Raw genomic sequence first — 56,154 nt, forward strand, 5'->3', positions numbered from 1 at the left:
GGTAACGTAGATGTAGCCAAGTTCATGAACGTGCTGATGCTCTCCGGCAAGAAGTCGGTTGCCGAGCGTATCGTGTACGGCGCTTTTGAACAGATCCAGACCAAGGGTGGCAAGGACCCGCTGGAAGTGTTCACGGTAGCGCTCAACAACGTGAAGCCGGTGGTCGAAGTGAAGAGCCGTCGCGTTGGTGGTGCGAACTATCAGGTTCCGGTCGAAGTGCGTCCGTCGCGTCGTATGGCATTGGCGATGCGTTGGTTGCGCGAAGCTGCGAAAAAGCGCAGCGAGAAGTCGATGGCCCTGCGTCTGGCAGGTGAGCTCTCCGAAGCGGCCGAAGGCCGTGGCGGCGCGATGAAGAAGCGCGACGAAGTTCACCGGATGGCAGAAGCCAACAAGGCGTTCTCGCACTTCCGTTTCTAAGCTTCCCGACCCCGGGTTAGCCGAAGAAATCGGGAAGAAATTCCGGGCGGGTGCGCTTATAAAGCGCCTCGCCCGTTTGTGTTACAGCGCGATGGGTACTTCTCGCATCGCGTTATCCCCATAGAGGATCAAAGTGGCTCGCAAGACACCTATCGAGCGCTACCGCAACATCGGTATTAGCGCTCACATCGACGCCGGCAAAACGACGACGACCGAGCGCATTCTGTTCTACACCGGCGTGAACCATAAGATTGGTGAAGTTCACGACGGCGCTGCCACCATGGACTGGATGGAGCAGGAACAGGAACGCGGCATTACTATCACGTCCGCTGCTACCACGGCCTTCTGGAAAGGCATGGCTGGCGACCGCGCTGAGCACCGCATCAACATCATCGACACCCCGGGCCACGTTGACTTCACGATTGAAGTCGAGCGCTCGATGCGCGTGCTCGACGGTGCGTGCATGGTTTACTGCGCAGTGGGCGGCGTGCAGCCGCAGTCGGAAACCGTGTGGCGCCAGGCTAACAAGTACAAGGTTCCCCGTCTCGCGTTCATCAACAAGATGGACCGTACCGGCGCGAACTTCTTCAAGGTCTACGACCAGCTCAAGCTGCGTCTGAAGGCCAACCCGGTTCCGGTCGTAGTGCCTATCGGCGCTGAAGAAACGTTCACGGGTGTGGTCGATCTGCTGAAGATGAAGGCGATCATTTGGGACGACGCGTCCCAGGGCACCAAGTTCTCGTACGAAGAAATCCCCGCAGAACTCGTCGATTCGTGCAACGAATGGCGCGAAAAGATGGTCGAAGCTGCGGCTGAGTCGAACGAAGAGCTGATGAACAAGTACCTCGAAGAGGGCGAGCTCACGGAAGAGGAAATCGTCAAGGGTCTGCGCGACCGTACGATCGCTTGCGAAATCCAGCCGATGCTCTGCGGTACCGCGTTCAAGAACAAGGGCGTGCAACGGATGCTGGACGCCGTGCTCGACTTCCTGCCGTCGCCGATCGACATCCCGCCGGTTACCGGTGAGCTGGAAAACGGTGAAAAGGGTGAGCGCCGCGCTGCCGACGACGAAAAGTTCTCGGCACTGGCATTCAAGATCATGACCGACCCGTTCGTCGGCCAGCTGATCTTCTTCCGCGTGTACTCGGGTGTGGTGAATTCCGGCGACACGGTGCTGAACGCGACGAAGGACAAGAAGGAACGTCTGGGTCGTATTCTGCAGATGCACGCAAACCAGCGCGAAGAAATCAAGGAAGTGCGCGCGGGCGACATCGCTGCGGCAGTCGGCCTGAAAGACGCAACGACCGGCGATACACTGTGCGATCCGCAAAGCCCGATCGTGCTCGAACGCATGATTTTCCCGGAGCCGGTGATTTCGCAGGCTGTTGAGCCGAAGACGAAGCCCGACCAGGAAAAGATGGGTCTGGCGCTGAACCGTCTGGCTCAGGAAGATCCGTCGTTCCGCGTGCAAACGGACGAAGAGTCGGGTCAAACCATCATTTCGGGCATGGGCGAGCTCCACCTCGAAATTCTGGTCGACCGGATGAAGCGTGAATTCGGCGTCGAAGCAACGGTTGGCAAGCCGCAGGTTGCCTACCGCGAAACGATCCGCGGCAAGGCGGAAGACGTCGACGGCAAGTTCGTCAAGCAGTCGGGTGGTCGCGGCCAGTATGGTCACGCGGTCATCACGCTCGAGCCGAACGAGCAAGGCAAGGGCTACGAGTTCCTGGACGAGATCAAGGGCGGTGTGATTCCGCGTGAATACATCCCGGCAGTCGACAAGGGTATCCAGGAAACGCTGAAGGCTGGCGTGCTGGCAGGCTTCCCGGTCGTTGACGTGAAGGTTCACCTGACGTTCGGTTCGTACCACGATGTTGACTCGAACGAAAACGCGTTCCGCATGGCCGGTTCGATGGCGTTCAAGGAAGCAATGCGCAAGGCAAGCCCGGTCATCCTCGAACCGATGATGGCTGTGGAAGTCGAAACGCCGGAAGACTACATGGGCAACGTGATGGGCGATCTGTCGGGCCGTCGCGGTATTGTTCAGGGCATGGAAGACATGATTGGCGGCGGCAAGATCGTTCGCGCCGAAGTGCCGCTGTCGGAAATGTTCGGCTATTCGACGTCGCTGCGTTCGCTGAGCCAAGGTCGTGCAACGTACACGATGGAGTTCAAGCATTACTCGGAAGCACCGCGCAACGTGTCGGAAGCGATCATCAACGCGAAGTCGAAGTAAGCGCGCGGCAAGTCATTCAACGATTAACTTTTTGAAAGAAGAGAAACATGGCTAAAGGTAAATTCGAACGGACCAAGCCGCACGTGAACGTCGGCACGATCGGTCACGTTGACCACGGCAAGACCACGCTGACGGCAGCGATCACGACGGTGCTGACCGCGAAGTTCGGCGGCGAAGCGAAGGCGTATGACCAGATCGACGCAGCGCCGGAAGAAAAGGCGCGCGGCATTACGATCAACACGGCGCACGTCGAGTACGAAACGGCTAACCGGCACTACGCGCACGTTGACTGCCCGGGCCACGCTGACTATGTGAAGAACATGATCACGGGCGCGGCACAGATGGACGGCGCAATTCTGGTGTGCTCGGCCGCTGACGGCCCGATGCCGCAAACGCGTGAGCACATTCTGCTGGCGCGTCAGGTTGGCGTTCCGTACATCATCGTGTTCCTGAACAAGTGCGACATGGTGGATGACGCTGAGCTGCTGGAGCTGGTCGAGATGGAAGTTCGCGAACTTCTGTCGAAGTACGACTTCCCGGGCGACGACACGCCGATCATCAAGGGTTCGGCCAAGCTGGCGCTGGAAGGCGACAAGGGCGAGCTGGGCGAAGTGGCGATCATGAACCTGGCCGACGCGCTGGACACGTACATCCCGACGCCGGAGCGCGCAGTTGACGGTGCGTTCCTGATGCCGGTGGAAGACGTGTTCTCGATCTCGGGTCGTGGCACGGTGGTGACGGGCCGGGTTGAGCGCGGTGTGGTGAAGGTCGGCGAAGAAATCGAAATCGTCGGTATCAAGCCGACGGTGAAGACGACCTGCACGGGCGTGGAAATGTTCCGCAAGCTGCTGGATCAAGGTCAGGCAGGCGACAACGTGGGTATCCTGCTGCGCGGCACGAAGCGTGAAGACGTGGAGCGTGGCCAGGTTCTGGCGAAGCCGGGTTCGATCAACCCGCACACGCACTTCACGGCAGAAGTGTACGTGCTGAGCAAGGACGAGGGCGGCCGTCACACGCCGTTCTTCAACAACTACCGTCCGCAGTTCTACTTCCGTACGACGGACGTGACGGGCTCGATCGAGCTGCCGAAGGACAAGGAAATGGTCATGCCGGGCGACAACGTGTCGATCACGGTGAAGCTGATCAACCCGATCGCGATGGAAGAAGGTCTGCGCTTCGCCATCCGTGAAGGTGGCCGTACCGTCGGCGCAGGTGTCGTTGCCAAGATCCTCGAGTAAAATCGAGGGTTCGCGGTTGCAGTAATTTGCAGTAAATGGTGCCCGGGGTCGGGCACCCGCCCTCAGCGGGCGTCCGGCCCTACGTTCTTTTTATATTTGGCGGTGCAACATCGCCTCGCTCTTTCCAAGGAATTGTCATGCAGAACCAGAAAATCCGCATTCGCCTGAAGGCTTTCGACTATCGCCTGATCGATCAATCGGCAGCTGAGATCGTCGACACGGCAAAGCGGACTGGCGCAATCGTTCGTGGTCCGGTGCCCCTGCCGACCCGCATTCAACGTTTCGACATCCTGCGCTCGCCGCACGTCAACAAGACGTCGCGCGACCAGCTCGAAATCCGTACCCACCAACGCCTGATGGACATCGTTGACCCGACGGACAAGACCGTCGACGCACTGATGAAGCTCGATCTGCCGGCTGGCGTGGACGTGGAAATCAAGCTGCAATAAGGCTCTCAGGCGGTGTCGGGTCCGCCGGACATCGCTAAGTCATTGATTGCTTGCGGAAAACGAAAAGCCTCGCTATAATGCAAGGCTTTTCGCGCATTTGCGCAAAAAAGTCGGTGTGCTGCGGCATGAATTCATGCCCGAAACGGCACCGGCATTTTGTAAATTAGCCCCGACCAATCGCAGTCGGGAATGGAGAAAACGATGAGCCTTGGACTCGTAGGTCGCAAGGTTGGCATGACCCGTATCTTCACGGCTGAAGGGGATTCGATTCCCGTTACCGTGCTGGACGTGTCCGACAACCGCGTGACGCAGATCAAGACTGTTGAAACCGACGGCTACACCGCCGTGCAGGTTGCATTCGGTACGCGCCGTGCATCGCGTGTGACGAAGCCGTTGGCCGGTCATCTCGCCAAAGCCGGTGTTCAAGCCGGTGAAATCCTCAAAGAATTCCAGATCGATGCCGCTAAGGCTGCCGAGTTGTCGAACGGCACCGTGGTTGGTCCCGAACTGTTCGAAGTAGGCCAGAAGGTCGACGTGCAGGGCGTGTCGATCGGTAAGGGCTACGCCGGTACCATCAAGCGTTACAACTTCGCATCCGGCCGTGCATCGCACGGTAACTCGCGCTCGCACAACGTGCCGGGTTCGATCGGTATGGCGCAGGATCCGGGTCGTGTTTTCCCGGGTAAGCGCATGACCGGTCACATGGGTGACGATACGGTAACCGTGCAAAACCTCGAAATCGCTCGTATCGACGCCGACCGCAAGCTGTTGCTGGTCAAGGGTGCCGTGCCGGGTGCTAAGGGCGGCAAGGTTTTCGTGACGCCGGCCGTGAAGACGCGCGCCGTGAAAGGAGCGAAATAATGGAACTTAAGCTCCTGAATGCCAATGGTCAGGAAGGCGCAGCTGTTAGCGCGTCGGACGTCGTGTTCGGCCGTGATTACAACGAAGCCCTGATTCACCAGGTTGTGGTGGCCTACCAGGCTAACGCACGCAGCGGTAACCGCGCGCAGAAGGACCGTGAGCAAGTCAAGCACACGACCAAGAAGCCGTGGCGTCAAAAGGGCACGGGTCGCGCCCGTGCCGGTATGTCGTCGAGCCCGTTGTGGCGCGGCGGTGGCCGTATCTTCCCGAATTCGCCGGAAGAAAACTTTTCGCACAAGGTTAACAAGAAGATGCATCGCGCAGGTCTCTGCTCGATCTTCTCGCAGCTGGCTCGCGAAGGCCGCATCTCGGTGGTTGACGAGCTGACGCTCGAAGCGCCGAAGACGAAGCTGCTGGCCGAAAAATTCAAGGCGATGGGTCTCGAATCTGTGCTGGTGATTACCGACACGGTTGACGAAAACCTGTACCTCGCGTCGCGCAACCTCGCCCATGTGGCAGTTGTCGAGCCGCGTTACGCCGACCCGCTGTCGCTGATCTACTTCAAGAAGATCCTGATCACGAAGGCTGCGGTCGCCCAGATCGAGGAGTTGCTGTCATGAGCGAGATTCGCAAGAACGATCATCGTTTGATGCAGGTCCTGCTCGCGCCGGTGATCTCCGAAAAGGCGACGCTGGTGGCCGACAAGAACGAGCAAGTCGTGTTCGAAGTCGCGCCGGATGCCACGAAGCAGGAAGTGAAGGCCGCTGTTGAGCTGATGTTCAAGGTGGAAGTCGATTCCGTCAACGTGCTGGTCTCGAAGGGCAAAGCCAAGCGCTTTGGCCGCTTCATGGGCAAGCGCAAGGACGTGAAGAAGGCCTACGTCTGCCTGAAGCCGGGTCAGGAAATCAACTTTGAAGCGGAGGCCAAGTAATCATGGCAATCGTTAAAGTTAAGCCGACTTCGCCGGGTCGCCGCGCGATGGTCAAGGTGGTCAACAAGGATCTGCATAAGGGCAAGCCGTACGCACCGCTGCTCGACTCGCAATCCTCGACCGCCGGCCGTAACAACAACGGCCACATCACCACGCGCCATAAGGGCGGTGGTCATAAGCATCACTACCGTGTCGTCGATTTCCGTCGCAACAAGGACGGCATTCCGGCAAAGGTCGAACGTCTTGAGTACGATCCGAACCGTAGCGCGAACATCGCGCTGGTTCTGTACGCAGACGGCGAGCGCAAGTACATCATCGCTCCGAAGGGTGTGACGGTTGGCCAGCAACTGATGTCGGGTTCGGAAGCTCCGATCCGCGCAGGCAACACGCTGCCGATTCGCAACATTCCGGTCGGTACGACGATTCACTGCATCGAAATGCTGCCGGGCAAGGGCGCGCAAATGGCGCGTTCGGCTGGTACGTCGGCGATGCTGCTGGCTCGTGAAGGTACCTACGCACAGGTCCGCCTGCGCTCGGGTGAAATCCGCCGCGTTCACGTTGAATGCCGCGCGACGATTGGTGAAGTTGGCAACGAAGAGCATAGCCTCCGTCAAATCGGCAAGGCTGGCGCAAACCGCTGGCGCGGTATCCGCCCGACGGTGCGCGGCGTTGCAATGAACCCGGTCGATCACCCGCACGGCGGTGGTGAAGGCAAGACGGCTGCAGGTCGCGACCCGGTGAGCCCGTGGGGCACGCCTACGAAGGGTTATCGTACCCGCAGCAACAAGCGCACGACGAGCATGATCGTCCAGCGCCGTCACAAGCGTTAAGGAGTAGGCAATGGCACGTTCTGTAAAAAAAGGTCCGTTCTGCGACGCCCATTTGCTGAAGAAAGTTGAGGCGGCTGCAGCTTCGCGTGATAAGAAGCCGATCAAAACCTGGTCGCGTCGTTCGACGATTCTGCCGGATTTCATCGGTCTGACGATTGCCGTGCACAACGGCCGTCAACACGTTCCGGTGTACATCTCGGAAAACATGGTCGGCCACAAGCTTGGCGAGTTCGCATTGACCCGGACGTTCAAGGGTCACGCGGCCGACAAGAAGGCTAAGAAATAAGGGGCTCATGATGGAAGTGAAAGCAATTCATCGCGGTGCCCGCATCTCGGCGCAGAAAACGCGCCTTGTGGCTGACCAGATCCGCGGTTTGCCGGTCGACAAGGCGCTGAACGTTCTGACGTTCTCGCCGAAGAAGGCTGCGGGAATCGTGAAAAAGGTCGTGCTGTCGGCGATCGCGAATGCGGAGCACAACGAAGGCGCCGATATCGATGAGCTCAAGATCACGAGCATCTACATCGACAAGGCTGCCTCTCTCAAGCGTTTCACCGCGCGCGCTAAAGGCCGCGGTAACCGCATCGAGAAGCAATCCTGTCACATCACTGTGACGGTCGGTAACTAAGGGGTCATACGATGGGACAGAAAATTCATCCGACTGGCTTCCGTTTGGCCGTCAGCCGCAATTGGGCGTCGCGTTGGTACGCGAACAACAACAATTTCGCGGCGATGTTGCAGGAAGACATCGGTGTTCGTGAATACCTGAAGAAGAAGCTGAAGAACGCTTCGGTTGGTCGCGTCGTTATCGAGCGTCCGGCGAAAAACGCGCGCATCACGATTTATAGCTCGCGTCCGGGTGTGGTCATCGGTAAGAAGGGCGAGGATATCGAGCTGCTGAAGTCGGAACTGCAACGCCGCATGGGCGTTCCGGTCCACGTCAACATCGAAGAAATCCGCAAGCCGGAAACCGATGCGCAACTGATCGCCGATTCGATCACGCAACAGCTCGAGCGCCGGATTATGTTCCGCCGCGCGATGAAGCGTGCAATGCAAAACGCCATGCGTCTGGGTGCCCAGGGCATCAAGATCATGAGCGCTGGCCGTCTGAACGGCATCGAAATCGCCCGTACGGAATGGTATCGCGAAGGTCGCGTGCCCCTTCATACGCTGCGCGCTGACATCGACTACGCAACTTCGGAAGCGAAGACGACGTACGGCATCATCGGCGTGAAGGTGTGGGTCTACAAGGGCGATACGCTCGGCCGCAACGACGCACCGGTGGTGGAAGAAGTCGCCGAAGAAAAGCGTCCGCGCCGTAACGCACGTCCGGGTGGCGATCGCCGTCCGCGTCGCGATGGTGAAGGTGGTGGTCCGGCAGGTGCACGCCGTGGCGCCCCCCGTCGTGCTGGCGGTGCCGGCGGTGACGGGAAGACTGGAGAATAACGATGCTGCAACCGAAACGCAGAAAGTATCGCAAAGAGCAGAAGGGTCGTAACACCGGTATCGCTACCCGCGGCAACGCGGTGTCGTTCGGTGAATACGGTCTGAAGGCTATCGGTCGTGGTCGTTTGACCGCGCGCCAGATTGAAGCGGCGCGTCGTGCAATGACCCGTCACATCAAGCGTGGTGGCCGTATCTGGATCCGCATCTTCCCGGACAAGCCGATCTCGCACAAGCCGGCTGAAGTACGTATGGGTAACGGTAAAGGTAACCCTGAGTACTACGTCGCAGAGATTCAACCGGGCAAGATGCTGTACGAAATGGACGGCGTAACCGAAGAACTGGCACGCGAAGCGTTCCGTCTGGCTGCAGCGAAGCTGCCGCTCAAGACGACCGTTATCGTTCGCCAGCTCGGCGCCTAAGGAGCAAATGATGAAGGCTTCCGAACTTCACCAGAAAGATCAGGCCGCGCTCAACAAGGAGCTGTCGGACCTGTTGAAGGCGCAATTCGGCCTGCGCATGCAACTCGCGACCCAGCAGCTCACCAATACGAGCCAGCTGAAGAAGGTTCGTCGCGACATCGCACGTGTGCGGACCGTCCTGACTGAGAAGGCGAACCAGAAATGAACGATAGCGTAAAAACCTCGCTCAAGCGGACGCTGGTCGGCAAGGTCGTCAGCAACAAGATGGACAAGACGGTCACCGTGCTGGTTGAGCACCGCGTGAAGCACCCGATCTACGGCAAGTACGTTGTGCGTTCGAAGAAGTACCACGCGCACGACGATGCGAACACGTACAACGAGGGCGACCTCGTTGAAATCCAGGAAACGCGTCCGATTTCTAAGACGAAAGCTTGGGTTGTGGCTCGCCTGGTTGAGGCTGCTCGCGTCATCTGACGCCGCAAGTTGTAGAAGTAGTTGAAATCGCAGTAAGTTTCGCTTGCAAGACCGAGATTATTTGTTATAATCTCGGTCTTCCCTCTTTGTGGGAGCCCCGTCGCGGGCGAAGTTGGTGGGGGAAGCGGTTCAGGCGCCAGTCTGTTCCGAAGGATTCACCGGATTGCGATGGCGGGTTTCGTTTGCCGTCGCTGCTGTTCTAACCCAAGCAGCCGATTGGCTGACGGGACCAAGACTGACCGGGTACGCCATGGTGGTGTGACCGGATTAAGTTGGGAATGATAAACCATGATCCAGACCGAAACTCGGCTTGAAGTGGCCGACAACACGGGTGCGCGTGAAGTCATGTGCATCAAGGTGCTCGGCGGCTCGAAGCGTCGTTATGCCAGCATTGGCGACATCATCAAGGTGACCGTCAAAGAAGCAACGCCGCGCGGGCGCGTGAAGAAAGGCGAAATTTATAACGCCGTGGTGGTCCGTACCGCCAAGGGCGTTCGTCGTCAAGACGGCTCGCTGATCAAGTTCGACGGCAACGCCGCTGTGTTGTTGAATGCCAAGCTCGAACCTATTGGCACCCGTATTTTCGGGCCTGTCACGCGCGAGTTGCGTAGCGAACGATTCATGAAGATCGTTTCGCTGGCACCGGAAGTGCTGTAAGGAGTCGCGATGAACAAGATTCGCAAAGGTGACGAAGTTATCGTCATCACCGGCAAGGACAAGGGCAAGCGCGGCATCGTGCTGTCCGTTGGCGAAGACAAAGTCATTGTCGAGGGCATCAACCTCGTCAAGAAGCATGTCAAGCCGAACCCGATGAAGGGTACGACGGGCGGCGTAGAAGCCAAGACGATGCCGCTGCAAATTTCGAACGTCGCATTGGTCGACGCGAATGGCAAGGCATCGCGTGTAGGCATCAAGGTCGAAGGAGACAAGAAAGTCCGTTTCCTTAAGACGACCGGTGCCGAGCTGAGCGCCTGACGCTGCGGAGTAAAAAAATGGCTCGTTTGCAAGAGTTTTACAAAGAAAAGGTTGTACCCGGCCTCATCGAGAAGTTCGGTTACAAGTCCGTGATGGAAGTGCCGCGCATCACCAAGATCACCCTGAATATGGGCCTTGGCGAAGCGGTTGCTGACAAGAAGATCATCGAAAACGCCGTTGGCGACCTGACGAAAATCGCTGGCCAGAAGCCGGTGATCACGAAGGCACGCAAGGCAATCGCTGGCTTCAAGATCCGTCAAGGCTATCCGATCGGTGCAATGGTCACGTTGCGTGGTCAGGCAATGTACGAATTTCTGGACCGTTTCGTGACGGTTGCGCTCCCCCGTGTGCGCGACTTCCGTGGCGTGTCGGGTCGTGCGTTCGATGGTCGCGGCAACTACAACATCGGTGTGAAAGAGCAGATCATTTTCCCCGAAATCGACTACGACAAGATCGACGCACTGCGTGGGCTGAACATCAGCATCACGACAACTGCGAAGACCGACGACGAAGCAAAGGCTCTGCTCGCCAGCTTCAAGTTCCCGTTCAGAAACTGAGGTTACCGTGGCTAAACTGGCACTGATCGAACGTGAAAAGAAGCGTGCTCGCCTCGCTGCAAAGTACGCTCCCAAGCGTAATGAGTTGAAGGCGATCATTGGCGATATGAGCAAGTCGGACGAAGAGCACTACGCAGCCCGTCTCGAACTGCAACAACTGCCGCGCAACTCTAATCCGACCCGTAAGCGCAACCGTTGCGCAATTACCGGTCGCCCGCGCGGCACGTTCCGTAAATTCGGGCTGGCGCGTAACAAGATTCGCGAAATCGCGTTCCGCGGCGAGATCCCTGGCCTGACCAAGGCGAGCTGGTAATAGGAGAAACGTAAATGAGCATGAGTGATCCTATCGCCGATATGCTGACTCGCATCCGCAATGCGCAGATGGTTGAGAAGGTTTCGGTGCAAATGCCCTCGTCGAAAGTGAAGGTTGCGATCGCGCAGGTCCTGAAGGACGAAGGCTATATCGACGATTTCGCAGTGAAGTCTGAAGGTGCGAAGTCGGAATTGAACATCGTGTTGAAGTACTACGCTGGCCGTCCGGTCATCGAACGCATTGAACGCGTTTCGAAGCCTGGTCTGCGTGTGTACCGCGGCCGTAACGACATCCCCGTGGTCATGAATGGCCTCGGCGTGGCAATCGTGTCGACGCCGAAGGGCGTGATGACGGACCGCAAGGCGCGCGCTACGGGCGTTGGCGGCGAAGTCATCTGCTACGTCGCTTAAGGCCGAAAGGAGAGAAACATGTCTCGAGTAGGTAAAAGCCCGATCGTGCTGCAAGGCGCGGAAGTGGCCCTGAGCGACGAACGCATCACCGTCAAGGGTCCGCTGGGCACGATTACGCAAGCTGCAAACCGCCTCGTAAAAGTGGTGAACGACAACGGCACGCTGAAGTTCGAGCCGGTTGACGAAAGCCGCGAAGCGAACGCGATGTCGGGCACGATGCGCGCACTCGTTGCGAACATGGTGAACGGCGTGACGAAGGGTTTCGAGCGCAAGCTGACGCTGGTTGGCGTCGGTTACCGCGCACAAGCGCAAGGCGACAAGCTGAACCTGTCGCTGGGTTTCTCGCACCCTGTGGTGCACCAGATGCCGGAAGGCGTCAAGGCTGAAACCCCGACGCAAACCGAAATCGTGATCAAGGGGATCAATAAACAACAAGTTGGCCAGGTCGCTGCAGAAGTGCGCGGCTATCGCCCGCCGGAGCCCTACAAGGGCAAGGGTGTGCGTTACGCCAACGAGGTTGTGATCCTCAAAGAAACGAAGAAGAAGTAAGGGTGCGCAATCATGGATAAGACTCAATCTCGCCTGCGCCGCGCTCGTCAGACGCGTATCAAGATCGCTGAGCTGCAGGTCGCGCGTCTCGCCGTGCATCGCACGAACACGCACATCTATGCGCAAGTGTTCTCGCCGTGCGGCACCAAGGTGCTCGCCAGCGCGTCGACGCTCGAAGCCGAAGTGCGTGCGCAACTGGCTGATCAAACGGGCAAGGGCGGCAACGTCGCTGCTGCTACGCTGATCGGTAAGCGCATTGCAGAAAAGGCTAAGGCTGCCGGCATCGAATCCGTCGCCTTCGACCGTTCGGGTTTCCGTTACCACGGCCGCGTGAAAGCGCTGGCTGATGCGGCGCGCGAAGCCGGACTCAAGTTCTAAGGGAAGAATTCGTCATGGCAAAGATGCAAGCGAAAGTTCAGGCTGACGAACGCGACGACGGCCTGCGCGAAAAGATGATTTCGGTCAACCGCGTGACCAAGGTTGTGAAGGGCGGCCGGATTCTCGGTTTTGCCGCACTGACCGTGGTTGGCGACGGTGATGGCCGCGTCGGTATGGGCAAAGGCAAGGCGAAGGAAGTGCCGGTCGCTGTTCAGAAGGCGATGGAACAAGCCCGCCGCAACATGTTCAAGGTGCCGCTGAAGAACGGTACCTTGCAACACGAAGTGCACGGCAAGCATGGCGCATCGATGGTCCTCCTCGCTCCGGCGAAGGACGGTACCGGCGTGATCGCTGGCGGCCCGATGCGCGCAGTGTTCGACGTGATGGGCGTGCAGAACGTTGTGGCCAAGAGCCACGGTTCGACGAACCCGTACAACCTCGTTCGTGCAACGCTCGACGGTCTGCGCAAGCAGTCGACGCCGGGCGATATCGCGGCGAAGCGCGGCAAGTCTGTCGAAGATATTCTGGGCTAAGGTGGACACCATGTCTGATAAAACTGTCAAGGTCCAGCTCGTCAAGAGCCTGATCGGCACCCGCGAAACGCACCGTGCTACGGTGCGTGGCTTGGGTCTGCGCCGACTCAACTCGGTTAGCGAGTTGCAGGACACGCCGGCCGTGCGCGGCATGATCAACAAGGTTTCGTACCTCGTTAAGGTCATCAGCTAAGCGGCTGACCAGGACTCAAGGAGTTGATAATGGAATTGAATAACCTGAAGCCGGCCGAAGGCTCGAAGCACGCAAAGCGTCGCGTGGGTCGTGGTATCGGTTCGGGCCTCGGCAAGACGGCTGGCCGTGGTCACAAGGGTCAGAAGTCGCGTTCGGGCGGCTTCCACAAGGTTGGCTTCGAAGGCGGTCAAATGCCGCTGCAACGTCGCCTGCCGAAGCGGGGCTTCACCTCGCTGACGAAGGAATTCGTCGGTGAAGTGCGTCTGTCGGATCTGGAAAAGCTGCCGGTCGACGAAATCGATCTGCTGGCTCTGAAGCAAGCCGGTCTCGTTGGCGAGCTGATCAAGAGCGCCAAGATCATCGCGACGGGCGAACTGAAGCGCAAGATCGTTGTGAAGGGTCTGGGTGCGACGAAGGGTGCGCGCGCTGCGATTGAAGCAGCTGGCGGCTCCTTTGCCGAGTAACGAGCAAGTCGATTGCCGTCACTAGCATTTGCATCGGAGAAGGTACTTGGCTAACAGCCCGAGTCTCGCAAAACCCGGTCGAAGCGCGGCGAAGTTCGGTGATCTGCGTCGGCGAGCAGTGTTCCTGCTGCTGGCGCTGGTCGTCTACCGTATCGGCGCGCATATTCCGGTTCCGGGTATTGATCCGGACCAACTGGCAAAGCTGTTCCAAAGCCAGTCGGGTGGCATCCTTGGCATGTTCAACATGTTCTCGGGTGGCGCACTTTCGCGGTTCACGATTTTCGCGCTTGGGATCATGCCGTACATTTCGGCATCGATCATCATGCAGTTGCTGGCGATCGTCTCGCCGCAAATGGAAGCGCTGAAGAAAGAAGGGCAGGCGGGTCAACGGAAGATTACGCAGTACACGCGTGTCTTTACGGTCCTGCTGGCGACGTTCCAGGCGTTCGGCATTGCCGTCGCGCTTGAGAACCAGCAAGGCCTTGTGATCGATCCGGGTATGGTGTTCCGGCTGACAACGGTCGTAACGCTAGTGACCGGCACAATGTTCCTGATGTGGCTGGGTGAGCAGATCACGGAGCGCGGGCTTGGCAACGGCATCTCGATCATTATTTTCGGCGGGATTGCGGCGGGTTTCCCGAATGCAATCGGCGGTCTGTTCGAACTGGTGCGAACCGGTTCGATGGGTCCCGTCTCGGCGATTATCGTGGTTGCACTGATTGCTGCCGTGACGTATCTGGTGGTGTTCATCGAACGCGGCCAGCGCAAGATTCTCGTGAACTATGCGAAGCGGCAAGTCGGTAACAAGATTTACGGCGGGCAGTCGTCACATCTGCCGCTGAAGCTGAACATGTCGGGTGTGATTCCGCCGATCTTTGCATCGTCGATCATTCTCTTCCCGGCAACTATCCTGAACTGGTTTAGTTCGGGGTCGCGTAACAGCTGGTTCGCAGACACGCTGCACAACGTGGCCGATGCCCTTAAGCCCGGTCAACCCGTGTATGTGTTGTTGTACGCGTTGGCGATCGTCTTCTTCTGCTTCTTCTACACCGCACTGGTGTTCAATAGCAGGGAAACGGCCGACAACCTGAAGAAGAGCGGCGCTTTCGTCCCAGGCATCCGCCCGGGCGATCAGACGGCTCGATATATCGACCGCATCCTCACGCGTCTGACGCTGGCCGGTGCGATCTACATCGTGTTCGTGTGTCTGCTGCCCGAATTTCTGGTGCTGCGCTGGAACGTGCCGTTTTATTTTGGTGGAACGTCGCTGCTGATCATTGTCGTCGTCACAATGGATTTCATGGCGCAGGTGCAGTCGTACGTTATGTCGCAACAGTATGAATCGCTGCTGAAGAAAGCCAATTTCAAAGGCGGCGGCGTCCCGATGCGTTGAAAGGACTTATGGCCAAAGACGATGTGATCCAGATGCAGGGTGAAGTCATCGAAAACCTGCCTAATGCTACCTTCAGGGTGAAGCTGGAAAACGGCCATGTCGTATTGGGACACATATCCGGCAAGATGCGGATGCACTACATCCGAATCCTGCCGGGCGACAAGGTGACGGTTGAATTGACGCCTTACGATCTGTCGCGTGCGCGGATCGTGTTCCGGGCGAAGTGATTTGAAAAAAGGGTAATATCATGAAAGTGATGGCATCGGTTAAGCGCATTTGCCGCAATTGCAAGATCATCAAGCGCAAAGGCGTTGTGCGCGTGATTTGCAGCTCTGATCCGCGCCACAAACAGCGTCAAGGCTGAACGCCGCGCTTTTGCTTGCGCTTTTTGTTTGAGGAAAAACAATGGCTCGTATCGCAGGGGTTAACATCCCGAATCACCAGCATACCGAAATTGGCCTGACGGCGATTTACGGTATTGGCCGCACGCGCTCGCGCGACATTTGCGTCGCTGCTGGTGTGGCATTTTCGAAGAAGGTCAAGGACCTGAACGACGCAGACCTCGAAAAGCTGCGTGAAGAAGTCGGCAAGTTCATCGTTGAAGGCGATCTTCGCCGTGAAACGACGATGAACATCAAGCGGCTGATGGATCTCGGCTGCTATCGTGGCGTGCGTCACCGTAAGGGCTTGCCCCTGCGTGGCCAACGCACGCGTACGAATGCCCGTACGCGCAAGGGTCCGCGTCGTGCAGCGCAATCGCTGAAGAAGTAAGCGGAACTGACAGTTACAGGAAAACGTAATGGCTAAGGCTTCGAACAACTCCGCGGCGCAACGCGTTCGCAAGAAGGTCAAGAAGAACGTCGCCGAGGGCGTGGTTCACGTTCACGCGTCGTTCAACAACACCATCATCACGATCACCGATCGTCAAGGCAATGCACTCGCCTGGGCAACTTCGGGTGGTCAGGGCTTCAAGGGTTCGCGTAAATCGACCCCGTTTGCAGCCCAGGTGGCAGCCGAATCGGCTGGCCGCGTGGCGATGGAATACGGCGTGAAGAACCTCGAAGTGCGGATCAAGGGCCCCGGCCCCGGCCGTGAGTCCGCGGTGCGCGCGTTGCATGGTCTTGGCATCAAGATCACCGCGATCTCCGACGTGACGCCGGTACCGCACAACGGCTGCCGTCCGCCGAAGCGTCGTCGTATCTAAGACGCTGGTTTCGCTTGCGCCTGTTGCCGCCGGGTTATGTGCCGGCGACGACGGGCTGCTTGCGTTATTGAATTGACTAAGCCCACCGTTCGACCCAAAGGGTTCGGACTAGCGCGAGCGCGAGTTCGCGTGATCAATCATAGAAGGAATCAACGTGGCACGTTATATCGGCCCTAAGGCCAAGCTGTCCCGCCGTGAAGGCACTGACCTCTTCCTGAAGAGCGCCCGTCGTTCGCTGGCTGACAAGTGCAAGCTTGACAGCAAGCCCGGCCAACATGGCCGTACCTCGGGTGCCCGTACGTCCGACTACGGCACGCAGCTGCGCGAAAAGCAAAAAGTGAAGCGCATCTACGGTGTGCTCGAGCGTCAGTTCCGCCGTTACTTCGCTGAAGCCGACCGCCTCAAGGGCAACACGGGTGAAAACCTGCTGCAATTGCTCGAGTCGCGTCTCGACAACGTCGTGTATCGCATGGGCTTCGGCTCGACGCGCGCTGAAGCGCGTCAGCTCGTGAGCCACAAGGCGATCACGGTGAACGGCGTGGTGTCGAACATCCCGTCGATGCAAATTAAGGCAGGTGATGTCGTCGCCGTCCGCGAACAGTCGAAGAAGCAAGCGCGTATCGTCGAAGCGCTGTCGCTGGCTGAACAAGGTGGTCTGGCAAGCTGGGTCGCTGTCGATTCGAAGAAGTTCGAAGGCACGTTCAAGTCGAAGCCGGAACGCAGCGATATCGCTGGCGATATCAACGAAAGCCTGATCGTCGAATTGTATTCGCGGTAATCGGATTGACGGCCGGGGCACCCTGATTGCGTCGCGCAAGGGGGCGCCTCGGCTGTTTATTTTCAGGTTGTTACCGGTCAGCCTTATCGGTGTAACGAGCCGAGGGTATTGAAAAGGAAAACCTATGCAAACCAGTTTGTTGAAGCCCAAGATCATCGCGGTTGAATCGCTTGGTGAGAGCCATGCGAAAGTGGTCATGGAACCGTTTGAACGCGGTTACGGCCACACCTTGGGTAACGCGCTCCGGCGCGTACTGCTGTCGTCGATGATCGGCTATGCGCCGACAGAAGTGACGATCGCAGGCGTGGTTCACGAGTATTCGACGCTCGACGGTGTGCAAGAGGACGTAGTCAACCTGTTGTTGAACCTGAAGGGCGTGGTCTTCAAGCTGCATAACCGTGACGAAGTGACGGTTACGCTGCGCAAGGAAGGCGAAGGCGTTGTTACCGCTGGCGACATCGAACTCGCGCACGATTGCGAAGTCATCAATCCCGATCACGTGATTGCGCATCTGTCGAAGGGCGGCAAGCTCGACGTGCAGATCAAGGTCGAAAAGGGCCGCGGTTATGTGCCGGGTAACGTGCGTCGTTACGGCGAAGAATCGGCGAAGATCATCGGCCGTATCGTGCTGGACGCGTCGTTCTCGCCGGTTCGCCGTGTGAGCTATGCCGTGGAAAGCGCGCGTGTCGAACAGCGTACCGACCTCGACAAGCTCGTGATGAACATCGAAACCAACGGTGTGATTTCGCCGGAAGAAGCGATCCGTCAATCGGCGCGCATTCTGGTCGACCAACTGTCGGTGTTCGCTGCTCTCGAAGGCACGGAAGCTACGGCTGAAGCGCCGTCGCGTGCGCCGCAGATCGATCCGATCCTGCTGCGTCCGGTGGATGATCTCGAACTCACGGTTCGTTCCGCGAACTGCCTGAAGGCCGAGAACATTTACTACATCGGCGACCTGATCCAGCGCACGGAAAACGAGCTGCTGAAGACGCCGAATCTGGGCCGCAAGTCGCTGAACGAAATCAAGGAAGTACTGGCGTCGCGTGGTTTGACGCTCGGCATGAAGCTCGAAAACTGGCCGCCGGCTGGGCTGGATAAGTAAGCGCAAGCTTATTCGAGTAGTCATCCGGGACGAAAGTCACCGCTGCACTACTGGCACGGACGCGGATTTTCCTTTAAAATCCGCGTCTTGCCTTTTTTCACTACCGGCCCGTGCACTCGCAAACCTTTGGGTTCGACGAGCGCGATAGAAGAGCTGGACCAAAACTTTGAATCGAAGGAATTAACATGCGTCACCGTCATGGTCTGCGGAAACTGAACCGCACGAGCAGCCACCGTCTGGCAATGCTCCGTAACATGTCCAACTCGTTGATCGAGCACGAAGTCATCAAGACGACGCTGCCGAAGGCGAAGGAACTCCGTAAAGTCGTCGAGCCGCTGATCACGCTCGGCAAGAAGCCGTCGCTGGCAAATCGTCGTCTGGCGTTCAACCGTCTGCGCGATCGTGACTCCGTCTCGAAGCTGTTCGACGTGCTCGGCCCGCGCTTCGCAAACCGTCCGGGTGGCTACCTGCGCATCCTGAAGTTCGGTTTCCGCGTCGGCGACAACGCACCGATGGCACTGGTCGAATTGATGGACCGTCCGGAAGTCGAAGAAGTTGAAGTGCAAGAAGCTGAATAAGCTCCTGCATCCGCGAAAAAGCCAGGCAAATGCCTGGCTTTTTTGTTTCCGGCGACGCAAACACACGAACACAAAACGCGTCGCTGACGGCGATGGCCGCGAAGCCGCATGCCAAAGACCGCGAGGGGTAGGCAAAGTGACGCCACGCACCCGCCGGCCGGCGCCTGCGGCCGACCAACTCCGGTGATAGGATAGCGGCAACCCTGTTCTACCCTGCCGGAGCGGTCTGTGAGTTCGAATGTGACGTTGATCCTGACGACGGTGCCCGACCTGGAGACGGCGCAGACGCTCGCAGCACAGGTACTGGATGCACGTCTTGCTGCATGTGTCAGCCAGCAAGGCACCGTGCACTCGACCTATCACTGGCAAGGCAAGCTCGAGTCGGCGGATGAGATTCAGATGCTCTTCAAAACGAGCATCGCACGAGCCCCTGAGCTCGAGCAGTTCATCCAGAAGCACCACCCGTACGACACACCCGAAATCCTCTGCTGGCAAGCCACCGCGTCCGCGGCCTACGGCCAGTGGGTCATTGCTGAAACCCAACGCCCTGTTCATGTTTAACGCTCTGCACCGAGGGGGGCGCGACACGCTGCGCGCGGCCGTCCTGTTTGTCTCCTGCCTGTTGGTGGTTCTGATGTCCGCGGGCGTGGCGCGCGCCGACGATGATTTTCTCGATCCGGCGGTCGCCTTCAAGTTCAGCGCCACCGAGCAGCCGGGCGAAGTTGTCGTCCACTACAAGATTGCGGACGGCTACTACATGTATCGGGAGCGTTTCGCGTTCGCGACCCGCAACGGCACCGTGACGATCGGCGATCCGCGGTTGCCGGCTGGTCACATCAAGTTCGATCAGACGTTCGGCAAAAACGTCGAAACCTACCGGAACGACTTGACGATCCGCATTCCGGTGAAAGATGCGGCGGGGCCGTTCGATCTGGCGGTGACCTCCCAAGGTTGCGCGGACGCGGGGATCTGCTATCCGCCAATGGAGCGCGTCTACCACGTGGACGGCGTCGCGCTGCATCCGGCCAGCACGAATCCCGCACCGGCGGCGGCACAGACCGCGCAGACCGCGCAGCCGGCGCCGAACGGTACCGCCAATTCATCCTCCTGGTATGAGCGCACCACCAGCGCCGACTATGCGCAGTCCCTGCTGCAAGGCGGCAGCTTCCTGGCGATCGTCGGTGTTTTCTTCGTCGTGGGCGCTGTGCTGAGCCTGCTGCCATGTTCGTATCCGATGATCCCGATCCTGTCGGCGATCATCATCGGCGAAGGCGCGCGGGTAACGCGCCGGCGGGGCTTCGCGCTCTCGCTCGCCTACGTGATCGGTATGGCGCTGGTCTATACGGTGCTCGGCATCGCGGCGGCACTGGTCGGACAAAGCCTCGGCGCGTGGCTGCAGAATCCCTGGGTGCTGGGCGCGTTCGGCGTGCTGCTCGCCGTGTTCGCCGTGACGCTCATTGCCGGTTACGACATCGCCTTGCCGCAGCGCTGGCAAGACGGGGCGTCGCGTGCGTCGCAAGGGCGTTCCGGTGGCAAATTCGCGGCCGTAGCGGCGATGGGGGCGTTGTCGGCGCTGGTTGTCGGTGCCTGCATGACGGCGCCGCTATTCGCCGTTCTCGCGTTTATTGCGCATACCGGCAACGCAGTGCTGGGCGGCGCCGCACTGTTTTCTATGGGCATCGGGCTTGGCGTTCCGCTGCTGATCATCGGTCTGGGCGCCGGCACATTTTTGCCACGCGCGGGCGCGTGGATGGATGGCGTGAAGGTCTTTTTCGGCGTGGTGCTGCTCGCTGCCGCATTGTGGATCGTCTGGCCGGTGCTGGGCGCGGTCGCGCAGATGTTGCTGAGCGCGCTGTGGCTGCTGGTCGCGGCGGCCGCGTTGGGTCTGTTCTCGCCGCCCGCCGGCCCGAGTTCGGTGTGGCGCCGGCTTGGCCGCGGACTGGGCGTCGCGCTGACCATCTGGGCCGCGGTTTTGTTGGTGGGACTGGCGGCCGGATCGTCGGATCCGCTGAAGCCGCTCGCGGTCCTGGCCGCGCGCGGTGGTGTAGCCGGCACGGCGGGTACGCCATCAGAGGCATCAAATGCCTCCCAGGCTGACAGCCTGACGTTTGCCCCGGTGCGTTCTTCGGCCCAGCTCGACGAGGCCGTGAAAACGTCCGCCCAGCCGGCCATGCTGGATTTCTATGCGGACTGGTGCGTGAGCTGCAAGGAGATGGAGAAGTTCACCTTCAGCGACCCGCGCGTGCATGCAAGGCTGCAGCAGCTCAACCTGTTGCGCGCGGATGTCACGGCCAATAATCCGGATGACCAGACGCTGCTGAAGCGATTCAAGCTCTTCGGGCCGCCGGGCATCATCTTCTTCGATCAAAGCGGCGCCGAAGTTCTGCGCGTGGTGGGTTACGAGTCGGCTGATACCTTTTTGCATAGCCTCGACCGGCTTCCCACTCCGCCTCAGTCGTAACCTGGGTTGGCGTCTCGCCCGGCGGCCCTGGCCTGGCGGAATAGTGACGTCGGCCGCCGGCAAACACACAGCCATAAAAAAGCGGAGGCGCTGGAAACAGCGCCTCCGCTTCATCAACGGGCAGTTGCCTGACCGGCGCCCGAGCGTTCTTCACACGTCAGCCGCCCGACCCACGCCTGCACCTGCATTCACACATCACGAAGCGCAGAAAACGCGCGCCTCGCTACACTACTTCTGCGCCAGCAAGATCCGCGCGGCGTCCAGTGCGAAATACGTCAGCACGCCATCCGCACCGGCTCGCTTGAACGCCAGCAGCGATTCCATCATTGCCTTGTCGTGATCGAGCCAGCCGTTTTGTGCTGCGGCCTTCAGCATCGCGTACTCGCCGCTCACCTGATAGACGTAGGTCGGAAAGCGGAACTCGTCCTTCACACGCCGGAGGATATCGAGGTACGGCATACCGGGCTTGACCATCACCATGTCCGCGCCTTCTTCGATGTCCGCGCGCACTTCGCGCAGCGCTTCATCGGAGTTCGACGGGTCCATCTGATAGGTCATCTTGTTGCCCGTGCCGAGGTTCGTCGCGGAACCCACGGCATCGCGGAACGGACCGTAGAAGGCCGACGCGAACTTGGCCGAATAGGCCATGATTCGCGTGTGAATGTGATCCTCGCTCTCGAGCATTTCGCGGATCGCACCGATGCGCCCGTCCATCATGTCCGACGGTGCGACGATATCCACGCCCGCTTCCGCTTGAGCCCGGGCCTGCTCGACGAGAATATCGACGGTCTCATCGTTGATCACATAACCCGCTTCATCGAGCACGCCGTCCTGGCCGTGGCTCGTGTACGGATCGAGCGCGACGTCGGTGAGCACGCCCAGTTCGGGAAAGCGCTTTTTCAGTTCGCGAATGGCGCGCGGAATCAGACCCGCTTCGTTGGTGGCCTCGCGGCCATCCGGGGTCTTCAACGACGGTTCGATAGCCGGAAACAGCGACAGCACCGGCACGCCCAGTTCGACGCACTGTTCGGCCACGCCCATCAGCAGATCAACCGAGACGCGCTCGACGCCCGGCATCGACGGCACGGCTTGCCGCACGTCGGTGCCTTCGACGACGAACACGGGATAGATCAGGTCGTTGGTGGTCAGGATGTTTTCTCGCATGAGGCGGCGCGAGAAGTCGTCGCGGCGCATACGGCGCGGACGGTGATGCGGATAGAAGCTCATATCGGATGTCGTGGGTATCGTGGAGATGACAGGAACGCCTGCCTCCGCCTGCTGGAAGCTCTTTTTGAGACAATGGTATATCATACCGATCGAGCAAGGCGCCTAGCGCTGACCTCCCCGCTTCTCCTCCCTGAGCGGGTGCCTGTCGTTTTTCGATTAGGCTGTTTGGCCCGCCGTCAGTAGCGGCGGGTTTTTTTATGGGCGCGCGAAAGAAATAGGGCCCAGACCGAGCCCGAGCCTGACCTCGGCGTGGCTTACTCGGCAGCGGCGGCTGCGTCGTCCGTACCGGCTGTATCCTTGGGGATCAGCCAGCTTTCGATCAGTTCGTGAGCCTCGTCCAGGCCAACCCGTTTCAGGGCCGAGAACAGCTGGACGGTCAATTCTCCCTGGTAGCCGGCCGCGCTATATTCGGCCAGACCCTTCTGGGTGGCCCGCAGCGCATTGATGCTCTCCTGGCGCGTCAATTTGTCGCACTTCGTCAGTAAGGTGTGGATCGGCTTGCCGGTCGGCGCGAACCACTCGATCATCGTCCGGTCCAGGTCGGTCAGCGGCCGGCGCGAATCCATCATCAGAATCATGCCGCGCAGTTGCGAGCGCGATTGCAGGTAGCTCGACAGCAGCGCTTCCCAATGCGCCTTGGCGGCACCCGGCACTTCCGCATAGCCGTACCCGGGCAGATCCACCAGATGCGCGACCGGTTCCGCCGCCGGCCCCACCGAGAAGTAGTTGATATGCTGCGTGCGTCCCGGCGTCTTACTGGCGAAGGCGAGACGCTTCTGGTTACACAGCAGATTGATGGCCGTCGACTTGCCCGCATTCGAGCGCCCGGCAAACGCGATTTCGGGTTGCGGGGTGGCCGGCAGATCACGCAGGTGATTGACGGTCGTAAAGAAGCGCGATTGGTGGAGCAGGAAGGAAGACATGGGGGGAACCAGGATATGAGACGCCGGGGAACCCGGAGTGGGGACGGGTCAAGCCCGACTGGCGTCTAAGCGATTAGCGAGTTATTGTACAATACGACGGTTTACTGAATTTACTGAAGACCTGAGGAGGGGCCAGCGCGCGTGCCTCTGCGGTAGATCGGTCGCCGTCGTTTTGCAGAACCTCTAATTCCCACAAGACGAAACAGGGTGTGCGAATGAATCGACTGTGCAAAGCTCTGATGGTGTTTCAAGTAGCGGCAGGTCTTTCAGGTTTAGCAGTTCAGGCGCGAGCAGCAGATCCGGGAAAACCGGACATCAACCGGGGACAAGCCATTGCGACGCAGGTTTGCGCGTCGTGTCACGGTGCCGATGGCAATAGCGCCGGCGGGGCCTATCCCAAGCTGGCCGGCCAGCATCCCGAATATCTCGTCAAGCAGTTGATGGATTTCAAAACCCAGCCAGGCGCCAAGCAGCCCGCTCGCAATAATGCGATTATGGCGGCCATGGCCGCGCCGCTGTCCAATCAGGACATGGTGAACGTCGCCGCCTATTTCGCGGCACAGACGCCGAAGCCGGGTTACGCACACAACAAGAACACCGTCCCGTTGGGGGAAAAGATTTATCGCGCGGGCATCGCCGAACGGGCTGTGCCGGCGTGCGCGAGTTGCCACGGGCCGACCGGCCAGGGCATCCCGGTGCAGTATCCGCGTCTGTCGGGGCAGTGGGCGGACTACACGGTGGCGCAACTGACCGCGTTCACGCAGGGCCCGGGCGCGCGCAACAACAGCGATCCCATGCATACCATTGCGTCGCGGCTGTCGGATAGCGACATCAAGGCCGTGGCGGATTACATCGCGGGCTTGCATTAAGAAGTCCGCACGCAAGTGCAACCGGCCCAGCGAGGCCGGTGAAAAACAAGAAAAGGGTGATGGCGTCGTGCGCTTCGTGCGTCAGCGGCGGCCTTTCACCCTTTTTTGCTGTTCTGTCGGAGTGTGAATGAGCGTCACCACGTCGGGTATTGAAGTCAAGTCGGGCCAGCGGTCCATGCGTCGGGCCATCGAGTTGTTGAGTTCGATGCGTTTTGCCATCGCGCTGCTGGTGATTCTGTCGATTGCCAGCATCATCGGCACCGTCCTCACCCAGGACGACCCGTACCCCAACTACGTCAATCAGTTCGGCCCTTTCTGGGCGGACATCTTCCGCTCGCTGAGCCTGTACACCGTGTACAGCGCCTGGTGGTTCATGCTGATCCTCGGCTTCCTGATGGTCTCGGTGTCGCTGTGCGTGATCCGCAACGCGCCGAAGATGATCGCCGACATGAAGAGCTGGAAAGACAAGGTCCGCGAATCGAGCCTGCGCGCCTTCCATCACAAGGGCGAGTTCGCGGTGAGCGGTACGCGCGCAGAGGCCACGGCCACGCTGGCGAAACTGTCGGGGCGGCTCGGCTACAAGTTCGTGACGCGTGAATCGGAGGGCGCCACGCTGATCGCCGCCAAGCGCGGGGCGCTCACCAAGCTCGGCTATATCTCGGCTCACCTTGCGATCGTCATCATCTGTCTGGGCGGCCTGCTCGACAGCAATCTGCCCATCAAGCTGCAGATGTGGATGTTCAACAAGACGCCCATCAACAGCAACACCGTGATCAGCGACATTGCGCCTGAGCACCGTCTGTCGGAGTCGAACCCGACCTTCCGCGGTTACGCGTGGGTGCCCGAAGGCGAGCATGTCTCGACGGCGATCCTGAACCAGCCGAACGGCTCGCTGATCCAGGACCTGCCGTTCTCGATCCAGTTGAACAAGTTCATCGTCGATTACTACTCAACGGGCATGCCGAAGCTGTTCGCGAGCGACATCGTCGTGATCGACCACAAGACCGGCGCGAAGATTCCGGCGCGTGTCGAAGTGAACAAGCCGTTCGAGTACGACGGTGTGTCGATTTACCAGTCGAGCTTCCAGGACGGCGGCTCGCAGATGCAGATGACCGCCTATCCGATGACGGGCACCAGTGCGAAGACCGCGCCGTTCGGCGGCACGATCGGCAACTCGGCGCCGTTGGGCAACGCCGTACCCGGCGCTGACGGCCAGACCATCGAATTCGCGGATTTTCGCGCCATCAACGTCGAAAACATCTCGAACGGGAGCGGCGCCAATGACGCACGCGGGGTCGCCCATCAGACGCTGAAGGAAGCGTTCGACGAGCGGCTCGGCTCGGGCGCCAAGACTTCGAAGCCGTTGGACCTGCACAACGTCGGCCCGTCGGTACAGTACAAGGTGCGCGGCAAGGACGGTCAGGCGCGCGAGTACAACAACTACATGCTGCCGGTCGACGTGAGCGGCGAGAAGATGTTCCTTGCCGGCATGCGCGTCAACCCGGACGATCCGTTCCGCTATCTGCGCATTCCCGCCGATCAGGGCGGCACGGTCAAGGAGTGGATGAACCTGCGCGCCACGCTCGAGAATCCGGCCCTGCGCGCCGCCGCTGCGCACCGCTTCGCGTTGCGCTCGGTGCCGTCGTCCAACCCGGAACTGCAGCAACACCTCGAAGAAAGCGCGCTGCGCGTGTTGACCCTCTTTGCCGCCGGCGATAGCAGCGTCGGCATCATGCAGGGCGGCCAGAACATAGGCGGCTTCCAGGCGATCGCGGCGTTCATCGACCGTTCGGTGCCCAAGGGCGAGCAGGAAAAAGCGGCCTCGCTGCTGCTGCGCATGCTCGAAGGCTCGACGTGGGACTTGTGGCAACTGGCCCGGGAGCAGGCCGGCGAGCCGGACGCGACGCCGTCGGCGGACACCAGCCTGTTCATCCAGAGCTCGATCAACGCCATTTCCGACAGCTTTTTGTATGGTTCGCCCGTCTATTTACAGCTCGACTCATTCAGGCAGGTGCAAGCTTCGGTATTTCAGTTGACGCGCGCGCCGGGCAAAAAAGTCGTGTATCTTGGCAGCCTGCTCCTCGTATTGGGCATCTTCTCGATGTTCTACGTCCGCGAACGGCGCCTGTGGTTCTGGATCAAAGATACCGGTCACGGTACGAACGTCGTGATGGCGATGTCGAGCGCGCGCAAGACGTTCGACTTCGACAAGGAGTTTGCCCAAACGCGCGACGCTGTCGGCGCCGTGCTGGGTGCCCAACCCACTGACGCAACCGGCAAGGCCGGCGCCCCAGGTGCAGCATCGTCCGCAGGCTCACAAGATTCGACCCGGTAAGATCATGGACTTGACTCAGGTTTCCTCATCCCCTTCGCGCGGCGGCGCGCCGGCCAAGAACGCGCCGGACAATGCGGTGCAGCAGTTGGGGCTGCTCGACGAGCGGCCTTTCTTCAGGCGCCTCGGCGCATTCGACTGGCTGTTCGCTCTGGCGATGGTCGCGGGCGCGGGTTTCGCGCTGTCGCGCTATCACCCGTTCATGAACTACTACGACAAGCTGGTGCTGGTGTGCGCGGTGCCGGTCTTCGTCACGCTCGGCTGGCGCTGGAAACCGGTGCGGCTCCTGATTGCGAGTATCGCGGTGCTGTCGCTGTTTGCGATCCAGGTCTATCAGGGCGACCTGGCGCGGGCGGATAGCGCGTTCTTCCTCAAATACTTCCTCTCGAGCCAGTCCGCCATCCTGTGGATGAGCGCGCTGTTTGTACTGGCCACGCTGTTCTACTGGATCAGCTTGCTGTCGCGTTCGCCCACCGGCGCCGCGATCGGCTCGAAGATGACCTGGGCCGCCGTGCTGATGGGTTTCGTGGGCCTGATGGTCCGCTGGTACGAGTCGTACCTGATCGGCGCGGACGTCGGCCATATTCCCATCTCGAACCTCTATGAAGTGTTCGTGCTGTTCAGCCTGATCACCGCGCTCTTCTATCTGTACTACGAGCAGCACTACAACACCCGCGCGCTCGGCGCGTTCGTGCTGCTGGTGATCAGCGCCGCGGTCGGCTTCCTCATGTGGTACTCGATCTCGCGCGACGCGCAGCAGATCCAGCCGCTCGTGCCGGCGCTGCAAAGCTGGTGGATGAAGATCCACGTGCCCGCGAACTTCATCGGCTACGGCAGCTTTGCGTTGTCGGCAATGGTGGGTGTAGCCTATCTCGTCAAAGAGAACGGCATGCTGGCCGACCGCCTGCCGCCGCTCGACGTGCTCGACGACCTGATGTACAAGTCGATCGCGGTCGGTTTCGCGTTCTTCACCATTGCCACGATCCTCGGCGCGTTGTGGGCCGCTCAAGCCTGGGGCGGCTACTGGAGCTGGGATCCGAAGGAAACCTGGGCGCTGATCGTCTGGCTGAACTACGCGGCCTGGCTGCACATGCGGCTCATGAAGGGCCTGCGCGGCGCCGTCGCCGCATGGTGGGCGCTGACCGGCCTGCTGGTGACGACGTTCGCGTTCCTCGGCGTCAACATGTTCCTCTCCGGGCTGCATAGCTACGGCAAGCTGTAATATTCGCCGTTCTGAACCGACAAAGAACCGCCGGGTGCTCTGCACCGGCGGTTTTTTCGTTGGCGCGGGAATATCTATGCATCCGGCGTGTTCGTTAGAACAGTACGGGTGGCGAGTAGTCGAACGATCATCAACGTGGCCCGTAGGGGCCAGCAGGAGCGGCATCATGTGGATCAAGCGGACCGACAGGATTGCATTGCAGGGCGACAATATCGCCCGCAGCGAAATCACGCCGCAACGCGTGTACGAGAGCCGGCGGCGTGTGCTGCGAGCCGCCGGTGCGCTGGCGGCAGGTGGCCTGATGGGCGTGAGCGGCGAGGCGTTTGCCATGTACACCTCACCCGATGCCAAGGGCGCGAAGCTGGCGGCGAAGACCAATCCGAAATTCGTCGCGCAGGATAAGGTAAGTTCTTACAAAGACATTACCACCTACAACAACTTCTACGAGTTCGGCACCGACAAGAGCGATCCGGCGCAGAACGCCGGCACCTTGCGCCCGCATCCGTGGCGGGTCAGTGTTGAAGGCGAGGTGAAGAACGCCAAGGTGTACGACATCGACGATCTGTTGAAGCTGGCGCCGCTCGAGGAGCGCGTGTACCGGCACCGCTGCGTCGAAGGCTGGTCGATGGTGATGCCGTGGATCGGCTTTCCGCTGTCGGAGCTCATCAAGCGCGCGCAGCCCAATGGCAACGCCAAATACGTGCAGTTCATCACGCTCGCGGACCCGTCGCAGATGCCGGGCCTGTCGACGCCGATCCTGGACTGGCCGTACTCCGAAGGGTTGCGCATGGACGAGGCGATGAATCCGCTGACCTTGCTGACCGTGGGCCTGTACGGCGAGGTGCTGCCCAACCAGAACGGTGCGCCGCTGCGGATCATCGTGCCGTGGAAATACGGCTTCAAGAGCGGCAAGTCGCTGGTGAAGATCCGCTTTGTCGACAAGCAGCCTGCCACCAGTTGGAACACTTACGCGCCGAACGAATACGGCTTTTACTCGAACGTAAATCCGAACGTCGACCACCCGCGCTGGAGCCAGGCCACGGAACGGCGGATCGGCGAAGACGGCTTTTTCACGCCGAAGCGAAAGACGTTGATGTTCAACGGTTACGGCGATCAGGTTGCCTCGCTCTATCAGGGCATGGACCTGAAGAAGAACTTCTGACGGGAATCGCGATGGCCTCCTCCGACACCCCAACCGTGTCCGAACCCGCTTCGCCGCGTCAGCCGTCCGCGGTGAAGCGTCCTCCCGCCGCGGGGGCGCGCTGGGTGGCGCCGGCGAAGATCGCCGTGTTCGTGGCGGCGTGGTATCCGCTCGCGCGCATCGTGCTGTTCGGCTTGACCGACCGGCTCGGCGCCAATCCGATTGAGTTCATCACGCGCTCGACCGGTCTGTGGACGCTGGTGTTTCTGTGCATCACGCTCGCGGTGACGCCGCTGCGGCGGCTGACCGGCATCGGCGCGCTAGTGCGGTTTCGGCGCATGCTCGGTCTGTACGCGTTTTTCTACGCCACGCTGCACTTCACCACCTATCTGTGGTTCGACAAATGGTTCGACGTGGCCGCGATCCTGAAGGACATCGGCAAACGGCCGTTCATCATGGTCGGCTTCGCGGCGTTCGTGCTGCTGATCGTGCTGGCCGTCACCTCGCCGCGCGCCATGGCGAGAAAGCTGGGACGCCGCTGGCAGACGCTGCACCGCGCGATCTACGCCATCGGCGTGCTCGCGATCCTGCATTTCTGGTGGATGAAATCGGGCAAGCACGATCTGCTGTTGCCGAAGATCTACGGCGCGATCATGGTGGCGCTGCTGGGCTGGCGTCTGCTTGTGTGGTTGCGCGAGCGTCGGGCGGTGTCGGCGCGGAACAGGTGAGGGCGTTCCTGCTTCGCGCGCTCAAGCCGGCAGGATGGTCTCGCCGGCGAACAACTGCTTGACCTCTTCGCGTGCGCGGACCACATACGCCTTATCGCCGTCGACCATGACCTCGGCCGCGCGCGCACGCGTGTTGTAGTTCGAGCTCATCACGAAACCGTACGCGCCGGCCGAACGCAGGGCAAGCAGATCGCCCGGCTCGATCGCCAGCAGCCGTTCGCGGCCGAGCCAGTCGCCGCTTTCGCAGACCGGACCCACCACGTCGTACACGTGCGCCGGCGTGTCGCGCTTCACTACCGCTTCGATGCCGTGGTATGCCTCGTACATGGCCGGGCGCGCGAGATCGTTCATGGCGGCGTCGACGATGGCAAAGTTCTTCTCCGCACCGGGCTTCAGAAACTCGACGCGCGTGAGCAGAATGCCGGCATTGCCGACCAGCGAGCGGCCCGGCTCGAAATACACCTCACGATGCCCATGGCCGCGTGCTTCGATGCGGTCGAGCACCGTGCGCACGAACTCGCCGATGTCCGGTGGCGTTTCGTCGTCATAGGTGATGCCGAGTCCGCCGCCTACGTCGATATGACGGATCGTCAAACCGTCTGCTTCGATCTGCTTGACCAGTTCGAGCAGCTTGTCGACCGCGTCGAGATACGGCGCGACTTCGGTGATCTGCGAGCCGATATGGCAGTCGATCCCTACCACCTCGAGATGCGTCATGGCGGCGGCTGCGCGATAGGTGGCGCGCGCTTCGTCGAACGCGACGCCGAACTTGTTCGACTTCAGGCCGGTGGAAATATACGGATGCGTTTTCGCGTCGACGTCAGGATTCACGCGCAGCGATACCGGCGCCGTTTTGCCCGCCGAAGCGGCAACGGCGTTCAGACGGTCGAGCTCGGGAATCGATTCGACGTTGAAGCACTTGACGCCTGCTTCGAGCGCCTCGCGCATTTCTTCGGCGCTCTTGCCGACGCCGGAAAATACGATGCTTTCGGCCTTGCCGCCGGCGGCCAGCACGCGTGCCAGTTCACCGCCCGAGACGATATCGAAGCCCGCGCCAAGCCGCGCGAACACGTTCAGCACAGCCAGATTGCTGTTTGCCTTGACGGCGACGTGCACGGTGGCGCGGCGGCCGGCACAGGCTCCGGCGTAGGCTTGCCATGCCTCGGTCAATGCAGCACGCGAATAGACGTACAGCGGCGTGCCGAACTGCTCGGCGAGGGAGACGGCGGACACGCCTTCAGCGTGCAATACGCCGTCGACATAGGCAAATGCGGATCGAGTCATGCGAAGGTCTTATTGAGCAGGGGTGCTACCGGAGGCCGGCTGTTGCGGTGCGGACGCCGCGGCGTCGGGTACGGTACGGAGTTCGCTTTCCGGCGACAGCGTCAACGGCGTGCCGGACGTGTCGGGTACCGCGCCGGATGCTGCTTCGGAATCGGGTTTCGCTGCGTCAGGCGACGGCGCCTGGGTCTCGTCGGTGGGTTTGGCCGGCAATGGCGGCACGGTTGGCATGTAGAGCGCTCCGCGCTGTCCGCAGCCGCCGAGCGCGCAACCTGCGAGAATGACCAATGCCGCTACAATCGCGCCGGGCGCAATTGCGCGCATCCGAGAAACGACTCGCATGACTGTCCCTGAAAAAATGATCGTTGGAGTTTAGCATGTCCGATAGCGAATACCTGACCCGTGCCGAGGCTGCGCTCGCGGCCGTCGAACGCACACTGGACGATATCGAAGCCGATATCGAATTCGAGCGCAGCGGCAATGTTCTGACGCTCGAATTCGAGAACGGCACGAAGATTATCGTCAACCTGCAGCCGCCGATGCGCGAAATCTGGATCGCCGCCAAGGCGGGCGGTTTCCATTTCCGTTTCACCGACGACGCATGGCGCGACACCCGCAACGGCACGGAGTTTTTCGCTGCACTGTCCGAGTATGCGACGCAGCAGGCGGGCGAGCCGGTTCACTTCGAAGCGTAGGCGGCTGGCCTGACGCCACGGGCCTCGCCTGACGCAGGCGCCTGTGAAGCATCTGGCGCCGCTGCGCGACGCGTTCCCGGTGCGTAGCTAGCCTTCTAACCCATGGCCTAGTGGCCGCGGAACAGGTTCATGATGTCCTGCTTTTCCTGTTCGCCGACCTGCTCCGGTGCCGGCGCATCCGCCGCGCCGGAAGCTGCATTGCTTGCGTTCGCGTCGAGATCGGCCTGACTCACGCCGACCGTCGCCACGAATCCGTTGCCCGGCGTGAAGTCGTTGAAATACAGTTCGTCGCCGAGCGTGACGACGCCGTCGGGCATCGGCATCTTGTATTCCGGCACGCCCTTCAGGGCCTTACTCATGTAATCGATCCACACCGGCAAGGCGAGCCCGCCGCCGGTTTCCTTGTCGCCGAGGCTGCGCGGATTGTCGTAGCCGATCCATGCGATTGCGGTGAGCGTGTGCTGGTAGCCCGCAAACCACGCATCGCGTGAATCGTTGGTCGTGCCGGTTTTGCCGGCGAGATCGGTGCGCTTCAGGACATTGGATTTTGCGCCGGTGCCGCGCTGCGCGACGCTTTGCAGCAGGCTGTTCATGACGTAGGCATTGCGTGCGTCGATCGCATGCGGCGCACTTTGCCCGGCGACGAGCGGCTTGGCCTGCGCCACGACGACGCCACGCTGATCGGTCACCTCCGCGATCAGGTACGGGTTGATCCGATAGCCGCCGTTGGCGAACACCGAAAAACCGCCCGCCATCTGCAGCGGCGTGACGAGCCCGGCGCCGAGCGCCATCGGCAGATAGGCCGGATGGCGGTCCGCATCGAAGCCGAAACGGGTGATGTAACCCTGTGCGTACTTCGGACCGATCTGGTTGAGGATGCGGATCGACACGAGGTTCTTCGATTTCTGCAGCGCGGTGCGCATGGTCATGGGACCGTCGAAGCCGCCGCCGTAGTTCTTCGGTTCCCATGCCTGGCCGCCGGTTTCGGCTGCGCTAAAGAAGAGCGGCGCGTCGTTGATCACCGTGGCCGGCCCGAGGCCTTTTTCCAGCGACGCCGAATAGATAAACGGCTTGAAGCTCGAACCGGGCTGCCGCCATGCCTGGGTGACGTGGTTGAACTTGTTCTTGTTGAAGTCGAACCCGCCCACCAGCGCGCGGATCGCGCCGTCTTGCGGTATGACCGAAACGAAGGCGCCTTCCACCTGGGGCAACTGCGTGATCGCCCAGTTGCCGTCGTCGCCCCTGAAGACGCGGATGATCGCACCCGGACGGATGCGCTGATTCGGCTGCGCGCGGGGGCCGAGTGCGAACGAGGCGAAGCGCAGGCCATCGCCTTGCAGCGTCGCAACGTTGCCGTCGGCGAGGGTTGCCTCGACCTGCTTCGGATTCGCGGTGGTGACGACCGCCGCGATGATCTCGCCGTTGTCCGGGTGTTCGAGCAAGGCGTCGTCGATCGCCTGCTCGCGTTCGTCCGCGTCGGCAGGCAAGTCGATGAACGCTTCCGGACCGCGATAGCCGTGACGCCGTTCGTAGTCCATCAGCCCCTTGCGCAGCGACCGGTACGCGACATCCTGGTCGGCGGAGTCGATCGTCGTCACGACGTTCAGCCCGCGTGTGTAGGCCTCTTCGTGAAACTGCGTGTACATCATCTGACGAACCATTTCCGCGACGTACTCGGCATGCACGCTGAATTCCTTGCCGGCGCCCTTGACGGCGAGCGGTTGCCTGCTTGCCGTGTCGTACTGTTCTTGCGTGATGTAGTGCAACTCGAGCATGCGAGTCAGGATGTACTCCTGACGAACCTTCGCGCGCTTCGGATTGACGACCGGGTTATAGGCCGAGGGCGCTTTGGGCAGACCGGCGAGCATCGCGGATTCGGCGAGCGTGAGGTCCTTCATGTCCTTGCCGAAATACACCCGCGCCGCGCTCGCGAAACCATAGGCGCGCTGACCCAGATAGATCTGGTTCATGTAGACCTCGAGAATCTGATCTTTCGTCAGCTTCGACTCGATCTTGTACGCGAGCAACATCTCGTAGATCTTGCGCGTGTAGGTTTTTTCGCTCGACAGAAAGAAGTTGCGCGCCACCTGCATGGTGATCGTGCTGGCGCCCTGCGTGGCGTGACCGTTGGTCAGCGCGACGAAGCCGGCGCGCGCGATCCCGGTCAGGTCGACGCCGCCGTGATCGTAGAAGCGCGCGTCTTCAATGGCGAGCACGGCCTTCTTCAGATTGTCGGGCACATCCTGGATATGCACGACGTCGCGCCGCTCTTCGCCGAACTCGCCGATCAGCACGTGGTCGGCCGTATAGATGCGCAGCGGCACCTTCGGACGGTAGTCCGTGAGCGCGTCGAGCGAAGGCAGATTCGGCGTGGCCACCACGAGCGCATAGCCGAGCACGAGTCCGGCACACGCGACGCCGGCAAACATCAGACCTACCAGCGCCAGAACGAGCTTTAGCCACAACGGACGTTTGCGCTTCTGCGGCGCGGGCGGCGGGGACGTAGGGGACGAAGATTGCATATGAACACCAAAAAACAGTCCCGCGATTATAGCCGTCTGGCCCATCGGCTTTCGGCATGCTTACGGTCAACCGTCGCGCCGTGCGGGGGATGACCCTACTGTAGACGCTTTGATGTCGCATCGGGGATCGAGACCTTCACGTTAGCCATTCGGCCGAATATCGCCCGCGGCTTCGGCTGCGCACAATTGTCTTCACAGGAAAGCGCCACGTCAGGGTGGGCGCTGGGTCCGCGCGGTCGAACGATTTGTCGCGTGTGTCGCAGGCTTTGTGTGTGTGAAGGGAGGCAGGATGGCGATTAAAAGTACGTTGCTTGTGAAGGTGCGGCGTTTTGCTGCAGGAATCGACGTGAGTCGCGAGGCGGTGAAGCTCGTGGTGTTGAGTCAGCGCTTGCGTATGGGCGAGCAGATGCGCATCGAGTACCTCGGGGCTGTGCCGCTCGCTGCCGGCGCGATGGCAGGGGGAGAGATCGTGGATCGCACTGCCGTGACTCGTGCAATGCGCGAAGTGTTCGCGGATCTGCCACGCGCGTGTGCGTCCCACACACTGCGTTGCGCGATGGCGCTGCCGGGTTCGGCGACGCTGATGTCGAGCGTGCCGCTTGCACGGTTCGGCGCCGCAGGCGAGCTCGCGGTAGCGCGCGGCGCGACGCTCGCGGGGCTGGAGCCGGCGGTGCTTGTGGAAGCGGAACGGATGGCGGGGATCGAGCGTCACGCGCTGGCGGTCGACTGGTTCATTGACGGCGCGCCGAGCCGTGCAGCGTCCGTCGCGATTGCGACGGCGGCCCGCCAGCATCTGGAGGCGCGCATCGAGTGCGCGGCCGCGGCCGGCGTCACCTTGACCGCGATCGACGGTGAACCGCATGCCGCGTTACGCGCGCTGCGCCACGCGGCCATGCTAGAACTGGAGCCCCATGAGAGTTACGCGGCTATCTGGATTGGTGCGGACGGTGTGTACGGCTGGCGTATCGACGACGAGGCGGTGACTGCCGACATGCACTACCCGGCGCCCGAGCATGCGGATCTCGCGGATGCGTTACGCGACCTCGTCGGCGGCCCCGAGTTTGACTGTGCGTTGCTCGGAGGAGAACTCGAGTTGCTCGACGGGGTGGGCTTTTCTGTCGCGGATATCGGCGATGTGCTGGGCTGTTCCGTGCTGCCTTTCGAGTGCCGGTCCCTGGGTGACTGCGCGCGCTCGCTCTGCGCCGACCTGCTGTACGAGCCGACCTGTGCGGTGGCGTTTGGTCTTGCCTTGCGCGGGGTGATGGAATGAGCTGGATGAATTCGCGCATGGGAACGGCTGGACACCCGGTCTGGATCGGCGGCTTCAACTTGCTGCCCTACCGGCAACGCGACGCGCGCCTCGCCCGGCGGTGCTGTCTGCTCGAATGGCTGGGCGCGGCGTTGATCGGCTGCACGGCGGTGCTGGCGGTAGCGGGCTGGCAGATGTTTGAGCGCTCGCGGCTCGATGCGCAGCGCGCGGCGAGCGAACGCGAACTGGCGGCCCTCGCGGTGCCGCTCGCCGAGCTGGCGCGACTCCGGCACGACGCTGAAGAGCAGGGCAAACGGGGCGCGCGGGCAGTCGCGTTGTCCGCACCCTTGACGCGACTGCTCGATCTGCTCGATACGCTAAGCCGGGTGCCCGCCGATGGCGTCGTCCTGCAGCAGTTAAGACAGCATGCACATGAGACGGAGTTGCTGGCGACGTCCACCGACCCCGTTGCGTCCGCGGTCTGGCTCAAGCAATTGAGCACGATTCGCGGCGTGAAGAGCTCCGAGGTCGCCGACCTGCATCCGTTGGCAAGGACCGGACATGACGCTTCAGCGATCGGCAGCGGTCCGGTTGAGTTTGCCGCCCGGTTGCGGTGGGACGAGCCCTTGAAAGAAGTGGTGCAGGCGGTGGCGTCTGCGCGCGCACATAAACGCGAAACCGACAAGCCGCGAGGTGCACGATGAGTACCTTGTTTGCCCCTCACGCCGCGACCGCGAATCAGACCTCGCGCGCCTTGCACTGGATGAACCGCATTCGCTTGCCGCTGGAGGCGTGGAGCGGCCGGCGCCGCTTTCTGGCCGGATGTCTGATTGCAGCGCTCGTGTTCGCTATCGGCACCAACGGCTGGATCTCCGTGGATCTGGCCGGCGTGCAGGCGAGCCGCACGGCGATCTCCGATGCGCAGCACAAGCTGGCGCAGGCGCAGCAGGCGCTCGCCCAGTTGCCCGCGCTGCGCCGCCATGCCGCGGCTACCTCGAACGCTCAGGAGCCGGCCCAGTGGACGCCTGCCGACGACGCGCGTCTGATGTCGCTGCTCGCGGTTCGCAGCGGCGTGACGTTGCTGACGCTCGCGCCCGATACGGGAACCGGCGCGAGTGCGGATGCCACGCGGTCGATGCATCTCACCGTCCAGGCCGATTTCCTGCACCTGATGGTGTTTCTGCGCGGCCTGTCCGACTTGCCGATACTCGCCGTGCCTGAAGACGTCACCGTGAAGCGCAGCGCGGGCGGACTGCTGGTTAGCGCGAGCCTGCACGTGTTTGCCGACCTGACTCCCGCCGCGGCGAGCCCCGAGCCCATCGTCGACGAAGACATGGACGCCGACGATGAAGACGTGGTGTTCTACGACCCGTTCTTACGTCAGCCGCAAGCGGATGGCGACGTAGCGGACATGGGCCTGCTGCGCCTCGCCGGTTTGTTGCGCGACCGGATGCGCGGCCTCGCGCTGCTCGAAACGCCTGATGGCGCGGCCACGGTCGAGCAAGGGCAGCGGGTGGGCGACGATCTCGTCATGGGCATGGATGCGCTCAGCATCACGCTGACCAATCGTCTCGGTACGCGCACGCTTGCATTGACGGAGGCCTCATGACGACGGCATCCGAGCGAATCCGGCAGGCAATCGGCTGCGCTGTTTTCGTCGCGGGCGCAGCGCACGCGTCGTTGCCACCGTTGCCCGTCGTCATGCCGTCCGACGATGCGGTAGCGCCATACGACGCGCCGCCGTTGCCGCGCAGTCTGGCCGTCGATGTACCCAACCCGTTTCTGCGCACCGACTCGGCGGACGAAGCGCCGTCAGCCGAAACCCCGCAGAGAGCGACAAGCGTGACAAGCGACGACCTCGAGGGCACGCCGCTCGAGGGCACGCCGCTGACGGCAACACGCGCCGTAGCGGCGCACGCCGAATCGCCCGCCGCCGGCACACTCGAAGGGCCGCCCGTACCGCTCGCCCCGGCGCAGCGTCTGGGCGACGCATCGAGCCGCGCGATCGACGACGGTCTCGCGCCCGATAAACCCATTTCGCTGAATTTCCAGCGCGCCGAGCTGGGTGCGGTGCTGAACGCGTTCGCGCAGTTCACGGGCCTGAATATCGTCGCGAGCGACCGGGTTCGCGGCACGGTGTCGCTGCGGCTCGACAAGGTGTCGTGGCGTACCGCATTCGACACCTTGCTCGACGTCAACGGCCTCGCCATGGAGCGGCACGGCAACGTGATCTGGGTCGCGCCGCTGGCGGATCTGGCGGCGCGCGAGCGGCAGCGCTTCGAGGCGCATGCGCGGGTCGCGGATCTGGAGCCGCTCGCGAGCCGTACCTTCGAGCTGCACTACGCGCACGCCGAAGACGTGCGGCGCCTGCTGACCGGCTCCGGAAGCCAGCGCGTGCTGTCGAAGCGCGGTGCGGCGATGGCGGATGTGCGCACCAATCTGCTGTTCGTCACGGATCTGGAGGCGCGTCTCGCGCAAATTGCCGAGCTGCTGGCGTCGATCGACCGGCCGTCGCGCCAGGTGCTGATCGAAGCGCGTATCGTCGAAGGGGAGCAGGGTTTTTCGCGTAACCTGGGCGTGCGGCTGTCGCTCGCCGCGGCGGGCGTGGATGGCGGCGGCACGGCCACCGGGATTGCCGGTGGCAAGGACGGCACCGTCTACGATCTGGCGGCGGGGCCCCTGTCGGGGTTCGACGCCGCCACGGTCGGCCTGACGCTGTTCGCCGCCCAGGCCACGCGCCTGCTCAATATAGAATTGAGCGCGCTGGAAGCGGAGGGGCACGGTGAAACGGTCTCGAGCCCGCGCGTGGTGACCGCGGACCGCATGAAAGCGATCGTCGAGCAGGGCACCGAACTGCCATATCAGGCGAAAGTCGGCCAGGGCGTCTCGGGCGTGCAGTTTCGCCGCGCAAGCCTGAAACTGGAGGTGGAGCCGCAGATCACGCCGGACGGGCGGGTGGTGCTGGACCTCGATATCGCCAAGGACAGCGTCGGCGAGCAGACCGCCGCGGGGCCGGCCATCAACACCAAGCACGTGCAGACGCGCGTCGAGGTGGAGGACGGCGGGACTGTGTCGATCGGCGGAATCTATGCCACAGATGACCGGGATGATGTGACGCGAGTGCCACTCCTGGGCAAAATACCCCTTTTGGGCGCATTTTTTCGTCATCGGGCACACCGCGACCAACGCAGCGAGCTGGTCGTTTTTATCACGCCGCGCGTTGTGCAGACGAATTGAGCGCCTGCCGCAGCCGCGGCCCGCAGGCTCGACAAGGCAGTCGCTTTGCCAGTAAGCTGCGGCACGAACCATACCGGATTAGCCAGAGGACACCGTTGCAAGCGCGGGACGCACACGCCAATGTATTTTTTGTAGGGCTCATGGGGGCAGGCAAGACCACCGTGGGCCGCGCGGTGGCGCGCCGGCTGGATCGTCCGTTCTTCGATTCCGACCATGAAATCGAGGTGCGCACGGGCGCGCGCATCCCTGTCATCTTCGAACTCGAGGGCGAGGCGGGCTTTCGCGACCGCGAATCGCATGTGATCACCGACCTCACCCTGCAGCAGAATATCGTGCTGGCCACGGGCGGCGGCGCCGTTTTGCGGCCGGAAAACCGCCTGGCGCTGCAAAACAACGGCGTGGTCGTCTATTTGCGCGCCAACCCGCACGATCTGTGGTTGCGCACGCGGCGCGACAAGAATCGCCCGCTGCTGCAGACCGAAGATCCCAAAGCGCGTCTGGAGGAGCTCTACGAGGTGCGCGATCCGCTTTACCGCGAGTGCGCGCATTTCGTCATCGAAACCGGCCGGCCGTCGGTCAACGGCCTCGTCAACATGGTCCTGATGCAGCTCGAGATGGCCGGCGTCGCCAAACATCCTGCGTCATAATGCAAGCATGATTACCGTCAAAGTCGAACTGGGCGACCGCGCCTATCCCATCCATATCGGCGCCGACCTGATCGGCCAGACGGCGCTGTTTGCACCGCATATCGCCGGTTCGTCCATCACCATCGTCACCAACACCACCGTCGACCCGCTCTACGGCGACACCTTGCGTGCGGCGCTCGCGCCGCTCGGCAAGCAGGTGTCCACGGTCGTGCTGCCCGATGGCGAGGCCTACAAGAATCTGGACACGCTGAATCTGATCTTCGACGCCCTGCTGGGCGCGCGGGCCGACCGCAAGACCACCTTGATCGCGCTGGGCGGCGGGGTGATCGGCGACATGACCGGGTTCGCCGCCGCCTGCTATATGCGCGGCGTGCCGTTCATCCAGGTGCCGACTACGCTGCTGTCGCAGGTCGATTCGTCGGTGGGCGGCAAGACCGGTATCAACCATCCGCTCGGCAAGAACATGATCGGCGCGTTCTACCAGCCGCAAGCCGTGATTGCGGACATCGGCGCGTTGCGTACGCTGCCGGCGCGTGAGCTGGCCGCCGGTGTCGCGGAAGTCATCAAGACCGGTGCGATTGCGGACGCCGCTTTCTTCGAGTGGATCGAAGCGAATGTCGAGGCCTTGAACCGTTGCGAGCCGCAAGCCCTTGCAGAAGCGGTCAAGCGCTCCTGCGAGATCAAGGCGTCGGTCGTCGCGGCAGACGAACGCGAAGGCGGTCTGCGTGCGATTCTCAATTTCGGTCACACGTTCGGTCATGCGATCGAAGCCGGGCTCGGCTACGGCGAATGGCTGCATGGCGAAGCAGTAGGATGCGGAATGGTGATGGCGGCCGACCTGTCCGTGCGCCTCGGTCATCTGGACGAAGCGGCGCGCCGGCGTCTCGTCGACGTGATCAAGGCCGCGCATTTGCCCACACGCGCGCCTGCGCTGGGCGAGTCCCGCTATGTCGACCTGATGCGCGTCGACAAGAAAGCCGAAGCGGGCGAAATCAAATTCATCCTGCTGAAGCGTTTTGGTGAGACGCTGATCGGCCCGGCACCTGACGCCGCCGTGCATGCCACGCTAGCGGCTGCGGTCTGAGCGACCCGAACCCGGCGCTTCGGGCCGGGCACCCGGCCGAGACCAGGGAAGTCTGGGTGGCCCGGTGCTTTCCTGGCAGCGCCACGGCGGTGCATACCGGGTGTGGTCCTTGATTCGGAGAAGCCGGTGAGTGAAACGCGTAGCGAAACCCTGAATACTTCGAGCGGCGCTGTGTCTGCGGGCGCGCAGCCGGCACTTCCCGTCACTCCCAATCTCGCCGCGCTCGAAGCCCATCTCGCGCCTTATGCGGCGCGCGCGTCGCAATCCCGCGGTCGCCGCCATGCCGAAGCGCCGCCCAGCGCGCGCACCGAGTTTCAGCGCGATCGCGACCGCATCGTCCACTCCACCGCGTTCCGCCGCCTCGAATACAAGACGCAGGTGTTCGTGAACCACGAGGGCGATCTGTTTCGCACCCGCCTCACGCACAGTCTGGAAGTGGCGCAGATCGCGCGTTCCGTGGCCCGCAATCTGCGAGTCAACGAGGATCTGGTCGAAGCCATTTCACTCGCCCACGACCTCGGCCATACGCCGTTCGGCCATGCCGGTCAGGACGCGCTCAACGAATGCATGCGGGAGCATGGCGGCTTCGAGCACAACCTGCAGAGCCTCGCGGTGGTCGACGATCTCGAAGAGCACTACGGTGCGTTCAATGGCCTGAACCTCTGTTTCGAAACGCGCGAAGGCATCCTCAAGCATTGTTCGCGGGAAAATGCGCGGCGGCTCGGCGCACTCGGCGAGCGCTTCCTCGACGGGCGGCAACCGTCCATCGAGGCGCAGATCGCGAACGTCGCGGACGAGATCGCGTACAACAATCACGACGTCGACGATGGATTGCGCTCCGGGCTGCTGACGGTCCAGCAACTGGCTGAAGTCGAGTTGTGGCAGACGCACTACGAGGCGGCGCGCCGCGATTATCCGCACATCGAAGGACGCCGGCTGATTCACGAGACGGTGCGCCGCATCATCAATACGCTGATCGTCGATCTGATCGAAACGACCACCCGCAATCTGCTCGAGCACGCACCGGCTTCGCTCGACGCCGTGCGTGCCGCGCCGCCGCTGGTCGCACATAGCGAAGCGGTGGCCGCGCAGGCGGCGGCTCTCAAGCGCTTCCTGTTCAAGAACCTGTATCGCCACTATCGCGTGATGCGCATGGCGAACAAGGCGCGCCGCGTGGTGATCGGCCTGTTCGATGCGTTCACCGACGATTCGCGGCTGCTGCCGCCGTCGTACCAGTCAGCGGATGCGGCGGTCCAGCCGCGGCTGATCGCCCATTACATCGCGGGCATGACCGATCGCTACGCGCTCAAGGAATACCAGCGTCTGTTCGTGATCGCGGATAATTGACCGCGGGCGTTGGGCCACGAACACCAGGCCGTGAGCACCAGCGGGCCGGACCCGCACCCAGCCCGCACAAGTACCCGCGCCGACCGTGCGCCAAAGGCCTCTCAGTCGAGAGGCCCCTCAGCTCAAGCTCAGCGAGCCCGTGCAAACAATGCACCCGCAATCAGGGCAATGCCGCCCACGATTGCAATTGTCTGCCACGGGTTTTCGTGCACGTAATCGTCGGCGTCCGAGAGCGCGACTTCGGCGCGCTGGCGCACGGCTTCGCGGGTATCGTTCAGGCGCGTACGTGCCACTTCCAGGCGCTTGCTCAACTGGGCGCGCAGCGCCGCAGCGTCGGCTTGCGTGCCGTCGGCCAGCGTGTCTTCGAGTTCCGACATCAGTGAGCGCAGTTCGGTGGCAATGTCTTCGGCCGCGTGGCGGCTATGGCGCGCGATGCGGCGCGCACGGCGGCTCGTCGAGGTCCAGGATTCGCCGAGGGCGTCTCGCGTGTTCGGTAGTGCAGTCATGGTCGCTCCGTCGTTGAAAAGTCAAAGAGGTCCCGCTTGAATCGGGCGGGAAACCCCATGCCACGCAACTTCGGTGCCACACGCCGGGCGGCGTTCCCGCCATTCAACACACGTTTGCGGCGGCACAATTTGCATCGCAGGCGGCTTCACGCTGGTCAAATTTACAAAGCGGCTGGCCGCGGAGCCCTGTTCGGGAAGCTTTCGCCGCCATACAAACGAAAATGCCGCCATGAATGCATGACGGCATTGTTCAAGCCCCCAAAACTCGTCTACCCTTAGTCTTACCGTCAGAAGCGATAACCGATGCTGATGTAGCTGACGATCGGGTTCAGCCTGATTTTGGTCTGCGACTGGACATTGAGCGTGCCGACCGGCGTGACGGCCGCGGTGTTCAGCTTGGCAGTGGTGCTGAGCGGGATGTACGAGAGCGAGACGCCCGCGAACCAATGCTGGTCGATGGCGAACGTGAAGCCCCCATTAAACACCGGCTCCCACGAACTATCCGTCGATACCGAGGTCGGACCATGCAGTACCTGCTGTTCGAACACGCTGTTGGTGATCTCTGCATCGGTGAACGAGACATGGGTGACACCCACACCCAGGTAAGGACGGAACCGCGCTTGCGCGTCTCTGAAGTAGTACTTGAACAGCAGAGTGGGGCTCCACTGTTTGGCGTCACCGAGTTTGCCGTATGAGGAGAAGGCACCCGAGCCGTCCAGATTGAACTTCGGCGGAATGCCAATCACGAATTCGGTTGCGATGTGGTCGGTGACGAAGTAACCAGCGGTGAAGCCGAGTGTGTCGGCGCTATCGAGGCTGGCTCCGGTATTGGGCAGTGTGACATTGACGGGTGAGCCGCCAACGCTTGTCTCCTTCAACGGATCGCTACTGGACTGAGGTGCAAGATGCAACCAGCCTGTCGTGACGTAAAAGCTTCCGGCCGATTGAGCGTGCGCTGCTGTCATGCAAGCGAGCGCCGCGATCCCCGTCATGGCCTGTTTTAATTTCATATGTGTGCTCCTCCAGAAAAGGCCCGCTCATTATGACCACAACGTTTGAAACAAACCATACGCGGCGGTTAGAGCTTTCTCCCTAAGCTCCGCGCGGTTTTCGGCTCAGCCGCTTCGCACCGAATCGTACGGGCGTTCGGCTTTTTTGGACCTTCGGGTATATACCAACGCGACTATTGGATACTCCAGCATGGCACGGCTCGCACGTCTTTATGTCCCCGACCAGCCGCAGCACGTCATCCTGCGCGGGCTCGATCAGCAGCCCGCATTTGTCGACGAACAGGATTACGAGCTCTTCATCGATTGTCTGAAGGCGGCTTCCCGCGACCATCACCTGTCCATCCACGCCTACGCGTTGATGCCGGGCGCGGTGCAACTGCTCGTCACGCCGACCGAAGAGTCGAGCTTGCCGAAGGCGATGCAGGCGGTCGGTCGCCGCTACGTCGCCCACTTCAACCGGCGCTACTCGCGGCGCGGCACCTTGTGGGAAGGCCGCTACCGGGCCACGGTGATCGAAGGTGAGCGCTATTTCCTGCTGGCGAGCCGGGTGGTCGAGATGTGTCCGGTGCGCGGGCAACTGGTGAGCGCGCCTGAAGACTACCGCTGGTCGAGCTACCGGCACCATATTGGACTGACGCTCGATAGCCTGATCACCGACCACCCGTTGTACTGGTCGCTCGGCAATACGCCGTTCGAACGGCAACGGGCCTACCGCGAGCTCTGCGAGCAGCCGCTGGACGAACGCGAAGCCAGTCAGTTGCAGCAGGCCACGCTGAAGGGCTGGGTTCTCGGCAGCGATTCGTACCGCGAGTGGGCGGCGCGGGCGGCGAATCGCCGGGTGTCGCCGCTGCCGCGCGGGCGGCCGCGCAAGGTCCGGGAAACGCCGCAGACCCAATAAACCGTTTCGCCTCAACAATCTGCACGAAAGCGGCATTTGCACATGCCGCTTTCTTTTGCACCGATTTTGATATGGCACCAATAAAAAATGGGTGCGATGCACCAACCTGATAATAGGGGTCGTACCATCACATTTTATTTGCTATTCCTTTGATTCGTCGCGTATATTCCGAATTCCGGCAGTTTCGACGCGGATTGCTTCGAAGCCGCCCGCGCGGTTGCAGTGCGAACTGCGGCAATAAAAAAATGGTTTAACGGCCGCTCCGGCCCCTCACAGACGGTGTCCCCATGAACGACCACCAGCAACCGACCTCCTCGGTTCCCGCCGCGCAAGGTCTCTATGACCCGCAAAACGAGCATGACGCCTGCGGCGTCGGCTTCGTTGCCCACATCAAGGGCAAGAAAAGTCACGAGATCATCGAGCAGGGCCTGAAGATTCTCGAGAACCTCGATCACCGGGGCGCCGTCGGCGCCGATCCGCTGATGGGCGACGGCGCGGGCATCCTGATCCAGATTCCGGACGGCTTCTACCGTGAGGAAATGGCCAAGCAGGGCGTGACGTTGCCGCCGAACGGCGAATACGGCGTCGGCATGATCTTCCTGCCGAAGGAGCACGCCTCGCGTCTCGCCTGCGAACAGGAGCTCGAGCGTACGGTGAAGGCCGAAGGCCAGGTGGTGCTGGGCTGGCGCGACGTGCCGGTCGACCACTCCATGCCGATTTCGCCCACCGTCAAGGCGAGCGAGCCGCTGATTCGCCAGATCTTCATCGGCCGCGGCAAGGACATCATGGTGACCGACGCGCTCGAACGGAAGCTGTACGTGATCCGCAAGACCGCGAGCCACCGCATCCAGGCGCTCAAGCTCAAGCACGGCAAGGAATACTTCGTGCCGTCCATGTCGGCGCGCACGGTGGTCTACAAAGGCCTGTTGCTGGCCGGTCAGGTTGGTGTGTACTACCGCGACCTGCAGGACGACCGCACCGTGTCGGCGCTGGCGCTCGTGCACCAGCGCTTCTCCACGAACACCTTCCCGGCATGGGAACTGGCTCACCCGTACCGGATGATTGCCCACAACGGCGAAATCAACACGGTGAAGGGCAACGTCAACTGGCTGAACGCCCGTACCGGCGCAATCGCCTCGCACGTGCTCGGCGACGACCTGCCGAAGCTGTGGCCGCTGATCTACCCGGGCCAATCGGACACCGCCTCGTTCGACAACTGTCTCGAGCTGCTGGTGATGGCCGGTTATCCGCTCGTCCACGCCATGATGATGATGATCCCGGAAGCCTGGGAACAGCACACGCTGATGGACGACAACCGCCGCGCCTTCTACGAATACCACGCCGCGATGATGGAGCCGTGGGACGGCCCCGCCGCGATCGCCTTCACCGACGGCCGTCAGATCGGCGCGACGCTCGACCGTAACGGCCTGCGTCCGGCGCGCTACATCGTCACGGACGACGACCTCGTCATCATGGCGTCGGAAGCGGGCACGTTGCCGATTCCCGAGTCGAAGATCGTCAAGAAGTGGCGTCTGCAGCCGGGCAAGATGTTCCTGATCGACATGGAACACGGCCGCATCATCGACGACAAGGAACTCAAGGACAACCTCGCCAACGCCAAGCCGTACAAGAGCTGGATCGATGCGGTGCGGATCAAGCTCGACGAAATCGAGCCGAAGGCCGAAGACGTCGTGACGGAGCGCCGCGAAGCCGCGGCCCTGCTGGATCGCCAGCAGGCCTTCGGCTATACCCAGGAAGACCTCAAGTTCCTGATGGCGCCGATGGCGCAAGCCGGTGAAGAAGCGGTCGGTTCGATGGGCAACGACTCGCCGCTGGCGGTCATGTCCAACAAGAACAAGACGCTTTACCACTACTTCAAGCAGTTGTTCGCCCAGGTGACGAACCCGCCGATCGACCCGATCCGCGAAAACATGGTGATGTCGCTGGTGTCGTTCGTCGGCCCGAAGCCGAACCTGCTCGACACGAACAACATCAACCCGCCGATGCGTCTCGAAGTGTCGCAACCGGTGCTCGATTTCCGCGACATCGCCAAGATCCGCGCCATCGATCAGTACACGGGCGGCAAGTTCAGTTCGTATGAACTGAACATCTGCTACCCGGTGGCGTGGGGCAAGGAAGGTATCGAAGCGCGTCTGGCGTCGCTGTGCGCGGAAGCCGTCGATGCGGTGAAGTCCGGCTACAACATGCTGATCGTGTCCGACCGCAAGACCGACCGCGACAACGTCGCGATCCCGGCGCTGCTCGCCACGGCGGCGATCCACACGCATCTGGTGCAGCACGGTCTGCGCACGAGCGCGGGTCTGGTGGTCGAAACCGGTTCGGCGCGCGAGACGCATCACTTTGCGCTGCTTGCGGGCTACGGCGCGGAAGCCGTGCACCCGTACCTCGCCATGGAAACGCTCGCGCAGATGGCCGCTGGTCTGAAGGGCGACCTGTCGGCGGAGAAGGCGGTCTACAACTTCACCAAGGCAGTCGGCAAGGGCCTGCAGAAGGTCATGTCGAAGATGGGCATTTCGACCTACATGTCGTACACCGGCGCGCAGATCTTCGAAGCGGTGGGCCTCGCTGAAGACCTGGTGACGAAGTACTTCAAGGGCACGTCGTCGAAGGTGGGCGGCATCGGCCTGTTCGACGTGGCCGAGGAAGCGATTCGTCTGCATCGCGAAGCGTTCGGCGACAATCCGGTGCTGGCCACGATGCTCGACGCGGGCGGCGAGTACGCCTACCGCGTGCGTGGCGAAGAACACATGTGGACCCCGGATGCGATCGCCAAGCTGCAACACTCGGCGCGCAGCAACTCGTATCAGACGTACAAGGAATACGCGCATCTGATCAACGATCAGACGAAGCGGCATATGACGTTCCGCGGCCTGTTCGAGTTCAAGTTCGATCCGACCAAGGCGATTCCGCTCGACGAAGTGGAACCGGCGAAGGACATCGTCAAGCGCTTTGCGACGGGCGCGATGTCGCTGGGCTCGATCTCGACCGAGGCGCATGCCACGCTGGCGGTGGCGATGAACCGCATCGGCGGCAAGTCGAACACCGGTGAAGGTGGTGAGGACGCCAACCGCTATCGCAACGAACTGCGCGGCATTCCGATCAAGAACGGCGACACGATGAAGTCGGTGATCGGCGACGAAGTCATCGTCGACATTCCGCTGAAGGACGGCGATTCGTTGCGCTCGAAGATCAAGCAGGTGGCGTCGGGCCGTTTCGGTGTGACGGCGGAGTATCTGTCGTCGGCCGACCAGATCCAGATCAAGATGGCGCAGGGCGCGAAGCCGGGCGAAGGCGGCCAGTTGCCGGGTCACAAGGTGTCGGATTACATCGGCAAGCTGCGTTATTCGGTGCCGGGTGTCGGCCTGATCTCGCCGCCGCCGCACCATGACATCTACTCGATCGAAGATCTGGCGCAACTGATCCACGATCTGAAGAACGCGAACTCGGCGGCCAGCATCTCGGTCAAGCTGGTCTCGGAATCGGGCGTCGGCACGGTCGCAGCGGGGGTGGCCAAGGCGAAGGCCGATCACGTCGTGATCGCGGGTCATGACGGCGGCACGGGCGCTTCGCCGCTGTCGTCGCTCAAGCACGCCGGCACGCCGTGGGAACTGGGTCTCGCGGAAACGCAGCAGACCCTGGTGCTGAACCAGTTGCGCGGCCGTATCCGCGTGCAGGCCGACGGTCAGATGAAGACCGGCCGCGACGTCGTGATTGGCGCGCTGCTCGGTGCGGATGAATTCGGCTTTGCGACGGCGCCGCTCGTCGTCGAAGGCTGCATCATGATGCGCAAGTGCCATCTGAACACCTGCCCGGTCGGCGTCGCGACGCAAGATCCAGTGCTGCGTGCGAAGTTCAAGGGCCAGCCCGAACACGTCGTCAACTTCTTCTTCTTCGTTGCGGAAGAAGCGCGCGAAATCATGGCGCAACTGGGCATCCGCAAGTTCGACGACCTGATCGGTCATGCCGAACTGCTCGACACAAAGAAGGGCATCGAGCACTGGAAGGCGAAGGGTCTCGACTTCTCGCGCGTGTTCTACCTGCCGTCGGTTCCGGCGGACGTGGCGCGTAAGCACGTCGACGTGCAGGACCACGGTCTCGACAAGGCGCTGGATCATGTCCTGATCGAGAAGGCGAAGGCGGCGATCGAGAAGGGCGAGCACGTCTCGTTCATCCAGCCGGTGCGCAACGTCAACCGTACGGTCGGCGCCATGCTGTCCGGCACGATCGCGAAGAAGTACGGCCACGACGGCCTGCCCGACGACACAGTTCACATCCAGTTGAAGGGCACCGCGGGCCAGAGCTTCGGTGCGTTCCTCGCGAGAGGCGTGACGCTGGATCTGGTCGGCGACGGCAACGACTATGTCGGCAAGGGCCTGTCGGGCGGGCGCATCATCATTCGTCCGACCAACGATTTCCGCGGCAAGTCGGAAGAGAACATCATTTGCGGCAACACGGTGATGTACGGCGCGATCGAAGGCGAGTCGTTCTTCCGCGGCGTGGCAGGCGAGCGTTTCTGCGTGCGTAACTCGGGCGCGACGGCGGTGGTCGAAGGCACGGGCGATCATGGTTGCGAATACATGACGGGCGGCACGGTGGTCGTGCTCGGCGAAACGGGCCGTAACTTCGCGGCGGGCATGTCGGGCGGTATCGCTTATGTGTTCGATCCGGACAGCACGTTTGCCGGCAAGTGCAACAAGTCGATGGTCGCGCTCGACCCGGTGCTGCAGCAGGCCGAGCAGGAACGCACGGTCGACAAGGGCCTGTGGCATGCGAACGAAACCGACGAGGTGCTGCTGAAGGGGCTGATCGAACGTCACTTCCAGTTCACCGGCTCGCCGCGTGCCAAGGCGCTGCTTGAAAACTGGGATGCGTCGCGCCGTCAGTTCGTGAAGGTGTTCCCGACGGAATACAAGCGCGCGCTGGGCGAGATGGCTGCGAAGAAGGCGAACAAGGAAGTCCTCGCCGCGTAGTCCGCAGCTCAAGACGTTAGATACCCATTCGATGTACCCGCCGCCTTTGTGTGCGGCGGGTGCCGATCCCCCCACCTGTACAGATAGATAAGAGAACCACATGGGCAAGGCAACCGGTTTTCTCGAGTTCGAACGTCGCCACGAGACGTACGAAGCTCCGCTCACGCGTGTGAAGCACTACAAGGAATTCGTTGCGGCACTCGCCGACGACGAAGCGAAGATTCAAGGCGCACGTTGCATGGATTGCGGTATTCCGTTCTGCAACAACGGCTGCCCGGTGAACAACATCATCCCGGACTTCAACGACCTGGTGTTCCATCAGGACTGGAAGAGCGCGATCGAAGTGCTGCACTCCACCAACAACTTTCCGGAGTTCACGGGCCGCATCTGCCCAGCGCCGTGCGAGGCGGCGTGTACGCTTGGCATCAATGACGACCCGGTCGGCATCAAGTCGATCGAGCACGCGATCATCGACAAGGCATGGTCCGAAGGCTGGGTCGCGCCGCTGCCGTCGAAGCACAAGACGGGCAAGAAAGTCGCGGTGGTCGGATCGGGCCCCGCGGGCCTCGCGGTCGCGCAGCAACTCGCGCGCGCGGGGCACGATGTGACGGTGTTCGAAAAGAACGACCGGATCGGCGGTCTGCTGCGTTATGGCATTCCCGATTTCAAGCTGGAAAAGTGGCTGATCGATCGCCGCATGCGTCAGATGGAAGCCGAAGGTGTGACGTTCCGCGCCAACGTGTTCATCGGCAAGGATCCACTGCCTGGGCATATCGGCAACACGGCGAAAGAGACCATCACGCCGGCCGAGCTGAAAGAGCAGTTTGATGCCGTGGTGCTGTCGGGCGGTTCGGAAACGCCGCGCGACCTGCCGGTGCCGGGCCGCGAGCTGGAAGGTATCCACTACGCGATGGAATTCCTGCCGCAGCAGAACAAGGTCAACGCAGGCGACAAGCTTGCCGCTCAACTGCTGGCCAAGGGCAAGCATGTGATCGTGATTGGTGGTGGCGATACGGGTTCGGATTGCGTGGGCACGTCGAACCGTCACGGCGCGAAGAGCGTGACGCAGTTCGAATTGCTGCCGCAGCCGCCGGAAGAGGAGAACAAGCCGCTCGTGTGGCCGTACTGGCCGATCAAGCTGCGTACGTCGTCCTCGCATGAGGAAGGCTGCGAGCGCGATTGGGCGGTGGCGACGAAGCGTCTCGAAGGCAAGAACGGCAAGGTTGAGAAGCTGATTGCAGTGCGAGTCGAATGGAAGGACGGCAAGATGCAGGAAGTGCCGGGTTCCGAATTCGAAATGAAGGCCGATCTGGTGCTGCTGGCGATGGGCTTTACGCAGCCGGTGTCGCCGGTGCTGGAAGCATTCGGTGTCGATAAGGATGCGCGTGGTAATGTGCGTGCTTCGACTGAGGGTGACAAGGCGTATTACACGTCGGTGGATAAGGTGTTCACCGCGGGTGATATGCGTCGCGGCCAGTCGCTGGTGGTGTGGGCGATTCGCGAAGGACGGCAGTGCGCGCGGTCGGTCGATGCGTTTCTGATGGGGCAGTCGGAACTGCCGCGGTAAGTCTTCGGCCGGCGTGCACGTAGCATGGCGCATGGCTGGTATCGGTTTGCAGGGCGAGGTGGAGACGACAAGGCAGTAACCAAAGCCGGGCGCTCGGAAGGGTGACCCGGCTTTTTCGTTGGTCGCGGGCTGCGTATTTGCTTTGGTTTTGTTGGTCTTTGCTTGACTTCCTCGCGGTCTGTTTGCCTGCGGCGCTTTGTTTGTTGGCTTTCTTCGGGCGTTGGCCTCTCCTTGCATTCTTAGTGGTCTATTTGTGTCGCCCCTGTGCGGGGCGGCACTTACTTTCTTTGCCCGCCGCAAAGAAAGTAAGCAAAGAAAGCGGGCTGCAACCGCTAGCCCGTAGTGAGCCATCCCGATCTGCTACTGGGAACGGCCCAACACGAGACCCGCCCTCGCATCACCCACGTTAGTGACAAGGCTGTCATCCGTTCCAGCGTTGCGCTGCGCGCCCCGCCGTCGGGTATAACGCCTTGTGCAATTTAGGTAGGATATCTAATGTTTTTTTGTCTGTCTGTGCTGTTTGCACTGGCAGGCTCTGCCTTCCTTGGCAAACCCGTCCGCGACGCACGTAGTGCGGAGTGGGATGAATGAGCGCTGTGTCACGAACGTGGGAAATACGAGGGCGGGTCTTGTCTTCGGACCACTCCGGGTTCGCGGAAGATGTGGACACCTAAGAGCTAGCGGTGTGAGCCCGCTTTCTTTGCTTACTTTCTTTGCGGCGGCAAAGAAAGTAAGTGCCGCCCCGCACAGGGGCGAACCTAATAGACCGATAACAAAGCAAGGAGAGGCCAACGCCCCAGGAACACAACCAAAGCGCCGCAAAGGCAAAAAAAGAACCTACTTCCCATACCGCGCAATCGTGAGCCCCTCCAACGAAATCTCCGGCTCGCGCAGCGTAACAAGATCAGCAACAACCTTCCCGGACCCCATAGCCATAGCCCAACCCGTAGACCCATGCCCCACGTTTAGCCAAAGATTCCCAACCCCGGATGGACCAAGCAAAGGCGCGCCATCCGGCGTCATAGGCCTCCTCCCAACCCAAAAATGCGCCGAACTAGGCTTAGCCGCATGCGGAAACCAGTCATCAAGAACCTTAAGCAAAGTCTGCAGCGCCTGCTCGCGTAAAGTGGACTGCCGATTCCCTAACTCCGCAGTCCCCGCCACCCGCACATTCCTCCCAAACCGCGTAATGGCCGTCTTCAAAGACTCATCCATGACAGCGGCCCGCGGCGACTTCTCATCATCGATCACGGGCAACGTAGCCGAATACCCTTTGACGGGATAAAGCGGCACCTTGACTCCAAGCGGCGCCAGCAACGGCGCACTATCCACCCCAAGCGCTACCACCACGGCATCCGCAGCGAGCACCTCATCGCCACGCTCGCTACCCACCCGCACGCCACGCACCACACCACCCTGAACATCGAGCCCCGTCACCCGCGTATCGAGCCGAAACCGCACCCCATTGCCCTCGCAGATAGATCGCAGCTCACGAGTAAACCGCGCACAGTCCCCAGCCTCATCGTCGGGCAGATACAAGCCGGATAACGGCGTCTCACGCGCCCACCGTAACCCCGGCTCGATCTCCACACACTGCGCCGCACTCACCTCGCGATACGCAATCCCGGCATCGCGCAGCACGGCGAGAGCAGGCTGCGCCAGCTCCACGTCATACTCGCTGCGAAACAACTGCAGATATCCCTGGCTACGTCCGTACTCGAACGGATGACGCCCGCGAAATTCCTGCAGACAGCTCCGGCTGTAATAAGCAATCCGCTGCATGCGCTGCTTGTTCACGCGAAACCGCTCGAGATCGCACTCACGCAGCCAGCGTGCGATCCAGCGCCACTGCGCAGGGTCAAAGGTCGGCCGGAAGATCAACGGCGATGCAGGCTTGAACAGATATTTGAGGATCTTCGCCGGCATGCCCGGCGCCGCCCACGGCGTGACATAGCCCGGTGCGATCACGCCGGCATTGCCGAAACTGGTGGCGAGCGCCACGTCGGGCTCGCGTTCGATCACGGTGACCTCGCACCCCTGGGCGCGCAGGTAAAAGGCGGTGGCGACGCCGATGACGCCGCCGCCGAGAACAATCGTTTTCATGTCTGATCAATGCACATCAGGATGCCGGGCTCGCCGCCGCGAGCGCCTTGCCCCTGGTTTCGGGCAGGCACAGCGCCGCGGCGATGACCAGCAGATAGCCTGAGCCGGCGACGAGGCCCATCGCGTTGACGAGCGTCATCGATTGGGACAGCGTGCCGACGAGAATCGGGAAGAACGAGCCGAGCCCGCGCCCGAGGTTATAGCAGAAGCCCTGGCCGGAGCCGCGGATTTCGTTCGGATACAGCTCGGACAGATACGCGCCGACTCCCGCGAAAATCCCCTGCACGACCACGCCGAGCGGAAAACCGAGCAGCAGCATCGCGCTGTTGGTGATGGGCAGCATCGTGTAGGCCATGCCGAGCACGAACGAGCCGATCGCAAACAGGATGAACGACGCACGCCGGCCAATCTTGTCGCACAGGATCGCCCCGACAATGTAACCGGTGAACGAGCCGACGATCAGCACGATCAGATAGCCGCTGGTGTTGAATACGGACAGATGCCGCACCGTCTTCAGATAGGTCGGCAACCAGGTGGTGATCGCGTAGTAGCCGCCTAGCATGCCGGTGCAGAGCGCGCTGCCGAGCAGTGTCGTCCGGAGGTGAGGAAAGGAAAAGATCTGCAGGAAGTGCGAGGTGTCGAAGCCGCTGTCGCGCGCCCGGCGCGTGGCGAGATAGATCTCCGGGTCGCTGACGTTGCGGCGGATATAGACAATCCACAAGGCCGGCAGGATGCCCACCCAGAAGCACGCACGCCACGCGATCTGCTCCGGCAACAACGCGAACGACGCCCAGTAGATGATCGCCGCCGCCGCCCAGCCGAACGACCAGCTGCTCTGCACGGTGCCGACCGCCTTGGCGCGATGCTGCGGCGAGCGGATCGTTTCGGCCATCATGACCGTCACCACCGACCATTCCCCGCCGAAGCCGATGCCCTGCAGCGTGCGGGTGGTCAGCAGTTGCCAGAACGAATGCGTGAAGCCCGACAGGCAGGTGAAGAGGGCGAAGGTCGCGATGGTCCATTGCAGCACGCGGACCCGCCCGTAGCGGTCGGAGAGAATGCCGGCGAGCCAGCCGCCCACGGCCGAGGAAATCAGCGAACTGGTGGCAATCAGCCCCGCTTCGCTCTTGGTCATGCCCCACGTGGCGATCAACGTCGGGATCAGGAACGAGTAGATCATGAAGTCGAACGCGTCGACTGCGTAACCGCCGAAGCCCGCGTAGAGCGTGCGGCGCTCGCGCGTCGTCAACTCCGTGAACCACTGAAATGACGCCATGCCGTCTCCTGAGCCCCTGATCCTGTTGTGCGCGGTTCACACTGTGCGCCCCGGTGCGCCCCTATTTTACGGCTCCGAAAGACGAGTGGACCAGTCCGGACAAAAAACCGCTCCAATTGGGCAGGCGTCCGCGCCGGCGCGTCTTCCGCGCGTTCGGGGGTGAATTTCACATTCTTACTGCGTGCTACTTGGTAACCCATTGAGTAGTTTTGGTCGGTACACTCCGCTGCAGCGCAGTTTGTTTTACGCCATCCATCCGTCCTGCAGCGCAAACGCGCCTTACCAATACATTCAATGGATTTCATTGCGAAAGTCCGCTTACCCGCGACTCGTTCCGGCAATACTCCGCCGCCACAGTTTGTACGGAATGGTGAGCTTTCGTCGCGCCGTGCCTTCCTGAAGGGCTCGGCAAGCGTGTTGCTGATGTCGGGGGTCGGCAGCGCGCTGCTGTCGGCATGCGGCGGCGGGTTGTCGTCCGATCTGCCGGACACGCCGCGGCTTGCGTCGGTGGACAATTTCCGCGACATCGGCGGCGCGGGCGGCGGCTATCCGACCGTGGATGGCCGGCAGGTGCGGCGCGGCATGTTCTATCGCGCGAACGCCTTGACCCTGAGTATCGCGGACAAAGCCGTGATCGACACGCTCAACATTGCGACCGTCTACGATCTGCGCACGCCCGGTGAAATCGCCCGCGTCGCGGACGTGCTGCCGATTAGCGCAACGTACCAGCGCATCAATGTCCTGGGTGAGCTCGACCAGATCGTGCCGCCGAACCAGCAGTTGGGGGGCGCGATGGCGACCATGGAGAGTGCCGAACGCGCTTACGTGACAGGCACGGCGCAGCGGGCCGGGTATGGCGCGCTGCTCTCGCAACTGGCGAACACGGCGGGCGCGCAACTGGTCCACTCCACCGCGGGCAAGGACCGCACCGGCTGGGTTGCGGCGTTGCTGCTCAGCATTGCGAACGTCCCGCTCGACCTGATCATGCAGGACTATCTTCTGACCAATACCTACTCGGCCGCGTCGATCAACGCCGAGGTCGCCGCCATCCAGTCACAGAGCGGCGCTGCCGCGGCTACGCTGGACGCGCCGTTCTTCAGTGTGCAGGAGAGTTTTCTACAGGCGGGCTTCGATCAGGTGCAGGCGAGCTACGGCACGATGTCGAGCTACCTGACCGCGGGGCTCGGCTTGTCGCAGTCGACGATCGATACGCTGCACGACCGTCTGGTCGTCTGAACGCGCGCATCGCGGCCCGGAAAAAAAGCGGCCCGCCCGGGCAACAGCTGGGCGGACCGAACAGGGGGCTATCGAGGAAGCCCGCGCAGACTATACGTGCGCGAGCGCCGATAACGCCGCCCTGTAAGGACGCGTAAGCGCTGCGTCGTCGGGCGCTTCACCCTTCCTGCAGTCCGATCGGCAGGGCGATGCGCACGCACAGGCCGCCGCCCGGATGGTTGTAGACATCGCACCGTCCGCCGCGATCGTGCGCGAGGCGCGCCACGATCGCGAGTCCCAGGCCGCAATGGCCTTCGCCGCCGCGCGCGGCGTCGAGGCGCACAAACGGCTTCATCGCGGCGGCAATCCTGTCGTCGGGAATCCCTGGACCATGATCGCGGACGCTGACCACCCAATGGCGGTCGTCGCGCGCCGTCGCGATTTCAACGGGCGGCGCGCCGTGTTCGAGCGCGTTGTCGACCAGGTTCGTCACCAGCCGGTCGAGCAGGGTGCGCGGCAGCGCGAACTGCGCACCCGCACGCAGATCGAGGTGGAAGAGCGGGGCGTCGGCGAGGTCGCCGTCGGCGCTATCCATCGGGTCGGCGAGTTCGGCGATATCGGCGTCGGAAAACTGTTCGCGCAGGAAGGCGTCGACTTCGACCGGCGGTCCGGCGTCGGCGGCCTGGCCGGCGAATTCGAGAAACTGCTGAACGATATTGGTGAGCGAATCGACGTCGCGAATCAGGCCGGCCCGCTCGTTCTCTGCGACCAGCACGCTGGCCCGCAGCTTGAGCCGCGTGAGCGGCGCCTTCAGGTCGTGTGCCACGCCGGCCAGCATGACCGCCTGGTCGTCACCGGCTTCGTTCAGACGCCGCATCATGTCGTTGAACGAACCGA

61 protein-coding genes (2 of these 61 only partly in view) are annotated in these 56,154 nt (G+C 61.8%); 51 read left to right on the forward strand and 10 right to left on the reverse strand.

What is annotated here, in order from left to right:
- The 34 genes from rpsG to dsbD all read left to right on the forward strand — a co-directional run.
- Positions 1-417, forward strand: the 3' portion of a protein-coding gene (gene rpsG / locus BUS12_RS32665) for a 30S ribosomal protein S7 (protein WP_006053291.1). Its footprint begins 54 nt before the window's first position; the window shows 417 of its 471 coding nt (coding positions 55-471); the start codon falls outside the window, past its left edge; it ends in the stop codon at positions 415-417.
- A 133-nt stretch (positions 418-550) separates the two neighbouring features.
- Complete coding sequence (gene fusA, locus BUS12_RS32670) at positions 551-2,653, forward strand: elongation factor G (RefSeq protein ID WP_074301416.1); 2,103 nt, start codon at positions 551-553, stop codon at positions 2,651-2,653.
- 47 nt (positions 2,654-2,700) lie between these two features.
- Positions 2,701-3,891 carry an elongation factor Tu gene (gene tuf / locus BUS12_RS32675; RefSeq protein WP_074262708.1) on the forward strand — a complete coding sequence of 397 codons (1,191 nt, stop codon included), beginning with the start codon at positions 2,701-2,703 and terminating at the stop codon, positions 3,889-3,891.
- 137 nt (positions 3,892-4,028) lie between these two features.
- A complete protein-coding gene (rpsJ, locus tag BUS12_RS32680) occupies positions 4,029-4,340 on the forward strand; it encodes a 30S ribosomal protein S10 (protein ID WP_006998489.1) in 312 nt (103 codons plus the stop codon).
- A gap of 201 nt (positions 4,341-4,541) precedes the next feature.
- The gene (gene rplC, locus BUS12_RS32685; protein WP_074301417.1) at positions 4,542-5,201 is read left to right on the forward strand and encodes a 50S ribosomal protein L3; all 660 of its coding nucleotides are present in this window, start codon (positions 4,542-4,544) and stop codon (positions 5,199-5,201) included.
- On the forward strand, positions 5,201-5,821 hold the full coding sequence (rplD, locus tag BUS12_RS32690) for a 50S ribosomal protein L4 (protein ID WP_074262706.1): 621 nt from the start codon (positions 5,201-5,203) through the stop codon (positions 5,819-5,821). The genes rplC and rplD overlap by 1 nt, the downstream gene beginning before the upstream one ends.
- On the forward strand, positions 5,818-6,132 hold the full coding sequence (gene rplW, locus BUS12_RS32695; RefSeq protein WP_074262705.1) for a 50S ribosomal protein L23: 315 nt from the start codon (positions 5,818-5,820) through the stop codon (positions 6,130-6,132). Before rplD ends, rplW begins: the two co-directional genes overlap by 4 nt.
- A 2-nt stretch (positions 6,133-6,134) precedes the next feature.
- Entirely contained in the window at positions 6,135-6,962 is an 828-nt protein-coding gene (rplB, locus tag BUS12_RS32700; RefSeq protein WP_074301418.1) for a 50S ribosomal protein L2, read from the forward strand.
- A gap of 10 nt (positions 6,963-6,972) precedes the next feature.
- Entirely contained in the window at positions 6,973-7,248 is a 276-nt protein-coding gene (rpsS, locus tag BUS12_RS32705; protein ID WP_004199273.1) for a 30S ribosomal protein S19, read from the forward strand.
- 7 nt (positions 7,249-7,255) lie between these two features.
- The gene (gene rplV, locus BUS12_RS32710) at positions 7,256-7,588 is read left to right on the forward strand and encodes a 50S ribosomal protein L22 (RefSeq protein ID WP_007180133.1); all 333 of its coding nucleotides are present in this window, start codon (positions 7,256-7,258) and stop codon (positions 7,586-7,588) included.
- An 11-nt stretch (positions 7,589-7,599) separates the two neighbouring features.
- Positions 7,600-8,406: a 30S ribosomal protein S3 gene (gene rpsC / locus BUS12_RS32715; protein WP_020070582.1), complete on the forward strand. Its 807-nt coding sequence runs from the start codon at positions 7,600-7,602 to the stop codon at positions 8,404-8,406.
- 2 nt (positions 8,407-8,408) lie between these two features.
- Complete coding sequence (gene rplP / locus BUS12_RS32720) at positions 8,409-8,825, forward strand: 50S ribosomal protein L16 (RefSeq protein WP_074262702.1); 417 nt, start codon at positions 8,409-8,411, stop codon at positions 8,823-8,825.
- 10 nt (positions 8,826-8,835) lie between these two features.
- The gene (gene rpmC, locus BUS12_RS32725) at positions 8,836-9,030 is read left to right on the forward strand and encodes a 50S ribosomal protein L29 (RefSeq protein ID WP_007180130.1); all 195 of its coding nucleotides are present in this window, start codon (positions 8,836-8,838) and stop codon (positions 9,028-9,030) included.
- Entirely contained in the window at positions 9,027-9,299 is a 273-nt protein-coding gene (rpsQ, locus tag BUS12_RS32730; protein WP_007180129.1) for a 30S ribosomal protein S17, read from the forward strand. The genes rpmC and rpsQ overlap by 4 nt, the downstream gene beginning before the upstream one ends.
- A gap of 288 nt (positions 9,300-9,587) precedes the next feature.
- A complete protein-coding gene (rplN, locus tag BUS12_RS32735) occupies positions 9,588-9,956 on the forward strand; it encodes a 50S ribosomal protein L14 (protein ID WP_006052212.1) in 369 nt (122 codons plus the stop codon).
- A gap of 9 nt (positions 9,957-9,965) precedes the next feature.
- Complete coding sequence (gene rplX / locus BUS12_RS32740) at positions 9,966-10,274, forward strand: 50S ribosomal protein L24 (RefSeq protein WP_074301419.1); 309 nt, start codon at positions 9,966-9,968, stop codon at positions 10,272-10,274.
- A gap of 17 nt (positions 10,275-10,291) precedes the next feature.
- Positions 10,292-10,831 carry a 50S ribosomal protein L5 gene (gene rplE, locus BUS12_RS32745; protein WP_006052214.1) on the forward strand — a complete coding sequence of 180 codons (540 nt, stop codon included), beginning with the start codon at positions 10,292-10,294 and terminating at the stop codon, positions 10,829-10,831.
- 7 nt (positions 10,832-10,838) lie between these two features.
- A complete protein-coding gene (gene rpsN / locus BUS12_RS32750; protein ID WP_074262700.1) occupies positions 10,839-11,144 on the forward strand; it encodes a 30S ribosomal protein S14 in 306 nt (101 codons plus the stop codon).
- Between the two features lie 14 nt (positions 11,145-11,158).
- Positions 11,159-11,554 (forward strand): 30S ribosomal protein S8, encoded by a 396-nt coding sequence (gene rpsH, locus BUS12_RS32755; RefSeq protein WP_074262699.1) that lies wholly within the window; start codon positions 11,159-11,161, stop codon positions 11,552-11,554.
- 18 nt (positions 11,555-11,572) lie between these two features.
- Positions 11,573-12,103 carry a 50S ribosomal protein L6 gene (gene rplF / locus BUS12_RS32760; RefSeq protein WP_074301420.1) on the forward strand — a complete coding sequence of 177 codons (531 nt, stop codon included), beginning with the start codon at positions 11,573-11,575 and terminating at the stop codon, positions 12,101-12,103.
- A 12-nt stretch (positions 12,104-12,115) separates the two neighbouring features.
- Positions 12,116-12,481, forward strand: a complete 366-nt coding sequence (gene rplR / locus BUS12_RS32765; protein ID WP_006052218.1) for a 50S ribosomal protein L18 — start codon at positions 12,116-12,118, stop codon at positions 12,479-12,481.
- Positions 12,482-12,495: 14 nt separating this feature from the next.
- A complete protein-coding gene (rpsE, locus tag BUS12_RS32770; protein WP_006052219.1) occupies positions 12,496-13,014 on the forward strand; it encodes a 30S ribosomal protein S5 in 519 nt (172 codons plus the stop codon).
- A 10-nt stretch (positions 13,015-13,024) separates the two neighbouring features.
- The gene (gene rpmD / locus BUS12_RS32775; protein WP_007180126.1) at positions 13,025-13,207 is read left to right on the forward strand and encodes a 50S ribosomal protein L30; all 183 of its coding nucleotides are present in this window, start codon (positions 13,025-13,027) and stop codon (positions 13,205-13,207) included.
- A gap of 29 nt (positions 13,208-13,236) precedes the next feature.
- Positions 13,237-13,671 (forward strand): 50S ribosomal protein L15, encoded by a 435-nt coding sequence (gene rplO, locus BUS12_RS32780; protein ID WP_074301421.1) that lies wholly within the window; start codon positions 13,237-13,239, stop codon positions 13,669-13,671.
- 46 nt (positions 13,672-13,717) lie between these two features.
- Positions 13,718-15,064 carry a preprotein translocase subunit SecY gene (gene secY / locus BUS12_RS32785; protein ID WP_074301422.1) on the forward strand — a complete coding sequence of 449 codons (1,347 nt, stop codon included), beginning with the start codon at positions 13,718-13,720 and terminating at the stop codon, positions 15,062-15,064.
- Between the two features lie 8 nt (positions 15,065-15,072).
- Positions 15,073-15,291: a translation initiation factor IF-1 gene (gene infA / locus BUS12_RS32790; protein ID WP_004521905.1), complete on the forward strand. Its 219-nt coding sequence runs from the start codon at positions 15,073-15,075 to the stop codon at positions 15,289-15,291.
- Positions 15,292-15,311: 20 nt separating this feature from the next.
- Positions 15,312-15,428 carry a 50S ribosomal protein L36 gene (gene rpmJ, locus BUS12_RS32795; protein WP_004199844.1) on the forward strand — a complete coding sequence of 39 codons (117 nt, stop codon included), beginning with the start codon at positions 15,312-15,314 and terminating at the stop codon, positions 15,426-15,428.
- 41 nt (positions 15,429-15,469) lie between these two features.
- Positions 15,470-15,835: a 30S ribosomal protein S13 gene (gene rpsM, locus BUS12_RS32800; RefSeq protein ID WP_006052223.1), complete on the forward strand. Its 366-nt coding sequence runs from the start codon at positions 15,470-15,472 to the stop codon at positions 15,833-15,835.
- 28 nt (positions 15,836-15,863) lie between these two features.
- On the forward strand, positions 15,864-16,268 hold the full coding sequence (gene rpsK, locus BUS12_RS32805) for a 30S ribosomal protein S11 (protein WP_006052224.1): 405 nt from the start codon (positions 15,864-15,866) through the stop codon (positions 16,266-16,268).
- Between the two features lie 154 nt (positions 16,269-16,422).
- Positions 16,423-17,046 (forward strand): 30S ribosomal protein S4, encoded by a 624-nt coding sequence (rpsD, locus tag BUS12_RS32810; RefSeq protein WP_074301423.1) that lies wholly within the window; start codon positions 16,423-16,425, stop codon positions 17,044-17,046.
- A 124-nt stretch (positions 17,047-17,170) separates the two neighbouring features.
- The gene (locus tag BUS12_RS32815) at positions 17,171-18,148 is read left to right on the forward strand and encodes a DNA-directed RNA polymerase subunit alpha (protein ID WP_006052226.1); all 978 of its coding nucleotides are present in this window, start codon (positions 17,171-17,173) and stop codon (positions 18,146-18,148) included.
- A 185-nt stretch (positions 18,149-18,333) separates the two neighbouring features.
- Entirely contained in the window at positions 18,334-18,726 is a 393-nt protein-coding gene (rplQ, locus tag BUS12_RS32820; RefSeq protein ID WP_074262693.1) for a 50S ribosomal protein L17, read from the forward strand.
- Between the two features lie 228 nt (positions 18,727-18,954).
- Positions 18,955-19,287 carry a divalent-cation tolerance protein CutA gene (gene cutA / locus BUS12_RS32825; protein ID WP_074301424.1) on the forward strand — a complete coding sequence of 111 codons (333 nt, stop codon included), beginning with the start codon at positions 18,955-18,957 and terminating at the stop codon, positions 19,285-19,287.
- Positions 19,280-21,187, forward strand: a complete 1,908-nt coding sequence (gene dsbD, locus BUS12_RS32830) for a protein-disulfide reductase DsbD (protein ID WP_074301425.1) — start codon at positions 19,280-19,282, stop codon at positions 21,185-21,187. The genes cutA and dsbD overlap by 8 nt, the downstream gene beginning before the upstream one ends.
- 228 nt (positions 21,188-21,415) lie before the next feature.
- On the opposite strand, the gene hemB is transcribed toward dsbD, so the two are convergent.
- Positions 21,416-22,414, reverse strand: coding sequence for a porphobilinogen synthase (gene hemB / locus BUS12_RS32835; RefSeq protein WP_074301426.1), 999 nt, complete (start codon positions 22,412-22,414; stop codon positions 21,416-21,418).
- A 254-nt stretch (positions 22,415-22,668) separates the two neighbouring features.
- On the reverse strand, positions 22,669-23,337 hold the full coding sequence (gene yihA / locus BUS12_RS32840; RefSeq protein WP_074301427.1) for a ribosome biogenesis GTP-binding protein YihA/YsxC: 669 nt from the start codon (positions 23,335-23,337) through the stop codon (positions 22,669-22,671).
- Positions 23,338-23,552: 215 nt separating this feature from the next.
- On the opposite strand from yihA, the gene BUS12_RS32845 reads away from it, so the two are divergent.
- The 5 genes from BUS12_RS32845 (at position 23,553) to msrQ (ending at position 29,629) form a co-directional block, all read left to right on the forward strand.
- Positions 23,553-24,206, forward strand: a complete 654-nt coding sequence (locus tag BUS12_RS32845; RefSeq protein ID WP_074301428.1) for a c-type cytochrome — start codon at positions 23,553-23,555, stop codon at positions 24,204-24,206.
- Positions 24,207-24,333: 127 nt separating this feature from the next.
- A complete protein-coding gene (locus BUS12_RS32850; protein ID WP_074301429.1) occupies positions 24,334-26,541 on the forward strand; it encodes a cytochrome c biogenesis protein ResB in 2,208 nt (735 codons plus the stop codon).
- A 4-nt stretch (positions 26,542-26,545) separates the two neighbouring features.
- Positions 26,546-27,760: a c-type cytochrome biogenesis protein CcsB gene (gene ccsB, locus BUS12_RS32855; RefSeq protein ID WP_074301430.1), complete on the forward strand. Its 1,215-nt coding sequence runs from the start codon at positions 26,546-26,548 to the stop codon at positions 27,758-27,760.
- 166 nt (positions 27,761-27,926) lie between these two features.
- Entirely contained in the window at positions 27,927-28,922 is a 996-nt protein-coding gene (msrP, locus tag BUS12_RS32860) for a protein-methionine-sulfoxide reductase catalytic subunit MsrP (RefSeq protein WP_074301431.1), read from the forward strand.
- A gap of 11 nt (positions 28,923-28,933) precedes the next feature.
- Positions 28,934-29,629: a protein-methionine-sulfoxide reductase heme-binding subunit MsrQ gene (gene msrQ, locus BUS12_RS32865; protein ID WP_171991744.1), complete on the forward strand. Its 696-nt coding sequence runs from the start codon at positions 28,934-28,936 to the stop codon at positions 29,627-29,629.
- 21 nt (positions 29,630-29,650) lie between these two features.
- Here the strand turns inward: msrQ and lysA are convergent, their stop codons facing one another.
- A complete protein-coding gene (gene lysA, locus BUS12_RS32870; protein WP_074301432.1) occupies positions 29,651-30,913 on the reverse strand; it encodes a diaminopimelate decarboxylase in 1,263 nt (420 codons plus the stop codon).
- Positions 30,914-30,922: 9 nt separating this feature from the next.
- Positions 30,923-31,252, reverse strand: a complete 330-nt coding sequence (gene lptM, locus BUS12_RS32875; protein ID WP_074301433.1) for an LPS translocon maturation chaperone LptM — start codon at positions 31,250-31,252, stop codon at positions 30,923-30,925.
- Positions 31,253-31,287: 35 nt separating this feature from the next.
- On the opposite strand from lptM, the gene cyaY reads away from it, so the two are divergent.
- On the forward strand, positions 31,288-31,605 hold the full coding sequence (gene cyaY / locus BUS12_RS32880; RefSeq protein ID WP_074301434.1) for an iron donor protein CyaY: 318 nt from the start codon (positions 31,288-31,290) through the stop codon (positions 31,603-31,605).
- Positions 31,606-31,712: 107 nt separating this feature from the next.
- On the opposite strand, the gene BUS12_RS32885 is transcribed toward cyaY, so the two are convergent.
- Entirely contained in the window at positions 31,713-34,127 is a 2,415-nt protein-coding gene (locus tag BUS12_RS32885) for a penicillin-binding protein 1A (RefSeq protein ID WP_074301435.1), read from the reverse strand.
- A gap of 289 nt (positions 34,128-34,416) precedes the next feature.
- On the opposite strand from BUS12_RS32885, the gene pilM reads away from it, so the two are divergent.
- The 7 genes from pilM (at position 34,417) to BUS12_RS32920 (ending at position 41,691) form a co-directional block, all read left to right on the forward strand.
- Positions 34,417-35,397, forward strand: coding sequence for a pilus assembly protein PilM (pilM, locus tag BUS12_RS32890; RefSeq protein WP_074301436.1), 981 nt, complete (start codon positions 34,417-34,419; stop codon positions 35,395-35,397).
- A gap of 5 nt (positions 35,398-35,402) precedes the next feature.
- Entirely contained in the window at positions 35,403-36,080 is a 678-nt protein-coding gene (locus BUS12_RS32895; protein WP_216352741.1) for a fimbrial assembly protein, read from the forward strand.
- A complete protein-coding gene (locus tag BUS12_RS32900) occupies positions 36,077-36,985 on the forward strand; it encodes a hypothetical protein (RefSeq protein WP_074301437.1) in 909 nt (302 codons plus the stop codon). The genes BUS12_RS32895 and BUS12_RS32900 overlap by 4 nt, the downstream gene beginning before the upstream one ends.
- A complete protein-coding gene (pilQ, locus tag BUS12_RS32905) occupies positions 36,982-38,613 on the forward strand; it encodes a type IV pilus secretin PilQ (protein WP_074301438.1) in 1,632 nt (543 codons plus the stop codon). The genes BUS12_RS32900 and pilQ overlap by 4 nt, the downstream gene beginning before the upstream one ends.
- A gap of 95 nt (positions 38,614-38,708) precedes the next feature.
- On the forward strand, positions 38,709-39,260 hold the full coding sequence (locus BUS12_RS32910) for a shikimate kinase (RefSeq protein ID WP_074301439.1): 552 nt from the start codon (positions 38,709-38,711) through the stop codon (positions 39,258-39,260).
- A gap of 7 nt (positions 39,261-39,267) precedes the next feature.
- Positions 39,268-40,344: a 3-dehydroquinate synthase gene (gene aroB, locus BUS12_RS32915; RefSeq protein ID WP_074301440.1), complete on the forward strand. Its 1,077-nt coding sequence runs from the start codon at positions 39,268-39,270 to the stop codon at positions 40,342-40,344.
- A gap of 171 nt (positions 40,345-40,515) precedes the next feature.
- Positions 40,516-41,691, forward strand: a complete 1,176-nt coding sequence (locus BUS12_RS32920; protein ID WP_253190290.1) for a deoxyguanosinetriphosphate triphosphohydrolase — start codon at positions 40,516-40,518, stop codon at positions 41,689-41,691.
- A 128-nt stretch (positions 41,692-41,819) separates the two neighbouring features.
- Here the strand turns inward: BUS12_RS32920 and BUS12_RS32925 are convergent, their stop codons facing one another.
- Positions 41,820-42,197 (reverse strand): ElaB/YgaM/YqjD family protein, encoded by a 378-nt coding sequence (locus tag BUS12_RS32925; RefSeq protein ID WP_074301441.1) that lies wholly within the window; start codon positions 42,195-42,197, stop codon positions 41,820-41,822.
- A gap of 287 nt (positions 42,198-42,484) precedes the next feature.
- Positions 42,485-43,207: an OmpW/AlkL family protein gene (locus BUS12_RS32930; RefSeq protein ID WP_074301442.1), complete on the reverse strand. Its 723-nt coding sequence runs from the start codon at positions 43,205-43,207 to the stop codon at positions 42,485-42,487.
- A 190-nt stretch (positions 43,208-43,397) separates the two neighbouring features.
- Here BUS12_RS32930 and BUS12_RS32935 point away from each other — a divergent pair, with 190 nt between their 5' ends.
- From BUS12_RS32935 to BUS12_RS32945, 3 genes are all read left to right on the forward strand, one after another.
- Positions 43,398-44,105: a transposase gene (locus BUS12_RS32935; protein ID WP_074301443.1), complete on the forward strand. Its 708-nt coding sequence runs from the start codon at positions 43,398-43,400 to the stop codon at positions 44,103-44,105.
- Positions 44,106-44,392: 287 nt separating this feature from the next.
- Complete coding sequence (locus BUS12_RS32940; protein ID WP_074301444.1) at positions 44,393-49,096, forward strand: glutamate synthase-related protein; 4,704 nt, start codon at positions 44,393-44,395, stop codon at positions 49,094-49,096.
- 100 nt (positions 49,097-49,196) lie between these two features.
- Positions 49,197-50,663 carry a glutamate synthase subunit beta gene (locus BUS12_RS32945; RefSeq protein ID WP_074301445.1) on the forward strand — a complete coding sequence of 489 codons (1,467 nt, stop codon included), beginning with the start codon at positions 49,197-49,199 and terminating at the stop codon, positions 50,661-50,663.
- An 837-nt stretch (positions 50,664-51,500) separates the two neighbouring features.
- Here BUS12_RS32945 and BUS12_RS32950 read toward each other — a convergent pair.
- A complete protein-coding gene (locus BUS12_RS32950) occupies positions 51,501-52,766 on the reverse strand; it encodes a D-amino acid dehydrogenase (protein ID WP_074301446.1) in 1,266 nt (421 codons plus the stop codon).
- 16 nt (positions 52,767-52,782) lie between these two features.
- Positions 52,783-54,042 carry an MFS transporter gene (locus BUS12_RS32955; protein ID WP_074301447.1) on the reverse strand — a complete coding sequence of 420 codons (1,260 nt, stop codon included), beginning with the start codon at positions 54,040-54,042 and terminating at the stop codon, positions 52,783-52,785.
- A 423-nt stretch (positions 54,043-54,465) separates the two neighbouring features.
- On the opposite strand from BUS12_RS32955, the gene BUS12_RS32960 reads away from it, so the two are divergent.
- Positions 54,466-55,278, forward strand: coding sequence for a tyrosine-protein phosphatase (locus tag BUS12_RS32960; protein ID WP_253190291.1), 813 nt, complete (start codon positions 54,466-54,468; stop codon positions 55,276-55,278).
- Positions 55,279-55,435: 157 nt separating this feature from the next.
- On the opposite strand, the gene BUS12_RS32965 is transcribed toward BUS12_RS32960, so the two are convergent.
- A protein-coding gene (locus BUS12_RS32965) for an ATP-binding protein (RefSeq protein ID WP_074301449.1) crosses the window boundary here: on the reverse strand, positions 55,436-56,154 show its 3' portion. Its footprint extends 595 nt past the window's final position; the window shows 719 of its 1,314 coding nt (coding positions 596-1,314); its start codon lies off the right edge, out of view — the gene reads right to left on this strand; it ends in the stop codon at positions 55,436-55,438.

It is taken from the genome of Paraburkholderia phenazinium (assembly GCF_900142845.1).
Classification (GTDB): domain Bacteria; phylum Pseudomonadota; class Gammaproteobacteria; order Burkholderiales; family Burkholderiaceae; genus Paraburkholderia; species Paraburkholderia phenazinium_A.

Coding starts and splice junctions, on each gene's coding strand:
- tuf (WP_074262708.1), top strand. CDS start 2,701: ATGGCTAAAGGTAAATTCGAACGGACCAAGCCGCACGTGAACGTCGGC.
- rpsJ (WP_006998489.1), top strand. CDS start 4,029: ATGCAGAACCAGAAAATCCGCATTCGCCTGAAGGCTTTCGACTATCGC.
- rplC (WP_074301417.1), top strand. CDS start 4,542: ATGAGCCTTGGACTCGTAGGTCGCAAGGTTGGCATGACCCGTATCTTC.
- rplD (WP_074262706.1), top strand. CDS start 5,201: ATGGAACTTAAGCTCCTGAATGCCAATGGTCAGGAAGGCGCAGCTGTT.
- rplW (WP_074262705.1), top strand. CDS start 5,818: ATGAGCGAGATTCGCAAGAACGATCATCGTTTGATGCAGGTCCTGCTC.
- rplB (WP_074301418.1), top strand. CDS start 6,135: ATGGCAATCGTTAAAGTTAAGCCGACTTCGCCGGGTCGCCGCGCGATG.
- rpsS (WP_004199273.1), top strand. CDS start 6,973: ATGGCACGTTCTGTAAAAAAAGGTCCGTTCTGCGACGCCCATTTGCTG.
- rplV (WP_007180133.1), top strand. CDS start 7,256: ATGATGGAAGTGAAAGCAATTCATCGCGGTGCCCGCATCTCGGCGCAG.
- rpsC (WP_020070582.1), top strand. CDS start 7,600: ATGGGACAGAAAATTCATCCGACTGGCTTCCGTTTGGCCGTCAGCCGC.
- rplP (WP_074262702.1), top strand. CDS start 8,409: ATGCTGCAACCGAAACGCAGAAAGTATCGCAAAGAGCAGAAGGGTCGT.
- rpmC (WP_007180130.1), top strand. CDS start 8,836: ATGAAGGCTTCCGAACTTCACCAGAAAGATCAGGCCGCGCTCAACAAG.
- rpsQ (WP_007180129.1), top strand. CDS start 9,027: ATGAACGATAGCGTAAAAACCTCGCTCAAGCGGACGCTGGTCGGCAAG.
- rplN (WP_006052212.1), top strand. CDS start 9,588: ATGATCCAGACCGAAACTCGGCTTGAAGTGGCCGACAACACGGGTGCG.
- rplX (WP_074301419.1), top strand. CDS start 9,966: ATGAACAAGATTCGCAAAGGTGACGAAGTTATCGTCATCACCGGCAAG.
- rplE (WP_006052214.1), top strand. CDS start 10,292: ATGGCTCGTTTGCAAGAGTTTTACAAAGAAAAGGTTGTACCCGGCCTC.
- rpsH (WP_074262699.1), top strand. CDS start 11,159: ATGAGCATGAGTGATCCTATCGCCGATATGCTGACTCGCATCCGCAAT.
- rplF (WP_074301420.1), top strand. CDS start 11,573: ATGTCTCGAGTAGGTAAAAGCCCGATCGTGCTGCAAGGCGCGGAAGTG.
- rplR (WP_006052218.1), top strand. CDS start 12,116: ATGGATAAGACTCAATCTCGCCTGCGCCGCGCTCGTCAGACGCGTATC.
- rpsE (WP_006052219.1), top strand. CDS start 12,496: ATGGCAAAGATGCAAGCGAAAGTTCAGGCTGACGAACGCGACGACGGC.
- rpmD (WP_007180126.1), top strand. CDS start 13,025: ATGTCTGATAAAACTGTCAAGGTCCAGCTCGTCAAGAGCCTGATCGGC.
- rplO (WP_074301421.1), top strand. CDS start 13,237: ATGGAATTGAATAACCTGAAGCCGGCCGAAGGCTCGAAGCACGCAAAG.
- infA (WP_004521905.1), top strand. CDS start 15,073: ATGGCCAAAGACGATGTGATCCAGATGCAGGGTGAAGTCATCGAAAAC.
- rpmJ (WP_004199844.1), top strand. CDS start 15,312: ATGAAAGTGATGGCATCGGTTAAGCGCATTTGCCGCAATTGCAAGATC.
- rpsM (WP_006052223.1), top strand. CDS start 15,470: ATGGCTCGTATCGCAGGGGTTAACATCCCGAATCACCAGCATACCGAA.
- rpsK (WP_006052224.1), top strand. CDS start 15,864: ATGGCTAAGGCTTCGAACAACTCCGCGGCGCAACGCGTTCGCAAGAAG.
- BUS12_RS32815 (WP_006052226.1), top strand. CDS start 17,171: ATGCAAACCAGTTTGTTGAAGCCCAAGATCATCGCGGTTGAATCGCTT.
- rplQ (WP_074262693.1), top strand. CDS start 18,334: ATGCGTCACCGTCATGGTCTGCGGAAACTGAACCGCACGAGCAGCCAC.
- dsbD (WP_074301425.1), top strand. CDS start 19,280: ATGTTTAACGCTCTGCACCGAGGGGGGCGCGACACGCTGCGCGCGGCC.
- hemB (WP_074301426.1), bottom strand. CDS start 22,414: ATGAGCTTCTATCCGCATCACCGTCCGCGCCGTATGCGCCGCGACGAC.
- yihA (WP_074301427.1), bottom strand. CDS start 23,337: ATGTCTTCCTTCCTGCTCCACCAATCGCGCTTCTTTACGACCGTCAAT.
- BUS12_RS32845 (WP_074301428.1), top strand. CDS start 23,553: ATGAATCGACTGTGCAAAGCTCTGATGGTGTTTCAAGTAGCGGCAGGT.
- BUS12_RS32850 (WP_074301429.1), top strand. CDS start 24,334: ATGAGCGTCACCACGTCGGGTATTGAAGTCAAGTCGGGCCAGCGGTCC.
- ccsB (WP_074301430.1), top strand. CDS start 26,546: ATGGACTTGACTCAGGTTTCCTCATCCCCTTCGCGCGGCGGCGCGCCG.
- msrP (WP_074301431.1), top strand. CDS start 27,927: ATGTGGATCAAGCGGACCGACAGGATTGCATTGCAGGGCGACAATATC.
- msrQ (WP_171991744.1), top strand. CDS start 28,934: ATGGCCTCCTCCGACACCCCAACCGTGTCCGAACCCGCTTCGCCGCGT.
- lysA (WP_074301432.1), bottom strand. CDS start 30,913: ATGACTCGATCCGCATTTGCCTATGTCGACGGCGTATTGCACGCTGAA.
- lptM (WP_074301433.1), bottom strand. CDS start 31,252: ATGCGAGTCGTTTCTCGGATGCGCGCAATTGCGCCCGGCGCGATTGTA.
- cyaY (WP_074301434.1), top strand. CDS start 31,288: ATGTCCGATAGCGAATACCTGACCCGTGCCGAGGCTGCGCTCGCGGCC.
- BUS12_RS32885 (WP_074301435.1), bottom strand. CDS start 34,127: ATGCAATCTTCGTCCCCTACGTCCCCGCCGCCCGCGCCGCAGAAGCGC.
- pilM (WP_074301436.1), top strand. CDS start 34,417: ATGGCGATTAAAAGTACGTTGCTTGTGAAGGTGCGGCGTTTTGCTGCA.
- BUS12_RS32895 (WP_216352741.1), top strand. CDS start 35,403: ATGAATTCGCGCATGGGAACGGCTGGACACCCGGTCTGGATCGGCGGC.
- BUS12_RS32900 (WP_074301437.1), top strand. CDS start 36,077: ATGAGTACCTTGTTTGCCCCTCACGCCGCGACCGCGAATCAGACCTCG.
- pilQ (WP_074301438.1), top strand. CDS start 36,982: ATGACGACGGCATCCGAGCGAATCCGGCAGGCAATCGGCTGCGCTGTT.
- aroB (WP_074301440.1), top strand. CDS start 39,268: ATGATTACCGTCAAAGTCGAACTGGGCGACCGCGCCTATCCCATCCAT.
- BUS12_RS32925 (WP_074301441.1), bottom strand. CDS start 42,197: ATGACTGCACTACCGAACACGCGAGACGCCCTCGGCGAATCCTGGACC.
- BUS12_RS32930 (WP_074301442.1), bottom strand. CDS start 43,207: ATGAAATTAAAACAGGCCATGACGGGGATCGCGGCGCTCGCTTGCATG.
- BUS12_RS32935 (WP_074301443.1), top strand. CDS start 43,398: ATGGCACGGCTCGCACGTCTTTATGTCCCCGACCAGCCGCAGCACGTC.
- BUS12_RS32940 (WP_074301444.1), top strand. CDS start 44,393: ATGAACGACCACCAGCAACCGACCTCCTCGGTTCCCGCCGCGCAAGGT.
- BUS12_RS32945 (WP_074301445.1), top strand. CDS start 49,197: ATGGGCAAGGCAACCGGTTTTCTCGAGTTCGAACGTCGCCACGAGACG.
- BUS12_RS32950 (WP_074301446.1), bottom strand. CDS start 52,766: ATGAAAACGATTGTTCTCGGCGGCGGCGTCATCGGCGTCGCCACCGCC.
- BUS12_RS32955 (WP_074301447.1), bottom strand. CDS start 54,042: ATGGCGTCATTTCAGTGGTTCACGGAGTTGACGACGCGCGAGCGCCGC.
- BUS12_RS32960 (WP_253190291.1), top strand. CDS start 54,466: ATGTCGGGGGTCGGCAGCGCGCTGCTGTCGGCATGCGGCGGCGGGTTG.